55 protein-coding genes and 3 tRNA genes (1 of these 58 running past the window's edge) are annotated in these 57,671 nt (G+C 52.2%); 14 read left to right on the forward strand and 44 right to left on the reverse strand.

The features are described 5' to 3' along the window. The 16 genes from cheY to flhD form a co-directional block, all read right to left on the reverse strand. Window positions 1–388: chemotaxis response regulator CheY (cheY, locus tag VH187_RS06180; protein ID WP_329700609.1), on the reverse strand; the 388-nt coding region annotated here is incomplete at its 3' end. A gap of 154 nt (window positions 389–542) precedes the next feature. Then, on the reverse strand, window positions 543–1,592 hold the full coding sequence (locus VH187_RS06185; RefSeq protein ID WP_329700610.1) for a protein-glutamate methylesterase/protein-glutamine glutaminase: 1,050 nt from the start codon (window positions 1,590–1,592) through the stop codon (window positions 543–545). Then, the gene (gene cheR, locus VH187_RS06190; protein ID WP_329700611.1) at window positions 1,589–2,455 is read right to left on the reverse strand and encodes a protein-glutamate O-methyltransferase CheR; all 867 of its coding nucleotides are present in this window, start codon (window positions 2,453–2,455) and stop codon (window positions 1,589–1,591) included. Before cheR ends, VH187_RS06185 begins: the two co-directional genes overlap by 4 nt. 22 nt (window positions 2,456–2,477) lie before the next feature. Then, window positions 2,478–4,079, reverse strand: coding sequence for a methyl-accepting chemotaxis protein IV (gene tap, locus VH187_RS06195; protein ID WP_329700612.1), 1,602 nt, complete (start codon window positions 4,077–4,079; stop codon window positions 2,478–2,480). Between the two features lie 36 nt (window positions 4,080–4,115). Further along, the gene (tar, locus tag VH187_RS06200) at window positions 4,116–5,777 is read right to left on the reverse strand and encodes a methyl-accepting chemotaxis protein II (protein WP_329700613.1); all 1,662 of its coding nucleotides are present in this window, start codon (window positions 5,775–5,777) and stop codon (window positions 4,116–4,118) included. Window positions 5,778–5,855: 78 nt separating this feature from the next. Then, window positions 5,856–6,827, reverse strand: coding sequence for a Csu type fimbrial protein (locus VH187_RS06205; RefSeq protein WP_329700614.1), 972 nt, complete (start codon window positions 6,825–6,827; stop codon window positions 5,856–5,858). Continuing rightward, entirely contained in the window at window positions 6,827–9,214 is a 2,388-nt protein-coding gene (locus tag VH187_RS06210) for a fimbria/pilus outer membrane usher protein (RefSeq protein WP_329700615.1), read from the reverse strand. Before VH187_RS06210 ends, VH187_RS06205 begins: the two co-directional genes overlap by 1 nt. Continuing rightward, complete coding sequence (locus tag VH187_RS06215; protein ID WP_329700616.1) at window positions 9,190–9,957, reverse strand: fimbrial biogenesis chaperone; 768 nt, start codon at window positions 9,955–9,957, stop codon at window positions 9,190–9,192. Before VH187_RS06215 ends, VH187_RS06210 begins: the two co-directional genes overlap by 25 nt. 16 nt (window positions 9,958–9,973) lie before the next feature. Continuing rightward, entirely contained in the window at window positions 9,974–10,525 is a 552-nt protein-coding gene (locus tag VH187_RS06220; protein ID WP_414713911.1) for a Csu type fimbrial protein, read from the reverse strand. An 8-nt stretch (window positions 10,526–10,533) separates the two neighbouring features. Continuing rightward, window positions 10,534–11,103 (reverse strand): spore coat protein U domain-containing protein, encoded by a 570-nt coding sequence (locus VH187_RS06225; RefSeq protein WP_329700618.1) that lies wholly within the window; start codon window positions 11,101–11,103, stop codon window positions 10,534–10,536. A 345-nt stretch (window positions 11,104–11,448) separates the two neighbouring features. Beyond that, the gene (gene cheW, locus VH187_RS06230; protein ID WP_329700619.1) at window positions 11,449–11,952 is read right to left on the reverse strand and encodes a chemotaxis protein CheW; all 504 of its coding nucleotides are present in this window, start codon (window positions 11,950–11,952) and stop codon (window positions 11,449–11,451) included. A 21-nt stretch (window positions 11,953–11,973) separates the two neighbouring features. After that, window positions 11,974–14,013, reverse strand: coding sequence for a chemotaxis protein CheA (gene cheA / locus VH187_RS06235; RefSeq protein ID WP_329700620.1), 2,040 nt, complete (start codon window positions 14,011–14,013; stop codon window positions 11,974–11,976). 4 nt (window positions 14,014–14,017) lie between these two features. Then, window positions 14,018–14,950 (reverse strand): flagellar motor protein MotB, encoded by a 933-nt coding sequence (gene motB / locus VH187_RS06240; RefSeq protein WP_329700621.1) that lies wholly within the window; start codon window positions 14,948–14,950, stop codon window positions 14,018–14,020. Beyond that, window positions 14,947–15,837 (reverse strand): flagellar motor stator protein MotA, encoded by an 891-nt coding sequence (gene motA, locus VH187_RS06245; RefSeq protein WP_329700622.1) that lies wholly within the window; start codon window positions 15,835–15,837, stop codon window positions 14,947–14,949. Before motA ends, motB begins: the two co-directional genes overlap by 4 nt. Before the next feature lie 123 nt (window positions 15,838–15,960). Then, on the reverse strand, window positions 15,961–16,539 hold the full coding sequence (flhC, locus tag VH187_RS06250; protein ID WP_329700623.1) for a flagellar transcriptional regulator FlhC: 579 nt from the start codon (window positions 16,537–16,539) through the stop codon (window positions 15,961–15,963). Between the two features lie 2 nt (window positions 16,540–16,541). Beyond that, on the reverse strand, window positions 16,542–16,892 hold the full coding sequence (flhD, locus tag VH187_RS06255; RefSeq protein WP_329700624.1) for a flagellar transcriptional regulator FlhD: 351 nt from the start codon (window positions 16,890–16,892) through the stop codon (window positions 16,542–16,544). Between the two features lie 794 nt (window positions 16,893–17,686). Between flhD and uspC the strand changes: the two genes are divergently transcribed. Further along, window positions 17,687–18,115: a universal stress protein UspC gene (gene uspC, locus VH187_RS06260; protein WP_329700625.1), complete on the forward strand. Its 429-nt coding sequence runs from the start codon at window positions 17,687–17,689 to the stop codon at window positions 18,113–18,115. A 40-nt stretch (window positions 18,116–18,155) separates the two neighbouring features. Here the strand turns inward: uspC and otsA are convergent, their stop codons facing one another. From otsA to VH187_RS06290, 6 genes are all read right to left on the reverse strand, one after another. Continuing rightward, window positions 18,156–19,580 carry an alpha,alpha-trehalose-phosphate synthase gene (otsA, locus tag VH187_RS06265; protein WP_329700626.1) on the reverse strand — a complete coding sequence of 475 codons (1,425 nt, stop codon included), beginning with the start codon at window positions 19,578–19,580 and terminating at the stop codon, window positions 18,156–18,158. Beyond that, on the reverse strand, window positions 19,555–20,346 hold the full coding sequence (otsB, locus tag VH187_RS06270; RefSeq protein ID WP_329700627.1) for a trehalose-phosphatase: 792 nt from the start codon (window positions 20,344–20,346) through the stop codon (window positions 19,555–19,557). Before otsB ends, otsA begins: the two co-directional genes overlap by 26 nt. A 161-nt stretch (window positions 20,347–20,507) precedes the next feature. Further along, a complete protein-coding gene (araH, locus tag VH187_RS06275; protein WP_329700628.1) occupies window positions 20,508–21,488 on the reverse strand; it encodes an L-arabinose ABC transporter permease AraH in 981 nt (326 codons plus the stop codon). A 22-nt stretch (window positions 21,489–21,510) separates the two neighbouring features. After that, the gene (gene araG / locus VH187_RS06280) at window positions 21,511–23,025 is read right to left on the reverse strand and encodes an L-arabinose ABC transporter ATP-binding protein AraG (protein WP_329700629.1); all 1,515 of its coding nucleotides are present in this window, start codon (window positions 23,023–23,025) and stop codon (window positions 21,511–21,513) included. 59 nt (window positions 23,026–23,084) lie between these two features. After that, a complete protein-coding gene (locus VH187_RS06285) occupies window positions 23,085–24,065 on the reverse strand; it encodes an arabinose ABC transporter substrate-binding protein (protein WP_329700630.1) in 981 nt (326 codons plus the stop codon). 284 nt (window positions 24,066–24,349) lie between these two features. After that, on the reverse strand, window positions 24,350–24,907 hold the full coding sequence (locus VH187_RS06290) for a DJ-1/PfpI family protein (RefSeq protein ID WP_329700631.1): 558 nt from the start codon (window positions 24,905–24,907) through the stop codon (window positions 24,350–24,352). Between the two features lie 470 nt (window positions 24,908–25,377). Here VH187_RS06290 and VH187_RS06295 point away from each other — a divergent pair, with 470 nt between their 5' ends. Together VH187_RS06295 and VH187_RS06300 are read left to right on the forward strand one after the other, a co-directional pair. Further along, on the forward strand, window positions 25,378–25,881 hold the full coding sequence (locus tag VH187_RS06295) for a non-heme ferritin-like protein (protein ID WP_329700694.1): 504 nt from the start codon (window positions 25,378–25,380) through the stop codon (window positions 25,879–25,881). Window positions 25,882–26,047: 166 nt separating this feature from the next. Continuing rightward, entirely contained in the window at window positions 26,048–27,391 is a 1,344-nt protein-coding gene (locus VH187_RS06300; RefSeq protein WP_329700632.1) for an anaerobic C4-dicarboxylate transporter, read from the forward strand. A gap of 52 nt (window positions 27,392–27,443) precedes the next feature. Here the strand turns inward: VH187_RS06300 and VH187_RS06305 are convergent, their stop codons facing one another. Then, a complete protein-coding gene (locus VH187_RS06305; protein ID WP_329700633.1) occupies window positions 27,444–27,698 on the reverse strand; it encodes a DUF2766 family protein in 255 nt (84 codons plus the stop codon). Window positions 27,699–27,884: 186 nt separating this feature from the next. On the opposite strand from VH187_RS06305, the gene VH187_RS06310 reads away from it, so the two are divergent. Next, complete coding sequence (locus VH187_RS06310; RefSeq protein WP_329700634.1) at window positions 27,885–29,306, forward strand: MFS transporter; 1,422 nt, start codon at window positions 27,885–27,887, stop codon at window positions 29,304–29,306. A gap of 36 nt (window positions 29,307–29,342) precedes the next feature. On the opposite strand, the gene VH187_RS06315 is transcribed toward VH187_RS06310, so the two are convergent. Beyond that, the gene (locus tag VH187_RS06315; RefSeq protein ID WP_110509649.1) at window positions 29,343–29,981 is read right to left on the reverse strand and encodes an RpiB/LacA/LacB family sugar-phosphate isomerase; all 639 of its coding nucleotides are present in this window, start codon (window positions 29,979–29,981) and stop codon (window positions 29,343–29,345) included. A 330-nt stretch (window positions 29,982–30,311) separates the two neighbouring features. Here VH187_RS06315 and VH187_RS06320 point away from each other — a divergent pair, with 330 nt between their 5' ends. The 4 genes from VH187_RS06320 to tyrP all read left to right on the forward strand — a co-directional run bounded on the left by VH187_RS06320 (window position 30,312) and on the right by tyrP (window position 34,927). Further along, window positions 30,312–32,402 (forward strand): HD domain-containing phosphohydrolase, encoded by a 2,091-nt coding sequence (locus tag VH187_RS06320; RefSeq protein ID WP_329700635.1) that lies wholly within the window; start codon window positions 30,312–30,314, stop codon window positions 32,400–32,402. A 106-nt stretch (window positions 32,403–32,508) separates the two neighbouring features. Further along, entirely contained in the window at window positions 32,509–32,847 is a 339-nt protein-coding gene (gene yecR / locus VH187_RS06325) for a YecR family lipoprotein (RefSeq protein ID WP_329700636.1), read from the forward strand. A 195-nt stretch (window positions 32,848–33,042) separates the two neighbouring features. Next, window positions 33,043–33,540 (forward strand): non-heme ferritin, encoded by a 498-nt coding sequence (gene ftnA, locus VH187_RS06330; RefSeq protein ID WP_329700637.1) that lies wholly within the window; start codon window positions 33,043–33,045, stop codon window positions 33,538–33,540. Between the two features lie 175 nt (window positions 33,541–33,715). Next, a complete protein-coding gene (gene tyrP, locus VH187_RS06335) occupies window positions 33,716–34,927 on the forward strand; it encodes a tyrosine transporter TyrP (RefSeq protein WP_329700638.1) in 1,212 nt (403 codons plus the stop codon). Window positions 34,928–35,001: 74 nt separating this feature from the next. Here the strand turns inward: tyrP and VH187_RS06340 are convergent, their stop codons facing one another. From VH187_RS06340 to uvrY, 7 genes are all read right to left on the reverse strand, one after another. Beyond that, window positions 35,002–35,667: a YecA/YgfB family protein gene (locus VH187_RS06340; protein WP_329700639.1), complete on the reverse strand. Its 666-nt coding sequence runs from the start codon at window positions 35,665–35,667 to the stop codon at window positions 35,002–35,004. Between the two features lie 180 nt (window positions 35,668–35,847). Further along, window positions 35,848–35,934: transfer RNA gene (locus VH187_RS06345), tRNA-Leu, on the reverse strand. A 13-nt stretch (window positions 35,935–35,947) separates the two neighbouring features. Further along, window positions 35,948–36,021: transfer RNA gene (locus tag VH187_RS06350), tRNA-Cys, on the reverse strand. Window positions 36,022–36,058: 37 nt separating this feature from the next. After that, window positions 36,059–36,134: transfer RNA gene (locus tag VH187_RS06355), tRNA-Gly, on the reverse strand. A gap of 164 nt (window positions 36,135–36,298) precedes the next feature. After that, entirely contained in the window at window positions 36,299–36,847 is a 549-nt protein-coding gene (pgsA, locus tag VH187_RS06360; RefSeq protein WP_110509640.1) for a CDP-diacylglycerol--glycerol-3-phosphate 3-phosphatidyltransferase, read from the reverse strand. 55 nt (window positions 36,848–36,902) lie between these two features. Then, entirely contained in the window at window positions 36,903–38,735 is a 1,833-nt protein-coding gene (uvrC, locus tag VH187_RS06365; protein WP_329700640.1) for an excinuclease ABC subunit UvrC, read from the reverse strand. Continuing rightward, window positions 38,732–39,388 carry a UvrY/SirA/GacA family response regulator transcription factor gene (gene uvrY, locus VH187_RS06370; RefSeq protein ID WP_329700641.1) on the reverse strand — a complete coding sequence of 219 codons (657 nt, stop codon included), beginning with the start codon at window positions 39,386–39,388 and terminating at the stop codon, window positions 38,732–38,734. The genes uvrC and uvrY overlap by 4 nt, the downstream gene beginning before the upstream one ends. Window positions 39,389–39,843: 455 nt before the next feature. Here uvrY and VH187_RS06375 point away from each other — a divergent pair, with 455 nt between their 5' ends. Further along, window positions 39,844–40,068, forward strand: coding sequence for a DUF2594 family protein (locus VH187_RS06375; protein WP_159775409.1), 225 nt, complete (start codon window positions 39,844–39,846; stop codon window positions 40,066–40,068). Between the two features lie 60 nt (window positions 40,069–40,128). Here the strand turns inward: VH187_RS06375 and sdiA are convergent, their stop codons facing one another. The 9 genes from sdiA to VH187_RS06420 all read right to left on the reverse strand — a co-directional run bounded on the left by sdiA (window position 40,129) and on the right by VH187_RS06420 (window position 50,555). After that, window positions 40,129–40,851, reverse strand: a complete 723-nt coding sequence (gene sdiA / locus VH187_RS06380) for a quorum-sensing transcriptional regulator SdiA (protein WP_329700642.1) — start codon at window positions 40,849–40,851, stop codon at window positions 40,129–40,131. A gap of 255 nt (window positions 40,852–41,106) precedes the next feature. After that, window positions 41,107–41,859 carry an L-cystine ABC transporter ATP-binding protein TcyN gene (gene tcyN / locus VH187_RS06385; RefSeq protein ID WP_329700643.1) on the reverse strand — a complete coding sequence of 251 codons (753 nt, stop codon included), beginning with the start codon at window positions 41,857–41,859 and terminating at the stop codon, window positions 41,107–41,109. Further along, window positions 41,856–42,524: a cystine ABC transporter permease gene (tcyL, locus tag VH187_RS06390; protein WP_329700644.1), complete on the reverse strand. Its 669-nt coding sequence runs from the start codon at window positions 42,522–42,524 to the stop codon at window positions 41,856–41,858. Before tcyL ends, tcyN begins: the two co-directional genes overlap by 4 nt. Before the next feature lie 12 nt (window positions 42,525–42,536). Next, window positions 42,537–43,523: a D-cysteine desulfhydrase gene (gene dcyD / locus VH187_RS06395; RefSeq protein ID WP_329700645.1), complete on the reverse strand. Its 987-nt coding sequence runs from the start codon at window positions 43,521–43,523 to the stop codon at window positions 42,537–42,539. 117 nt (window positions 43,524–43,640) lie between these two features. Further along, window positions 43,641–44,441 (reverse strand): cystine ABC transporter substrate-binding protein, encoded by an 801-nt coding sequence (tcyJ, locus tag VH187_RS06400; protein ID WP_329700646.1) that lies wholly within the window; start codon window positions 44,439–44,441, stop codon window positions 43,641–43,643. Between the two features lie 84 nt (window positions 44,442–44,525). Beyond that, entirely contained in the window at window positions 44,526–45,074 is a 549-nt protein-coding gene (gene fliZ, locus VH187_RS06405; protein ID WP_329700647.1) for a flagella biosynthesis regulatory protein FliZ, read from the reverse strand. A 52-nt stretch (window positions 45,075–45,126) separates the two neighbouring features. Next, a complete protein-coding gene (locus VH187_RS06410) occupies window positions 45,127–45,858 on the reverse strand; it encodes an RNA polymerase sigma factor FliA (protein WP_329700648.1) in 732 nt (243 codons plus the stop codon). Between the two features lie 190 nt (window positions 45,859–46,048). Then, window positions 46,049–49,465: an O-linked N-acetylglucosamine transferase family protein gene (locus VH187_RS06415; RefSeq protein WP_329700649.1), complete on the reverse strand. Its 3,417-nt coding sequence runs from the start codon at window positions 49,463–49,465 to the stop codon at window positions 46,049–46,051. Between the two features lie 217 nt (window positions 49,466–49,682). Continuing rightward, window positions 49,683–50,555: a flagellin N-terminal helical domain-containing protein gene (locus VH187_RS06420; RefSeq protein ID WP_329700650.1), complete on the reverse strand. Its 873-nt coding sequence runs from the start codon at window positions 50,553–50,555 to the stop codon at window positions 49,683–49,685. Between the two features lie 333 nt (window positions 50,556–50,888). Here VH187_RS06420 and fliD point away from each other — a divergent pair, with 333 nt between their 5' ends. The 4 genes from fliD (at window position 50,889) to amyA (ending at window position 54,629) form a co-directional block, all read left to right on the forward strand. Continuing rightward, window positions 50,889–52,286, forward strand: a complete 1,398-nt coding sequence (fliD, locus tag VH187_RS06425; protein WP_329700651.1) for a flagellar filament capping protein FliD — start codon at window positions 50,889–50,891, stop codon at window positions 52,284–52,286. A gap of 16 nt (window positions 52,287–52,302) precedes the next feature. After that, the gene (gene fliS / locus VH187_RS06430) at window positions 52,303–52,713 is read left to right on the forward strand and encodes a flagellar export chaperone FliS (RefSeq protein ID WP_329700652.1); all 411 of its coding nucleotides are present in this window, start codon (window positions 52,303–52,305) and stop codon (window positions 52,711–52,713) included. After that, window positions 52,713–53,072 (forward strand): flagella biosynthesis regulatory protein FliT, encoded by a 360-nt coding sequence (gene fliT / locus VH187_RS06435; protein ID WP_329700653.1) that lies wholly within the window; start codon window positions 52,713–52,715, stop codon window positions 53,070–53,072. The genes fliS and fliT overlap by 1 nt, the downstream gene beginning before the upstream one ends. 69 nt (window positions 53,073–53,141) lie before the next feature. Further along, window positions 53,142–54,629: an alpha-amylase gene (gene amyA, locus VH187_RS06440; RefSeq protein ID WP_329700654.1), complete on the forward strand. Its 1,488-nt coding sequence runs from the start codon at window positions 53,142–53,144 to the stop codon at window positions 54,627–54,629. Window positions 54,630–54,706: 77 nt separating this feature from the next. On the opposite strand, the gene yedD is transcribed toward amyA, so the two are convergent. The 4 genes from yedD to fliE form a co-directional block, all read right to left on the reverse strand. Continuing rightward, window positions 54,707–55,120 (reverse strand): lipoprotein YedD, encoded by a 414-nt coding sequence (yedD, locus tag VH187_RS06445; RefSeq protein ID WP_329700655.1) that lies wholly within the window; start codon window positions 55,118–55,120, stop codon window positions 54,707–54,709. Window positions 55,121–55,180: 60 nt separating this feature from the next. Further along, on the reverse strand, window positions 55,181–55,327 hold the full coding sequence (locus VH187_RS06450; protein ID WP_329700656.1) for a YetF domain-containing protein: 147 nt from the start codon (window positions 55,325–55,327) through the stop codon (window positions 55,181–55,183). Between the two features lie 92 nt (window positions 55,328–55,419). Next, window positions 55,420–55,932 (reverse strand): hypothetical protein, encoded by a 513-nt coding sequence (locus VH187_RS06455; protein WP_329700657.1) that lies wholly within the window; start codon window positions 55,930–55,932, stop codon window positions 55,420–55,422. Between the two features lie 110 nt (window positions 55,933–56,042). After that, the gene (fliE, locus tag VH187_RS06460) at window positions 56,043–56,354 is read right to left on the reverse strand and encodes a flagellar hook-basal body complex protein FliE (protein ID WP_329700658.1); all 312 of its coding nucleotides are present in this window, start codon (window positions 56,352–56,354) and stop codon (window positions 56,043–56,045) included. Window positions 56,355–56,568: 214 nt separating this feature from the next. Between fliE and fliF the strand changes: the two genes are divergently transcribed. Next, a protein-coding gene (fliF, locus tag VH187_RS06465) for a flagellar basal-body MS-ring/collar protein FliF (protein WP_329700659.1) crosses the window boundary here: on the forward strand, window positions 56,569–57,671 show its 5' portion. Its footprint extends 577 nt past the window's final position; 1,103 of the gene's 1,680 nt are visible here — the first part of the coding sequence; its start codon is at window positions 56,569–56,571; its stop codon lies beyond the right edge, outside the window.

The raw sequence follows: 57,671 nt of genomic DNA on the forward strand, positions 1-57,671 counted from the left end.
ACATGCCGAGCTTTTCGAAGATTTTGTTCAACTTCTCTTCAAGTGTTGCAGCGGTAAACGGTTTCACCACATAGCCACTTGCCCCCGCTTGTGCTGCGGCAATAATGTTCTCTTTCTTGGCCTCAGCCGTCACCATCAGCACCGGCATCGCCGCCATTGCGCCATGGGCACGAATGGTTTTCAGCAATTCCAGACCGTCCATGTTCGGCATGTTCCAGTCAGAGATAACAAAACCAAAACCGCCACCGTTGAGTTTATTCAGTGCATCAACGCCATCTTCAGCTTCTTCAACGTTGTTGAAGCCCAGCTCTTTGAGCAGGTTGCGGACAATGCGGCGCATGGTAGAGAAATCATCCACCACCAAAAATTTGAGTTCTTTATCTGCCATTTATAGAGTTCCTTCGGTTTTTGCCTATTTAAGAAGGCGTAATTGTTGCAGCCAGTTTGGACATGGCTAGCGCGGAAGAACCGGAGCGTACATAAAGTACGTGAGGATTCTGAGCACTGCCCGGGTTCAAAATGGCAAATAAAATAGCCTGCTTTTAAATACGTATTGCCTGTCCGGCACTAATCTTCGCCAGCATCTGCTGGCTTATTTGGCTTAAATCGACCACTTCGCTGACGCCACCACTGTTAATGGCTTCACGCGGCATGCCGAACACCACACAACTTGCTTCGTTTTGCGCGATGGTCCAGGCGCCTGCCTGGTGCATCGCTAACATTCCGGCGGCCCCGTCGTTGCCCATGCCGGTGAGGATCACCCCCACGGCATTACGCCCCGCGTATTTAGCCACCGAATGAAACAGCACATCCACGGACGGACGATGCCGGTTAACTGGCGGTCCATCGTGAATTTTTATCTGATAGTTAGCCCCGCTACGCGCCAGTTCCATGTGTTTATCACCCGGTGCGATGTAAGCGTGACCGGGTAAAACACGTTCACCGTCCTCGGCCTCTTTCACGGCAATCTGACACAGTTTGTTCAGCCGTTCCGCGAACGAACGGGTGAACCCCGGCGGCATATGCTGAGTAATGAGAATCGCCGGGCTGGTCAACGGCAGCGGCTGCAACACGTGGCGAATCGCCTCGGTCCCACCGGTCGACGCGCCAATCACCAACAGTTTTTCCGAACTCAGCATTGGCCCGGCTTTCAATGTCACCGGGGCCGCCAGCGGTTTATGCGCACTCAGCTGCGCTCGCGATGCCGCGCGCACTTTATCGGCAATCATTTCGCTGTAGGCTAACATCCCTTCGCGGATGCCAATCTGTGGTTTAGTGACGAAATCTACCGCTCCCAATTCCAATGCCCGTAGCGTAACTTCTGATCCTTTCCCGGTCAGCGAAGAGACCATCACCACCGGCATAGGCCGCAGACGCATTAATTTCTCCAGAAAATCAATGCCATCCATGCGCGGCATTTCCACATCGAGGGTCAACACATCGGGATTGTATTTTTTAATCAAGTCCCGGGCGACCAGCGGGTCGGGCGCGGTCGCCACCATTTCCATATCGCTGTGGCTATTGACAATTTCCGTCATAATCTGACGCATCAGTGCCGAATCATCGACTGACAACACTCTGATTTTGCTCATGCTTTATCCTTACTCAGCGCGTACACCGTCTGCCCCCGCAGACTGAACTCGCGCACGAGGTTGCTGAAGTTCTCCGAGTGCCCGGCAAACAATAATCCGTCAGGCTTTAGCAAATGCACGAAACGACGAAGGATTTCCTGCTGCGTCGTTTTATCGAAATAAATCATCACATTGCGACAAAAAATCGCATCGAATGGCCCTGGCACGTTGTACACCTTGTCGAGCAAATTGACCGGGGAAAAATCCACGTAGTTCGACAACTCCTGGCGTACCCGGACCAATCCACTGTGCGGCCCTGTACCGCGCATGAAATAGTGCTGTAACTGCAGCGGCGACATTGTTTTCAACTCGTCCTGCCGATAAACCCCGCTCTGGGCTTTATTCAGCACTTCGGTGTCGATATCGCTGGCAAATACCTTCCAGCGACCAGGTGCTGTGCCAAGCGTATCGGCAAGCGTAATGGCAATCGAATAAGGCTCTTCACCGGTCGATGCCGCTGCACTCCACACCCGGTATTCCCCCTGCCGACGCTTGGCGTGCTCAGCCAGCGTGGGAAAATGATGCGCCTCACGGAAAAACGCCGTCAGGTTGGTGGTCAGCGAGTTAATAAAAGCCTGCCACTCGGCGTTATCCTGATTGGCCTCCAGCATCGCCAGATAGCGACCAAAATCATCGAGGCCGAGCTGGCGCAAACGCCGCACCAGCCGGTTGTACACCATGTCGCGCTTGTGATCGGCCAGCACGATTCCTGCGCGCTGGTAGATCAGTTGGCAAATCCGATGAAACTGCGCATCGGACAACGCCAGGCGCTGTGTCATCTGCGTGAGTAGTGACGATTGCCCGTTGGGCAGAGTTGCTGTCATAGCGCCTTCTTCTTACGTCCTTTCAGGAAACAACGGGTACGGCTAATGGCCGACCCCCTTCATGCTGCGATACATGTTTTTCTTCTACTTCAAATACCGACACCAGCGAGGTCAGATGGTCCGCCTGCCCCGCCAATTGCTCTGTCGCCGCCGCGGCTTCTTCTACCAGCGAGGCGTTTTGCTGTGTTACTTGATCCATCTGGCTCACCGCCAAAGCAACTTGTTCGATGCCGCGACGCTGTTCATCAGACGCAGAGGCAATCTCACCCATGATGTCGTTCACCTGCGTTACCGAGCGAACAATCTCCGTCATGGTGTTGGCGGCGGTATCCACTAATGCAGACCCTTCCTGCACACGTGAAACCGACTCCTCGATCAGCCCTTTGATCTCTTTGGCGGCCTGTGCACTTCGGCTCGCCAGATTACGTACCTCGCCTGCGACGACCGCAAATCCACGCCCTTGCTCACCGGCTCGCGCCGCTTCAACCGCAGCGTTAAGCGCCAGGATGTTAGTCTGGAAAGCAATCCCATCGATAACACTGGTAATGTCGCCAATCTTCTTCGAACTGTTGGCAATTTCGTGCATCGTTTCGGCCACATGGGATGCCTGTTGCCCGCCCCGCTTCGCGGTTTCTGCCGCCGTACTCGCAAGGCCAGAAGCCTGACGAGCGTTGTCGGCGTTCTGCCCGACGGTAGCCGTTAACTGCTCCATGCTGGCTGCCGTTTGCGCAAGTGACGCCGCCTGCTCTTCCGTGCGTGCCGAAAGATCGTTATTGCCTGCGGCAATTTCGGAAATCCCGGTATGCATCGCATGACTGCCCTGACGCACCTGGCTGACGGTATCGCGCAGCGCGGTTTGCATGGCTTTCAACCCGGAAAAAATCGCCGAAATTTCATTTTTGCCAAACACCATCACCGGACGCGCCAGATTACCCTGCGCAATACTGGTGAAATGGCTGCTGATGATGTTCAACGGCTGAACAATCATTCGGCGCGTCCACAACAGCGCACCACTGGTCAGCAGCGCGGCAATCACCACCATGGCGATAAAAATCGCCGCCGAACGGTGATAGTTGCTGTCGCTGGCACGGCGTGCATCCTGCACATACACCCCAATGTTCTGCTGCCAGGTGTGATAGTTGGCATCAAACGCCTCCTGTGCTGCTGGCACTGGCGCGGTCATAAAGTCAGAGAGCTGATTACTCTCAAGCCAGGTCGCCTGGTGATCCAACGCCGCGTGAAGCTCGGCATAGCGCTGCTTGCTCTGCGCCTGCAACGTTTTTGCCTCATCGTTCACCGGAGGAACAGCCAGAAACTCGGCAAACTCTTTGTCTGCTTGTTTCAGGTTCTGCCGGGCGCTAACCATCAGCTTTTTGATCTCCTCCGGCGGGTAGCTCAGGGCGGTCAGCGTGCCGGCTTTATTCAGCGCGGTACTGGCCTCCAGCAACACCACTCGGGCATCCATCAAACTGCTTAACTGCAAATTCCCTTGCTCAACCTGACTGAGGTTTTGTTGTCCATCGCGAAACGCCCAAAACGACAACCCATTGCTGCCCACTTGCAACAGGCCACACACCACCAGAATCAAAAATAAGGTGGTCGAGATACGAATTCGATTGAACATCAACACTCCCGATATACGGCAACAGGCCGCGTAAAGTTAAAAGGTCTCCCAGTTACTCTCCGTTCCGGCAGTGACGGCGCGCGGGCTCAATGTCTCGCGGCTCGGCTGTGGAGCGGTTGTTTTTTTACTCACTGCACGGGTACTGACTGCGGCAATCTGAAACACTGAAACAGCGCGTGTCAGACTGTTGGACTGCTCTTCTAAGGCGGCAGCGGCGGCGGCAGATTGCTGCACCAGCGCGGCGTTTTGTTGGGTGACGCGATCCATTTCGGAAACCGCCAGGGCCACCTGATCAATGCCACGGCTTTGTTCGTCGGATGCCGATGAAATTTCGCCCATGATGTCGGTGACGCGGGTGACGGCGTTGACGATATCGCTCATGGTTTCCCCGGCGCTTTCCACCAGCACGGAGCCGGTATCCACTTTCGACACAGAGTCTTCAATCAGGCCTTTGATCTCTTTCGCGGCCTGCGCGCTTCGGCTGGCTAGGTTACGCACTTCCCCGGCGACCACCGCAAAACCACGGCCCTGTTCGCCCGCACGTGCGGCTTCTACTGCCGCATTAAGCGCCAGGATATTGGTCTGGAAGGCAATGCTGTCGATAACACCGGTAATATCGGAAATCTTCTGCGAACTGGCGGCAATGTCGTGCATCGTTTTCACCACGCCATCCACCACTTTCCCGCCACGCTGGGCGGTTTCAGATGCGCTCAACGCCAACTGCGACGCCTGACGGGCGTTTTCGGCGTTCTGCTTCACGGTGGCGGTTAACTCTTCCATGCTGGCGGCAGTTTGCTCCAGCGCGGAAGCCTGTTCTTCGGTGCGGGAGGAAAGGTCGTTATTGCCGATGGCGATTTCACTGGTGCCTGCATAAATGGCATCCGAGCCCTGACGGACGCGCGTGACGGTGTCGATAATCGACTGCTGCATGTGGTTTACGGTTTGCGCCAGCTCGGCGATTTCGTTACGTCCGCGCACGCTCACCGACTCCGTCAAATCCCCCTGGGCAATGCGACGCAAATGGCCCATCACTACCGTCAAAGGATTCAACAAAATTTGGCGAATGCCATACCAGGCGGCAGCAAGAATGGTGACCAGAACAACCGCGATGATCGCCAATTGCCACTGGGCAAAGTGGTAATCACGTTGACTGGTGCTGTAGGCCTTTTGATACAGCGCTTCGCTCTGCACCGCATACTGATTCATCGCATCGCTTAAGCCGTTTTGCATCCCCTGCGTAGCCTGAGCGAAATAAGCATCCATGTTGCCGTTTTGCAGGAAGCCCAGCAGCTCAGTCAGGCCGCTGAAATATTTTTGATAGCTGGCATCGACTGCGGCGTTCTCATCGGCCAGTTCTGCTGGAACAGGCAGAGCGGAGAAACGTGCGTAATGTTTAGCGGCATCCGCCAATGACGCCTGCGCATTCTTGAGCAAATCGGTTTTGGCGCTGCTCTGCTGATTAGCGGCGTCCATCATCATGCGTGCGGAAGAACGACTAAGATTAATGCGCGTTTGCAGCATCAGTTCCCAGGTTTTGCTCAATTCAGTCTGGCTGGTGCGTAATTCGTTCGAGAGGGTGAAACTTTGCTGATTCTGTTGGAGTGACGAGAAAAGAAATCCACCGGACAGCAGTTGAAGCAGTGCGAAGACGACCAACACCAACATCAACAGGGTGACAACGCGGAGACGGTTCAACATACAACACCTTTTCAATAACGTGATAGCGGTGTTATCGGCACGGCGCTACAGAACTTTACGTTAAGTCATGCGCTCACGTCAGAAGGCGACATCCACCACCAGCGTATCGGTGTAGCTCCCGGCGGGTGGCGTACTCTGCCCACTGAGCATTTTGGCGGTGTAGTTGTAGGTGTTTACCGTGCCATCCGAACTGACCGACGATGCCGCACTGCTTGCCCAGCGCTCCGTGCCAGCCGGTCCCCAGCGGCTGCTGGTGGTGCCTTTATAGAGGTCGTAGCTCATCGAATTGCTGCCGCTGACCATCTTGCGCACCGTGCCGCTTCCCGCATTGACGCCGTTGTTGATACCGACGGTGTAAGCGCTGCCTTTGGTGCAGGTGATGGCGACCGATTGTGAAACCGAGGGGAAATTGCTTATCAGCGGCGCACTGCCAAAATTAACATCCGGCGCGCTGATGGTGATGCAGTCGGTGGTGACGTTCAGGGTCAACTGTGTCGTCACCGGCGTGGTTCCGGCCTGCGGCGTGCCGAGGCAAATTCCTAATACGCCTGTCGGACAGACGCTGTAGCTGATGTTCAGCGTGACATTCACCTGATACGGCCCGGCGGTCACGCTCTGCCCGGAAACGGTGCGGAAATAAATTGGCAGCGTGTAGCTTTTTGACGTCAACAGCCCGAGCAGCGTGTTGCCGCTCCAGCTGTAGGTCTGCCCGACTGCCGTTTCGGTGCTGTTCGTACAGGACGAAGTACCACACACCCGCACCGGTACCGCATCGGTCACCGTGGTGTTATCGGTGCGCTTCATTGCCGCGCGCGTGCCCGAGGTCGCAGTCGCGCTGAGCACGTTCATTGACACCGTGTCGCTGGTTAAAAGATTCAGCACCGTGTCGCAGGTGACCACAAGATTTGCCGAGGTTTGCTGTTCGGTACTGTTGACGGTAAACGAAGACAGGCTGCCGAATGACGCATTGGCGATGGTCACCGTACAGGCGGCGTGAACCGTGGTACTCATCAGCCACAGCAGAATAAACAGCCCAAAAGCGCGACGCATTATTTCATCTCCCGGCACAGAAGCGGCCCGTAGGTACGGAGTTTATGTTCAGGATTCGGCTGCGTAGCGAAACTCGTCGCACAGCGTTTTCCGTCCGGCGTGGTGACGGCAAGCGGATTGTTATCGCTGAGATTTTCCAGCCAGGCGATACCGTCATAGCCTACGGGCGCATCCGGCTTGCCTGCGCGTGACACTCGACTGCCAACCGGCAAGGCATTCCCCGCCGCATCATGAAGGATCACGCTCGCCACGCGCTCCTGTTCCATTGGGAATTCAAGCAGATAACCGCTGTTACGCCGTAACGCAATGCGCTGTTCTGTCTGTTTAAGCTGCGTATCGGCGGGGAGATTCAGGGCGTTGATGCTGTAGTTCGCCGGATACCAGGCCGAAACACCGCTTATCAGCAAATAGCCTTTATCGTTGGTTTCCCCGACGGGCTGATGTTCATAATTCACCGGCACCGAAGGCTGCCCGTCCGTGCTGACGACCACAAAAGCATCGTTGATTTTATTGGCGGCAAACACCTGTCCGTCCATCAGGACCAGCGATCCCATCGCTTCGCCCCACCAGGTCATGGCATTTTCTTCACCGTAGCCGCCGCCCTGCAATTCGATATTGCTGTTGCGCCAGCCGAGTGTCGCCTGCTGGTAGTTGCTTGATTCCGACTGCCGCGCCCAGGCCAGATTCCAGCTGAAACCGCCGTCCGACGGCATGGTGTGGTTATAGTTAATGCGCTGGGTATTGCCGTAATCCGGCGTATTTTCGGTGCTCACCGCCACGCTGTCCCGGTCGCCGAGCGGGATTTGCAGCGACATCGCCAGCGTCCAGTCGCCGCGCTGCTGGTCACGGCTTGCCGCCAGATAAATACTGCTGCTGCCCCACAGGCTGCGACTCCAGGACAGGTTCAGCAACTCCGTTTTCTGGCTATCAAAACTTTCCACGCCAATCCACGCCGCGCCGACGTTGCCGTAGTTGCCCATGTTCAGAGACAGCGAATACTGATCGCTGCGCTGGCTGAGGCTGGCTATCGGGTTGTGCTGATCGTCATAAAGACGTGGCGTGTCGTACAGCGCCAGGTTGCCGAAGGTTTTGTCGCGATGGGTATGTTGCGTAATGAAGCTGAATGCGCCCGTGCTGTACTGGTAACCCCAGTTCAGTTGTTGACCGCCTTCGCCGTACATTTGGCTGTGGGTATAGCTGCCGTTGACGATGCCAAACTGACCGATTTTTACCAAGGCCCCTGCCCCGCCGAGCGCCAATGATTCCGCGCCTTCCGCATGGCTTTCGAGGGTCAAATAATCACTCACGCCGTAGCGGTATGTCCCACTGCCGACCGCCGGGCCGTAATCAAAATTTTCGATACCATAGTTGCGCCGCAGTGCGCCAAAGGTCGCGGCTCCGTCGCGGAGTCCGGGTTTGAGCATTTCACTGGCGACATAAAATGGCAGCGTAGTACTGACCTGCCGCCCGAGTGCATCGGTGGTGACCAGCACCGCATTCCCCGCCCCGTTGATGTACGGCAAATTGGACAGCGTGAACGGACCGGGCTGAAGCTGCGTGGACCCGGCGCGGTAGCCGTCGATAAATAAATCCACTGAGGTCGGAACGGCCGCATCACCGGTAAAGGTTGGCAGCGGCCAGGTCACCAGATCGGGGCGCAGTGAAAAGTCGCGGCCTATACGCACCCCGCCGATGCGCACGCTATTACTCCAGCTCAGTGCATCGCTGATGGTATCGCCCAGATCCCATTCCAGCGCATTGTCGTCATCTGTATAGCTGAGCGTGGTGTCGTAACGCATGTAGCCATTTTGTATCTGGCTTTCACCGCTGAGATTTTGCCTGACGTAGCCGGTCGAAGAGAGACTGTTTTTACCGCTGAAAAAACGCAGTTCATGCCAGATAGCGGCCTGACCGACGCCATTTTCTGTTTGACTGGTGTAGACATCGTAATTGAGCAACGCACCGCTGCCGTCCAGCGGCTTTGCGCGTTTGAGCCCATTCTGAAACGTGGCCTCTTTGGCGGCAAACCAGTCGGAAGGCACCGTCAGCAATAACCGTTGGCCGTTGCCGTCGTATTCGGTTTTTACCTGGCTCAGCGCGGAGAGATCCACGTCGCCTGCAGGCAGTTTATCGCCAGGAAGCCCTGCCCGTTGTAGATCCGCACTGGCGACGAACCAATGGTTATCACGCTGCGTCACCGGCACCACGGTTTGCGTATCGTAATGGTTGATAATCAGCCCAAGCTGATACACCGACTGCTGGTTGATGGTGCGCGCGTCCGGTGGCGGAGGCAGCAGATCGTCGCCCGATTCTGCCCGACAAAGACCTGAGCTGGTTAACAATATGCACACGGCAAGTTTCGTCAGTTGCCCGCGGCGGACTGCCATTTCGCGTCCTGTGCATTAATGGTCGCGCTGATCCCCGTGGGATGCGTGATGCCCGCGGGCAACGGCCAGCTTCGGCTCTCCCCGGGCAACACATAGCCCAACAGACCAGGCGCGACTTCCCGCTCGCTCCCCCCTTGTCGAACGGAAACCTGACTCAGGCGCACATGAACGAGGTCACGGTTGCGCACTTCAATGGCGGGTTTTCCGTCTATGGTGGTGGCATTCCAGCTCAGATTGCGGCTATCAACCTGCACATGATTCGTCCCTTCCGTTTCCACCGGCATCCCCTGACCGTAGACGAACAAGGGAATCGAATAACGCATTTGCAACTTGAGTCCTATCTGCGGTTTTGTCTCGCCCGTCGGTTGCGGAATTTCGTCGATAATGATTCGGTAGGCCAGTTCTTTGCCCTGCGGCACGTTGGCCTGCTTAATCAGGCGGATCAACTGTTTGCCGCCACGATCCACACGCAAAATTGGCGGACTAGCCACCACGTCCTGTTGCTGTTGATAACGCTCAAAACCACCCTCTTGTTGCCAGCGCACAATGCGCACCTGCATCGTGGTGGCGCTTTCGCCCTGGTTTTCAATCCACAATTCGGTGGCTTTTTTATCTGCCGTCAGAAACGGATCGATGGGCCAGATAAGTACCGTAGCGGCGGCATGTACCGCAGAGGAAATCAGGAAAGTGCCGCTCAGACAGGCCAGCACGGTTAATGTGCGCGGTAGACAACTCTGGTTCATCCTCTTTCTCCCTGCATTACCATGACAATGTCACGGTGAGTTGGTCACTGTAATTCCCAGCCGGGCTAAACCCGGTCAGTTGCGCGGCCCCGTACAGGGTCAACGCGATGTTATCGCCATTGCTGTAGGTCACAGATACTGGCTGATTGACGCCGATTTCGCTGTTGGCCGCCAGTGAACTGCTGCTGTACAACCGATATGGCACCCGGTCGGTGCCACCGGATCGCTGCATATTGCGCACCGTGGTGTAATTCTGTCCGGCGTTAATGCTCATGCTCAGCGCCACACCCGGTGTACACGCCAAGGACAACGACGCATTCGGTACAAACTGGGTACTGACTTGGCCGCTTTTCACCCCGCTGTAACTGCCGAAATTCAGTGAGCCCATCGCCCCGCCGCTGCCCGTCGACACCGAACACCCCGGCGTGATGGTGGCGTTAACTTTGAATGACTGGGTGGAGACCGTCAGCGCCTGCACCGGAAAGCCCTGACTTAGCAGCACAACCAGTCCTAAAAGGCGTAGCCGTTCCCGGGCTTCCCGCAGGAAACCTGATCCACCCGATGTCATTCGCGGGGTTAGTAATTGACGCTGACGTTAATCGTGTCGGTGTAGGTGCCCGGAACGACAGTCACGCTGTTACCGCCGCCCTGGATGCGTCCGTACAAGGTGTAGCTATCAACACCTCCCGTCGTGGAAGCAATCGGTAATGCGGTATTGTTGGTGATCACTGTGTTGTAGCCGCTGTCACTGTACAAGCTGTAAGCCACGCCTTGCGTTGCGTTGGTTGTGCTAACCAGATATCGCGCAGGTGTGCCCGGCGTGCCAACCACCGTTCCTGGCGCGGTACTGTTGGTATTGCCCGTGATAGCGACAGAATAGCTGCTGGTAGTGCACTGGACGGTGAAACTGTTTCCCCCGCTAGCCCCCGTTAACTGAGTGGTGAGCGTGGAGAAGGTGGCAGGACGCGTACCAAAATCGAGCGTACCGAAATTGATCCCACTTTGGCTGGGCGAGCCGTTAATCAGACAACCGTTGGTCAGTGTTAAAGTCGCCGCAATGGTCCCGAGACTGGTGACAGCCTGCGCGCCTGTAGAAACCAGCGCCAGTAAACCTGCGGAAGTAACAAGAAGACGTATTCTGTTCATCGGGTCGTCTCCGGAGTCAGAAGTCCTGACGCTTTTTTGTTGTGCGTCAGACGGTTAACAGGTCACCGTTGCGGGTACCTTAACTGAAATCTAGTTCAGGAGATTTCATTCAACCAACTCCGGGCACAAAATTAAGTCTTTTCCCCTATTTACATAATTAGTATTTATAAATCAGTTAATTAGAGACGCAGCGGCAAGACAAAATGACACACTGCAAAGAATATATTGCGTCTATTGTGACGTAAATCACACAACGTTAACGGGGATATGTAAGTGGCGCTAATCAGAATTTTAGAGAGGGTAAAACAAGAGGAGTAATCCCCCCGCAGTCACGGGGGGAAATCATTACGCTGCGCTGATGGCTGCGCTGTCGAGGAGAGACATTTCTTCGCTGTTCAACAGCTTTTCAATGTTGACCAGAATGAGCATACGGTCGCCCAATGCACCAAGACCGGTGAGGTATTCAGTTGAAAGCGTGACCGCAAACTCCGGCGCGGGACGAATTTGATCGGAAGCTAACGACAACACATCCGACACACCATCGACTACGATACCCACTACACGCTGGTGCAGATTCAGGACAATCACCACCGTGTTGTCGTTGTACTCCACATCTTGCTGGCTGAACTTCACGCGCAGATCGACAATCGGCACAATCACGCCACGAAGGTTAGTCACCCCTTTGATAAACGACGGGGTATTGGCAATACGCGTCACTTGATCATAACCGCGGATTTCCTGCACCTTCAGGATATCGATCCCGTACTCTTCATCCCCCAACGTGAAGACCAGGAACTCCTGGCCAGAGGGTTCACCCGCCAGTTTTGCTACATTCGTCATACCGGTCATTTTTTTCCCTTCTTCTTACCATCAGGCGGCGGTGTACGCCACACGTTGTTCACGATTCAAACCCTGCAAAGCCTGAACATCGACAATCAGCGCTACGCTGCCATCCCCAAGGATGGTGGCGGCGGAGATGCCCGGCACTTTGCGGTAGTTGCTTTCCAGATTTTTCACCACCACCTGATGCTGGCCGATCAGCTGATCCACCAACAGCGCGTAGCGACGTCCTGCGCTTTGCAGGATAACCACGATACCCTGAGTGGCTTCGGTTTTGGCCCCCTGAACATCGAAAACTTTCCACAATTCCACCAGCGGCAAATACTCCCCACGCACTTCCAGTACGCGTTCGCCGCCCGCCAGAGGATGCAAATCTTCATCACGTGGCTGAAGGGATTCCATCACCGCATTCAAAGGCAGAATGAAGACTTCGCCGCTCACTTTCACCGACATTCCGTCGAGGATCGCCAGCGTCAGGGGCAGCAGAATACGAATTGTTGTGCCCGTACCCTGCTTCGATTTAATTTCAACGTGACCACCCATTTCCTGGATGTTTCGTTTCACCACGTCCATGCCAACGCCACGCCCGGAGACGTCAGTCACCTGTTCGGCCGTAGAGAAACCTGGCGCGAAAATCAGCATCCCAACGTCTTCGTCGGTCATGTTTTCGCTGACGGCCATGCCCTGAGACAGCGCTTTCGCCAGAATGCGCTCACGGTTCAGACCCGCGCCGTCGTCGGTGACTTCGATGCAGATATTTCCGCCCTGATGTTCTGCGGAAAGCGTCAGGTTACCGACGGCAGATTTACCCGCTGCCATGCGGTTTTCCGGTGATTCAATCCCGTGATCCAGGCTGTTACGCACCAGGTGCGTTAACGGATCGATAATGCGTTCGATCAGGCTCTTATCGAGTTCGGTTGAGCTGCCCATCAGGGTCAGTTCCACCTGTTTATTCAGTTTGCCTGCCAGGTCGCGCACCAGGCGCGGGAAGCGGCTGAACACATATTCCATCGGCATCATACGAATCGACATCACCGATTCTTGCAGGTCACGGGCATTACGCTCGAGTTGACCCATGCTGGTGATCAGATCACCGTGCTGCACCGGGTCAAGTTCGTTGGAACGCTGCGCCAGCATCGACTGGGTGATCACCAGTTCACCGACCAGGTTAATCAGTTGATCGACCTTTTCCACCGCCACACGAATGCTGGTGGACTCGCTGGCTTTGGCTGGTTTTTCACGTTCAACGCGTGGTGAGGTTGCCGCTTCTTTCGGTACGGCTTTCAGCGTCGGGGCATTTGCCACCGCTGGCACATCAGCAACATCCACCACAGCGGGTGCAGACGTTTCCGCCACCGGAGTGGCTGCGGCAGATGCGGTTTCAAAGGCAATCTGGTCGGCTTCAATCACAAAGCACAACACCGCCACGATATCGTCCTGCGATACCGCGCCGTCGAGATTTGCGCTCAGTGAGTCCGCCGTTTTCACCACCTGGCTAATTTGCGCCAGATTGCTCAACTCTTCCTGCAACATCTCCGGCTCGCCTGCTTTCAGACGCGACAGCACGATGCGGGTCTGGCCTTCACTTTGCTGTGGGGCAATCGCCACGTCGTTTTCGGACTCTTCACTTTCCACCACGCTCAGTTTTGCACCGGCCGCAGGGGCCGCCACTTCACCTTTTGCCTCTAAAGCCAACTGGCGCAGAGCGTGACAGATGTATTCGAAGTTCGCAGCGTCCGGCTCCTGCGAGCTTTTATAGGCATCGAGCTGTTCCTGCATAATGTCTTTCGTTTCCAAAAACAGGTTGATAATGTCGGTATTGAGCTGCATTTCACCGCGCCGTGCATCGTCCAGCAGGTTTTCCATCAGGTGCGTGGTTTCCTGCAAAACGCTAAAACCAAAGGTGCCTGCGCCGCCTTTTATGGAGTGCGCCGCACGAAAAATAGCGTTCAGCTGCTCTGAGTCAGGGGCTTCTGGCACGAGATCCAGCAGGTGCTGCTCCATATCCGCCAACAATTCGTCGGCTTCATCAAAAAATGTCTGATAAAAATCGCTGATATCCATACTCACGCTATCACCTCTGCTCGGATTGTGGCGATGTGGGACTTGTGGTCGCCGGAGGCAAGGCCGCCGGTTGCTGTAATACGCTTAACGGTTCGTTCTGACTCTCGGCGTTCTCATGGAGGATCGCCTGTTCAGCCTGAGTGTTCAGCACCAGTAAACTGATGCGGCGGTTGATCGCGTCATCACCGCCGTGCTGCTGTAATTTCATGGTGTTTGCCATGCCAATCACGCGTAGCACTTTACCGTCGTCCAGGCCGCCCGCGACCAGCTCCCGACGCGACGCATTCGCGCGGTCGGCGGAGAGTTCCCAGTTGCTGTATCCGCGATCGCCCGTGGCATACGGGAAATCATCGGTGTGGCCTGAAAGACTGATTTTGTTGGGGACTTCATTCAACACTGGCGCGATGGCACGTAAAATATCGCGCATGTAGGTCTCAACTTCCGCGCTGCCGGTTTTAAACATCGGGCGATTCTGGCTGTCGATAATCTGAATTCGCAGCCCTTCCTGGACTAAATCGATTTTCAGATACTGACGCAGCGCGCGTAGTTTCGGGTCGGACTCAATCAGTTGATCAAGCTCGCCGCGAATTTTCTTCAGCCGGTTCTGCTCCATGCGCTTTTTAAGCTCATCGATGTTTGGCTCTTTTTTCACTTCGCCCTGTTGTTGCGTGTAATCATCGCCGCCACCGGGGATCGGGCTGTCGCTGTTTGAAATGCGCGGCCCGCCAGTGACCGCTGTCGCCAGTGGTGTGCGGAAATACTCGGCAATCTGAATCAGCTCTTTCGGGCTGGAAATCGAGATAAGCCACATCACCAGAAAGAAGGCCATCATCGCGGTCATAAAATCGGCATACGCAATCTTCCACGAGCCGTGTCCGGCACTGCTGTGGTTTTTATGCTTACGCCGTTTGACGACGACTATTGGGTGGGACTGGTTTTTCATGCGTCCTCGGTCGTCGACTGTTGTGCCGTTGGGTTGCGCACCGCACGAACGTGCTCTTCCAGCTCAATGAACGAGGGACGTTCGCTGGAGTACAGCGTCTTACGACCAAACTCCACCGCGATCGGTGGCGCATAGCCGTTGAGGTTCGACAGCAGCGTGATTTTAACGCACTGCATCATCTTGCTGGTTTCCGCACTTTTTTGACGCAGTACGGTCGCCAGCGGAGAAATAAATCCATACGCCAGTAAAATACCGAGGAACGTCCCCACCATCGCATGGGCGATCATTGCGCCAAGTTCTGCCGCAGGACGATCTGCCGATCCGAGCGCGTGAACCACGCCCATTACCGCCGCCACGATACCGAATGCAGGCAGAGAATCACCGACCAGCGCCAGGCTGTTTGCCGGTACTTCCGATTCGCTTTCATGCGTTTCAATCTCTTCATCCATCAGCGCTTCAATTTCGAAGGTATTCATGTTGCCGCTGATGATGAGGCGCAGATAATCGACGATAAACTCCAGCATCACTTTATCCGCCAAAATGCGCGGATAGCTGGCGAAGATTTCACTTTCGGTTGGGTTTTCGATGTCACGTTCCAGCGAGAACATTCCCTGCTGGCGTGACTTCGCCATCAGCCGGTAGAGCAGCGCCAGCAGATCCATGTACATACTTTTGGTATATTTTGAACGGCGAAACAGCAACGGCAACGCTTTCAGCGTCCCCTTGATAGCTTTACCGTTGTTACCAACGATAAATGCCCCTATCCCCGCCCCCGCAATGATGATCAATTCTGCAGGCTGATAGAGTGCCCCAAGGTGTCCGCCGGTAAACGCATACCCGCCGAAAACTGTACCAAGAACAACCAGGTAACCTAATAAGATAAGCACGACATCATCCTTCCACGATTAGTAAGCCCGGGAAGAACAGAAAACAATTAACCGAAACGGCGGCAAAAAAAAGCAGCGGACCTGCGTCCGCTGCTGGAGTGTTTTGCCACACCTGATCGTCAGTTAAACAGCTTGTTTTATCTGTTCATCCAGCAGTTGTGGTGTTATATCGGCACTTTCTGGGATAAGTTTACGTCTTTTTACTGCTCGCGACGGTGGCTGGCAAAGACTGCACACGAAGCTCCCCACGGGTTGGTGAGCATGAGTGATAAAATTGCCGCCGCAGCTGTTGCAGCCGCTGAGCTCAAGCATACCGCTCTCAACAAAACGCACCAGAGTCCATGCACGCGTCAGGGCCAAAATCGGACCATTTTCCTGTTGTGGACACTGCTCCAGATAGAGACGATAAGCCCTGATGACCGCATCAACGCCATTGCACAACCGGGTTTTCAGTAAATACTGCCAGGCATTACAGAACATCGACGAGTGGATGTTCTGCTCCCAGGTCATAAACCAGTCGGTAGAAAACGGCAGCATGCCTTTCGGCGGCGGGCTACCGCGAAGCTCTTTGTACAATTTTATGAGGCGACCGCGACTCAGCTGTGTTTCGCTCTCGAGCATTTGCAAACGTGCCCCAAGCGTAATCAGTTCCATTGCCAGTTGTATGTCGCGGGCTTCCTGAACAATGCTTTTCTCGCTCATGATTAGGCCCTTTTCTTCCTTGCAGAACCATCTGCGAGGCTAGCTTCCTTCAGTAAGCGTGTAGAGAGCAAAATCCCGGTATGAATTTGTTGAAGATCGTCAACGCGCGACTCTTGTGTGAGTCGAGTGATGGTTTGATGGCTGTCAAAACGGAAATGACAAACCAACTGGTTGGTCTCCGCTAATTTAACCATCTGTGGAAGTGTCAGATCGCCTAACGTTGTCGCCATCTCTTCGTTGATACCGAGACGGAACATGGCAGAGGCTTTATCCTGACTAATCAAACGCTGTGCAAGTAATAAATAAGACAAATTAATGTCATAGATATGCTTTAGCAACTCGGATGTATGCATTTTTCCCATCCCGAATAACCAACCATTATTTTATGCGGCAAGGCCGCACCCCGTGATGTCGCCGGGTAAAATACCCGGTAAAAAAAAGAAACGGCCAAAATGCATAGTTGTCTTAGGCTTACATCCCTGCGAATTGTAAGGTCACCTTCTTCGAAACCAGGCTAACCCTACAATTTAAAAAATTCTTACAATTGACTAAGATTTTTCCTAATTCGACGCAACTCTACTCGTCAGTTCTGACACATACAACGTGGCCTTTCATTAAATTTGAAAATTATGTGATACGAGTCACATAAAGTGGGTGAATCATAACACCAAATCCATCAGTTACAATTGTCATTTGTATAAATAGCATCCAAAATAGGATCTTTTATATTCTGTACACCCGAATAATTCTGAATAACACATTCAGTTGCTCTCTTTTTGGACAAACCAAATTGCCTACACCTTTGCTTAACAATGCATCGATCCCTGATTTGCATCACTTTTTTTCTTACCCTTGTAAAACAGTGAGTTACTTGTTGATTTATTTACGATAATTTCACAATGAAATAATTAGAATTATGTTAGTTTTGTTGTGTAATAAGTTACAAAACTATTATTTCTTTTTTAAATTTTAGATAAGTGCGTAAAAATTCACTCAACCATGCTGTCAAGCGGTATTCTTTACATAAGAATAATTGATGAATATTAGAAGAGCCTCACAATTCAGCCGCCTGCCCCCTCTTGCAGCAGTGACCGAAACAGGGTAATAGGAATAAAGAGGCGTTTTCCCTCACCGTTAAGGAGTCACAATGACATACTCACATCTGTTAGTGGCTGTCGCACCGACACCGGAAAGTCATAAACTGATTGCAAAAGCAGTCTCAATTGCCCGCCCCGTTAATGCCCGTATCAGCCTGATAACCTCATCGACGGACCCGGAGATGTATAACCAGTTTGCCGCCCCGATGCTCGAGAATCTGCGTGAATTAATGCAGGAAGAAACGCGGCAATTTCTCGATGAGCTGTCAGCCCGCGCTGATTACCCGATAGCCAACACCACTATCGCCTGTGGTGAGTTAAGCGAGCACATTAAGGACTTTTGCATGAAACAGCAGGTGGATTTGGTCATTTGCGGTAACCACAATAAAAGTTTTTTTGCGCGCGCGACCTGTAGCGCCAAAACGGTGGTTGGGAATAGCGGCGTCGATGTGCTGCTGGTTTCGCTGGAAGACGAATAAAAAACTGCCCGGCACAATAAAGCCGGGCACGTTTCCTTAATTACGCAAGCTTCGGAAATGCCGCGACTTTATTCTGCAAACTGCTTTCTGCCGTCCTCGGCGTTATCTGCTTTAGATCGTGAATGAATCGCTCCTGCCAGTGGTAGATATCATTTTTCTTGATAACCTCCAGCATCTCCGCATGGCGTGAGATCCTTTCCGTTAGCGGCATGATGAGCGCTCGATTGAGCGCGGTCGCGACTTCATCACGATCGTAAGGATTCACGATCAGCGCCGAGGTTAACTCGTTCGCCGCCCCTGCAAATTGCGACAACACCAGCACGCCCGGGTTCTCGGGATCTTGTGCTGCAACGTACTCTTTAGCCACCAGGTTCATCCCGTCGCGGAGTGGCGTCACCAGCCCGACGTCCGAATACCGGAAGACCTTCATTAATAACTTTCTGTCGAAGTGCTGATTGAGGTAAAAGAGCGGCGTCCAGCCCAATTGACCGTACTGCCCGTTAATGCGTCCGGCGGCATTTTCCAGTTGATGACGAATATCCTGATAAGCCTGCACGTCACCGCGCGAGGTTGGCGCAATTTGGGTATAACGAATTTTGCCGTGGTGCTGCGGATATTTTTCCAGCAGCGCCTCGTAGGCCTGAAAACGTTCCGGTAGCCCTTTGGAGTAATCCAGACGCTCGACCGAAAAGATATTCTGCACGCTTTTAAGCTCAGCTTTGAGCTGCGCCAGTTTGGGTGGCAGCGGCCCCTGAGCCTGACTGGCAATCTCTTTCGGGTCGATACCTATCGGATACACTTCGGTGCGGAACGTATGCCCCCACGCACTGTGCGTCTTGCTGCCACGACTGGTCAGGCGCGTCTGGCTGGAGACGCAGTCCAGAAACGCCAGACGGTCATTCTCGGTCTGGAAACCTAACAAATCGTAATCACACAACTGTTCGAGTAATTCCGCGTGCGTCGGCAGCGCGTTAAACACTTCAGGTGTGGGGAATGGAATGTGCAGGAAGAAGCCAATCCGGTTATCCACGCCACGTTTGCGCAGTTCGCTGGCAAAGGGTAGTAAATGATAGTCATGGACCCACAGCGTATCGTCTTGCTTGACCAACGGCAGCAGTTTGTCAGCCAGAATAGCGTTGACGCGCAGATAGCCTTCCCAGGCCTCACGCTGAAAGTTCACCAGGTCCAGACGGTAGTGGAAAGCGGGCCACAAAACGGCGTTGGAGAACTGGTTGTAATAAAGGTCGTGATCCTGTTCGTTGAGATTAAAGGATGCCCAGGTGATATCCCCCCGCGTGACTTTTTTCAGCGGCTGGTCTTCATTACCCGTTTCACCACTCCAGCCAAACCACAGTCCCCCTGCGACTTTAAGCGCCCCCAGTACTCCCACCGCGAGCCCTCCAGCACTGGATTTTTTATCATCCGGCGGGGCAATACGATTAGATACTACTATCAAGCGACTCATAGCCTTCTCTCCTGTCAGTTAGCGCGTGTTGTTGTGCGAGCTGGAGCAACCACTGATGGCTGTCCGCGACGCTTGCCAAACGCCATTGCGCATGCGTCTTCCCCTGCCCGACTTTCACCGAAATCCCGCCAGCCGCATTCACGGCTTCAAACCCGGCTTCATCGGTTAAATCATCGCCGACAAACACCGGCTGTCGACTCAGGAATGGCGCTTCCTGCATAAAGGCCTTAATCGCGGCCCCTTTATTAATGCCTATGGGTTTAATTTCCACCACACATTTACCCGGCTGCAAAGCCAGGCCATCAAAGCGGGAGACCGCTTCGCGTGCCAGCTGTTCAATCGCCTGCTGATGCTGCGGGGCCTGACGATAATGCAGCGCAAACGCCATCCCCTTATTTTCCACTTCGCAGCCTGTCAGCGCCGCCATGCTCTCGCTCAGCCATTGCGATAACTCAGCGGCAAGCGAAGTGGGCAGTGCAACAATGTGCGTTTGGCCTTTGATATCACGGCGTTCAGCCCCATGTACTCCCGCAAGCGGGAACTGATAAGGAGCCGCGAGCGCGTCAAGTTCAACCATTGAGCGCCCTGAAATCAATGCCAGTGCCCCCTGCTGCTTCTGCGCCAGTTGGTGCAGTGCTAAGCGGATAGGCTCGGGAATGATGACCTGATCGGGATGCAATTTGATGTCTGCCAGCGTGCCATCCAGGTCAAAGAAAAAGGCATAATTTCCGCTTAAAACCGGCGGAACGGTTAACGGGTCTGTCACCCTGTCTACCTCCTCACTTGCCCTGCTTAAGGGGCATTGTTAACTAAACGTTAGCAGTGTAAGTATAGACAGTGTGACCAGGCTCGCCATTTTCAAATGAAAACGCCAGAGGAATTACCCCTGGCGCGTGGTGAGTATTACACTTAAAAGTTGGAATGAAATCAGACTGTACGCTTCGCTTTTTGTTTGTAGCGGTCGAAAATCACCGCCGCCAGCAAAATCAAACCGCGCACCACATACTGCGAGAACGGCGAAATATTCAGCAGGTTCATGGCGTTTTCTACCGTACCTAAAATCAGTATCCCCGCCACCACATACGAAATCTTCCCGATACCGCCTTTGAGCGACACACCGCCGAGCACGCAGGCCGAGATAACAATCAGCTCATAGCCCATTGACGTCATCGGCTGTCCGCTGGTCATGCGCGAGGCGAGAATGATCCCCGCCGCTGCCGACACCAGCCCTGACAACACAAAGATAATGATTTTGGTGCGCACGACCGGGACACCGGCAAGACGCGCCGCTTCTTCGTTGCCGCCAATCGCCAGCGTATTACGGCCAAACGTGGTTTTATTCAGCAACAGGCCAAAGACAATCAGGCACGCCACCGTAAGCCAGATTGGCGCAGGCAAACCCAACCAGTTGGCGTAGCCGAGCGTGAAGAAACGTTCATCTTCAATGCCCACCGCTTTGCCGTCAGAAATGATATACGCCAGACCGCGTACGATTTGCATCGTCGCAAGTGTGGTGATCAGGGCATTAATTTTCAGACGGGCAATCACGAAGCCGTTGACCAGGCCACTCAGCGCGCCGAGCAGCAAACCGGCAAACACACCGAGCCACAGGCTTTCAGAGAGATTGATAACTACGGCTGTTGTCACGCCTGCGCAGGCAATCACCGACGCAACGGAAAGGTCGAAATCGCCGGAAGCCAAACAAAACAGCATCCCGCACGCCACCATTCCGGACATTGAAATGGCGAGTAACAGCCCCTTCATGTTGACGAAGCTGGCAAAATTCGGCACAAAAATCGCACAGGCGAGGAACAGCACGGCGAACACCACTAGCATGCCGTACTGATCCCAAATGCGCCCAGCGCTAAACGTATTCCGGCGTGGGCCGGAGGTGGTAACGGATGACATGATTAACTCCTTCGTCAGGCTATCAGGCAACGGCCTGAGTGGTTTTCGGCATTGCCAGGCTCAACGCCTGCTGTTCATTGGCGCTTTCATGCATCAGCTCGCCCGCAATCTCCCCTTCACGCATCACGATGATACGGTCGGCCACGCCGAGTACTTCCGGTAGATCGCTGGAAGCAAACAGCACTGCCACGCCAGACGCCGCCAGCGCATAAATCACGTTGTAGATTTCGTGTTTCGCGCCCACGTCGATACCGCGCGTCGGTTCGTCGAGCAAAATGACTTTCATCTCTTCTGACAGCCAGCGCCCAAGAATGGCTTTTTGCTGATTGCCGCCCGAGAGATTCATGATCAGCTGTTCTGCGCCCGGCGTTTTAATGTTCAGCGACTGAATATGGTGCGCTGCATTATTGGCTTCCCAGGTATTGTTGATAAGACAACCGGCGTGGATGTGTTTACGCCGCGCGCTGATATTGATGTTATCGCGCACCGAATGGACCGGAATGATCCCGTCCGCTTTACGGTCTTCCGGGCAGAGCATCATCCCCGCACGAATAGCATGTGCCGGGGTACGAATATCCACCCGCTCGCCATCGAGCATAACGTGCCCGTCGGTAATGCGCGTGCCGCCAAACAACCCCTTCATTAATTCACTGCGCCCGGCGCCAACCAAACCAAACAGGCCGACGATTTCGCCGCTTTTTACCGATAGGCTCACCGGCATGCGAACGCCCGGCGCTTTCACATTCTCAAGGCGCAGTCTTTCCACGCCATGTTCGCGCGGCTGCCAGCCATAAATATCACCGATTTCACGTCCAACCATCGCCTGCACTAACTGGTCGTTATTGACCTGCTGCATGTCGTCGAAGGTCCGAACATAGCGGCCATCTTTAAACACGGTGATCGCGTCGCTGAGGGCAAAAATCTCCTCCATGCGATGCGAGACATAAATGATGACGCGACCTTCATTACGTAATTCCCGAATAACCCGGAACAGGTTGTCGATTTCACGCGCCGAGAGCGAACTGGTCGGCTCATCGAAAGCGATGACTTTGGCGTTACGCGCCAGAGCTTTAGCAATCTCTACCATCTGCCACTGACCGATAGAGAGGTATTTCAGCGGGGTCTGTGGATCAATATCCAGCCCCAGATGTTGCAGCTGTAAACCCGCTTCATAATTAAGCAGTGAGCGATTAACGATCCCGCCTTTGTGCGGCATCTGCCCAAGATAAATGTTCTCTGCTACCGTCATTTCCGGCACCAGATGCAGTTCCTGATAGATAATGGCGACCCCGGCATTAAGCGCTGCGGGGGTATCCGCAAAACTGACCTCTTCACCGCGCAGCACCAGCGTGCCGCCGGTTGGCGCATAGTTACCGCTGAGGATTTTCAGCAGGGTAGACTTTCCGGCACCGTTTTCACCCATCAGCGCATGCACCTGCCCGGCATAGCAGTCGAAGCTGATGTCAGTCAGGGCTTTGACGCCGGGAAACGTTTTGCTGATGCCGCGAAATGAAAGGTAAGGTTGTGACTGTTGCATAAGCACTCCACATTCTTTTCTGCCCCCGGCGTGAGTACCGGGGGCGACTGCGTCAGGCCTTACAGCCCTTTCTTCGCCAGCTCTGCTTTAAAGTTGTCGCGAGTGATCAGCACCACGTCGGTAACCGCAGTAAATTTCGGCGGCTCGGCGTCTTTCTGCACCCAGTTGTAGAGCATTTCGCTGGTTTTATAGCCGTGAACGTCCGGGCTTGGCAGCAGTGAACCGTAGAAGCCGGTAGCCTGTCCTTTCGACAATTCGTTCACCGCATCCACACCGTTGATGCCAATCCCGATAACGTCAGGCGCTTTAAAGCCCTGGCCTTCGGTGGCACGCACGCCGCCGAGCACGGTGTTATCGTTCATGCCCAGAATCAGCCAATGTTTCACGTTCGGATGCTGAACCAGCAGGGAGTTACCCGCATCGAAGGCACCTGGAATATCGTTAGATTTGGTTGGCACTTTGTAGATTTGCGCTTCCGGGAATCCGGCTTTTTTCAGCGCGTCCATGGAACCGGTAGTGCGACGACGCGCAGTATCCAGTTCATCGGCGGTGATCGCCATTACGCCGGTCTCTTTCACATCCCAGCCGCGTTTTTGCATCTCTTTATACAGCTCGTCGCCCTGACGAGCGCCGATTTCACTCGCCGCCATCATCACCAATGGCACGGTGTCCATCGGTTTGCCTTTGGCATTGACGAACTGATCGTCGACGGTGATGACCTTCATGTCATAGCTGCGCGCTTTCGCCATGATGGCTGGCCCCAATTTCGGGTCAGGCGTACAGATGACAAAGCCTTTTGCGCCGTTAGCCGCCAGGCTATCAATGGCGTTCAGGGTTTTCTCGCCGTCCGGCACGGCAATTTTGATAACGTCGAAGCCTAAATCTTTCCCGGCCTTATCAGCGAATCGCCATTCGGTCTGGAACCACGGTTCTTCCGGCTGCTTGACCAGAAAACCGAGTTTCATCGTTTCAGCGACAGCTGATTGTGACATAACCGCTGCCAGACCGATGGCCGCCAGCGCTTTAGTGAATTTGTGCATGGTTAACTCCAGCTTTAATGTTCTTTTTCGTAGGGGAATTCGGAACAACACTTTTTAATCAACAGTAAAACAATGCATTAGCGGTTTCGCTTATAAGCGCATTGACACTGTCACATTAATAGCGGGAAATTAATTATCCATAGGAGAGCGCCATCACACCGCAGAATTACAGTAGTTGCGTGCATAAATTCAGCGAGAAATGACATAAATAAAGGGTGAATTGTCAGACAATTCACCCTGGGGTTAGCATAATAATCTATATCAGCAGTCAGCCAATCCTTATCTCACCAGCGATAATAAATATGCTCTGCGTGTTCACGAACCGGCGCTTCATCGCCAAGTAATCTTGCGGCAACGGTAAATGCGAAATCAAAGACGTGACCAAAGCCCTTGCCGCTGATCAAATTACCGTCTTCAACAACCGGTGCGTCGACATAATGTCCGTCTTTAACATCCTGCCAGAGTTCACCCGAGCACACATATTTGCGCCCTTTAAGCAGACCGTTACCGCCCAACACCCGTGCCGCCGCCGAGCAGATCGGACAGATAAGTTTGCCTGCGGCATCGTGTGTCGCGACAAAATCTATGACCTGCGGGTTTGCCGCTAAATTGACACTGCCTTCCGGCCCGCCCGGCAACACCACGGCATCAAATAACGTGCCGCTGCGCTCTGCGAGCGTACTGTCTGCGACCATCGGGATCCCGTGGTAGCTGGTGACACCCCGTGTCGTCGTACAAGAAAGCAGTTCAACCTGCAGATTGAGCCGACGCAAAATATCAATGGTGACGATGGCCTCACCTTCTTCAAACCCAGGCGCCAACAGCACCGCGACTTTCTTCATTTACTTCTCCTTGATATCAATTTTCGGTTCTATGCTTAATTCACACATCATGGTTAAAAGTGATCTGTCGCAATTCCTGAGACAAAAACGGCTAATAGTAATAAGTATAAATGACACAAAGGGTCTATTTATTTCATGTCCTCAGGATGGTGAATGCCAGACAGATCGCAGTTTTAGAAAATAATCCGGTACTATAATGATATTAGCTATCATGCTGTTAAATCAGGTTTTACTGGGGTATTCATCTGTCATGCCGAATTAATTACGGATTCATGTAACGATTGGTAAATAATATCACCCAGGAGTTTTCTTATAATAATGTGGAGCGTATTCTAAAAAAGGGTTTCATGCATTCAGTGTCGCATTACCCCTCCCTGAGTACTCACGCTGAGTTTTGTCGCGGCAGTGGTCACCCAACGTTTTTGCGCGGCGAAAGTCAGCAGGTATCACCTGGAAATAAGGATATTGCTATGACAGTTCCTGGAATGGTTCAAAAACTCAATGCGCAAATGAATCTCGAGTTTTGCGCCTCCAATTTTTATCTGCGCCTGAGCGAGTGGTGTTCCGACAATAAACTCACAGGAACAGCCGCCTTTCTGCGATCGCAGGCACAGTCCAACGTCACCCATATGATGCGCGTTTTTGATTTTATGAAGAAAGCGGGTGCCTATCCGGTGGTCAAAGAATCAAAATCGTGTGAAGAACACTGCGCAACGCTCGAAGAGTTATTTATTAAAACTCTGGAAGAACATCAGCAACGCACCCGCACCCTGTGCGCCCTCACTCGAGAAGCCAAAACGCTGCAAGACGATAGCACGCTGCGGTTTTTGAATACGCTGGAAAAAGAGCAGCAACAAGACGGCGTGCTGTTGCAGACTATCCTCGAGGAAGTGCGCAACGCCCATAAAGCGGGACTCTGTATGTATCAAACCGATCAGCACCTGCGTAATGTCGTTAACCACCAACTGCACTAACACGCTGTGGGCGGCCTCTGCGCTGCCCCAAACCTCACTCAATTGTTAATAAAATGTATATAACAGACTGTTTTTACTGCTGTTTGTAAATCCGATCTGTCTCCCAGTCAATATCACTACAAAATGTAATGCTTTATCTCTTCTTTATGGATGAGACAGGTGCGACATGATTACCCTTGAATTTGTTGTCATTATTTTATGCCTGCTGGCGGGGACCCGATTTGGTGGAATGGGTCTCGGGCTTATCAGTGGGATTGGCTTATTTATTCTGACGTTTGTGTTCGGGCTTGAACCCGGCAAACCGCCAGTAGACGTGATGCTGACTATCCTTGCGGTGATCGGCTGTGCGGCGACGCTGCAAACTGCGGGCGGGCTGAATGTGATGATGCAGTGCGCCGAAAAACTGCTGCGTAAACATCCACAACACATCACGCTGCTGGCCCCGTTCACCACATGGATGCTGACGTTTCTGTGCGGCACGGGGCATGTGGTCTACACCATGTTTCCGATCATCGCCGACATCGCACTGAAAAAAGGGATTCGTCCGGAGCGCCCGATGGCAGTAGCGTCAATTGCCTCGCAGATGGCGATCACCGCCTCGCCGGTTTCGGTCGCCGTGGTGTCGCTGGTGTCCATTCTCGGGGCGCAACACGGCATCGGTCACGCATGGAGCATTCTCGAAATTTTAGCGGTGTCCGTGCCAGCTTCGCTGTTTGGCGTGGCGATTGCTGCGCTGTGGAGTTTGCGGCGGGGAAAAGATCTGGCTGAGGACCCGGAATTTCAGGCCAAACTCAAAGATCCAAAACAGCGGGAATTTATCTACGGCAGCACGGAGACGCTGCTCAATCAGCGGTTTAATCGTGAGGCGTACTGGTCAACGTGGATCTTTTTTGCCGGCATTGTGGTGGTGGTTATGCTCGGCGCACTGCCGGAACTGCGCCCTGCTTTCGAGGTAAAAGGTAAACTCGCACCGTTGTCGATGAATCTGGTGATTCAGATGATGATGTTGATTGCCGGGGCCGTGATGCTGGTCGTCTGCAAAGTAAACGCCGCTGCCATTTCCAGCGGAGCGGTGTTTAAAGCCGGGATGGTGGCGATTTTCTCGGTGTTCGGCGTGGCATGGATGAGCGACACCTTTTTCCAGGCGCATCTGCCTGAACTCAAAATGGCGCTGGAAGGCGTGGTGAAGAGTCATCCGTGGACTTACGCGATTGTGCTGTTTTTGGTGTCGAAACTGGTGAACAGCCAGGCGGCTGCGCTGACCGCCGTTGCCCCAATGGGGTTGATGCTGGGAGTTGAACCCAAAATGCTGATTGCTTTCTTCCCGGCGGCCTACGGGTATTTCGTGTTACCTACATACCCGAGCGATTTGGCCTGCATTGGTTTTGACCGCTCCGGCACTACGCGCATCGGCAAATTCATCATCAACCACAGCTTTATTCTGCCGGGTCTGATCGCGGTGAGTTGCGCTTGTGTCGCAAGTTATCTGTTGGTTGAAGCGTTGTATTGAGAAACCCATTGCCCGGCGGCGCTCCGCTTGCGCGGGCCTGCCGGGCTTTTCATTAATGGGTACTGCTTTCCTGCGGCGTGAACTTGAGTTCAATCAGGGCTATGGCCTTCTGGATCGCGCGTTGGGTGACCGGGTCGGCCCCCGCAGGGCCTGCGCTGAAATCAATCGCACGCAGTTGGTTAGCCATTTTTTCACGGACTTCAACCGGGGCGATAACATCAATAACGTCGAGAATTTGTTTGATGACCAACTGGCAAGCGACAACATCGGAAACCAGTTCATCATTGGCGGTCAGGTTCTGGGACATGCTTTACTCCTCTTTTTCAGAGCGCCATAGTAACCCGATTTTTCGGGCCAGAAATCAAAAACCTGCTGAAGCCAACATTTTCTTGCGCTATGGTCATCTGAAATAACAATCCTGGGCATGCGCCCATCGTGACGCTGCGCGTGTAGGCGTACAGTGTGCGGTTCATTTCAAAATGGCAACGTTATCATGAGTGAAAATATCTCCGAAAAGGAGAGCCGGGGTTTGTCGCCCGCCGCCTTGTTGGTGGCAGGAGCTTTCTTTATGGAGTTTCTCGACGGCACGGTGATCGCCACCGCATTGCCGGATATGGCGAAAAGTTTTGGCGTGGAAGCTGTCGCCCTTAATATCGGCATCAGCGCCTATCTCATTACGCTTGCGGTGCTGATCCCCGCCAGCGGCTGGATTGCCGATCGCTTCGGCGCGCGTAAAGTCTTCACCCTCGCATTATTCATTTTCACGCTGGCCTCGGTATTTTGCGGACTGGCAACCAGCGTAGACAGCTTTGTCGCAATGCGCATTTTGCAGGGCGTGGGTGGCGCGTTGATGGTGCCGGTCGGGCGGTTAGCCGTTTTGCGTACTACGCCGAAGCACCAGTTGATTACCGCCATCGCTACCCTCACCTGGCCCGCGCTGGTCGCCCCCATTATCGGGCCGCCACTCGGCGGTTTCATTACCAGTTTTGCTAACTGGCGCTGGATATTCTTCATCAATGTTCCGCTCGGGTTGATAGCTATTGCGCTGGCACTGCGTATTATTCCGGACATTCGCGACGATGAACGCCGCCCGTTTGATCTGCCCGGTTTTCTCGCGACAGCCATCGCGATGGTAAGTCTGGTTTATGCGATGGAAGCTTTTGGGGCCGAACAGGGCAAAGGCTGGCTCCCTTTTGCGTTGCTGGCTGTGGGCGCGGCGACGTTCCTGTTTGCACTGCGTCATTTCAATCGAGTGGCCTGGCCGATGATCCGCCTGGATGCATTACAGGTGCCGACATTCAGAGTCACGATGTACGGCGGCTCTCTGTTTCGCGCGTCTATAAGCGCCGTGCCGTTTCTGCTGCCGCTGCTGTTTCAGGTGGGTTTTGGCATGGATCCGTTTCACGCCGGGTTACTGGTGCTGGCGGTCTTCGTCGGCAATTTGACGATTAAACCCGCCACTACGCCGCTCATCCGCTGGCTCGGTTTTCGCAAATTGTTGCTGGTGAACGGCGCGCTAAACGTGCTGGCACTGTTGGCATGCGCTTTCCTTACGCCGCAAACGCCGCTGTGGTTGACGCTGCTGATCCTGTATCTCGGCGGCGTGTTCCGTTCGGTGCAGTTTACCGGCGTGAGTACGCTGGCGTTCGCCGATGTCCCGCCACCACAAATGAGCTACGCGAATACGCTCTTCAGTACCGCGACACAATTAGCGGTCGGGCTTGGCATAACGCTGGGCGCGATTGGTATTCGTCTGGGAGAAAAACTCAGCGACTGGCTGCAACTCACCGCCGTTCCCGGCGTCAGTTTCCGACTGGCATTTGTGTTTATCGCGCTGATTTGTTTGATCGGAATGATTGATACATTCCAGTTGACGAGAGAGGCGGGAAGTTCGGTGTCGAAACGTAAGAAGTAGACTTCCGGCGGCGCAGTGCCGCCGGACATGAAAGCGTTACGCCAACACCTGGCGTACAAACGCTTCAATCTCTTTATCCTGGCAGTTCTCGAAGAAGCACTGCTGGAAGCGCTGGCCGGAAACAGCCGTTTTCACCAATTCCGGATCGATGGCGCGTAAAGTATCGAGATAATTTTCCTTCACCACAGCGGCTTTCACCTGGTTCAGAATGCCCGCGTTGCGAACCTGCGGCTCTTTACGCTCCGGCGGATAGCCTTCACCGTTGCGACCCGTAAACGCTTTTTCAAAGATGAAGCGCACGTTCAGCTCCGCGCCCCAGCCAAAGCCTTTGGCGAACGGCAGCGACAACGCATTCCCGTTGTTGATCTGCGCAAACAGGAAGGCATCTGCCGGGTCGATGCAATAACCGCAAACCACGCCCGGGTGGATATTCAGCGACATCAATGCGCCCTGCCCGGTGCCACAGCCGGTGACCACGAAATCAACCGCTTTGGCGTTAAGCAGAATGCTGGCCATGATCCCCAGATGGATATAAGTCAGGTGGTGATCCTGTTCATCGCTCATGCCGACGTTGTAGACCGGGAAGCCTTTTTCATCAGCGACACCTTTAAGCTCACGATGGATCACCGCATTTTTAGCGGCCTGGCTGTTTTCCATCATCAGTGCAATTTTCATTCTTTCTTCTCCTGAAATCCGCGCGGAACGCTCCGCAGTGAACAGACGTGATGGCTTAACCTTAACGCGCATCAAACACACATTCAAATTTAATGAAATATTGTTTCATTAATTACCGGCAACTTCACAGTTTTTTAGATTCATCGTCATAGTGCATGCTTATTCACAAAATCAATAAATCTCTATCCGGGATCCCGGCAGTTAGTTAGACTGAAAACAAACGACACTATAAAAATCAGGAACCTCCTTGTGCGCTCCTTGCTAACAATGTCGCTCACTTTGCTCTGGGTAACCCTCCTCTCACACGCTTGCTTGCTGCGAGCTGCGCCTTTGAATTCCACACGCACCGAGGCCAGGGTTCCGGTCTGGCTCTTTGATGCAGATAACTTTGAATTCTGGCGCGATGCGCAGGGAAAGTATCAAGGCTATTACCCGGTACTCATTCAGGAAATAAATAAGCGCTTTGGTTATCAGCTGGAATTAAAGCCTATTGGCGGGGAAGAAATTGGTAAACGTTTCAATAGCGACAGTTTCGGCCTGTATGCAGGCGTGGTCCGCACCGAAGAACGCTCACGCAGCAAAATTCTTTCCGCTCGCCTGTTCGATAACGAAGTCCTCGCGGCAAGCCTGAGTCGTACAGCCGTCCTTCCGGAAGATCTCAACGACACGCGGGTGATTTTTCGTCGCGATGATGCCACGCAAAATCAGGTTCTCCAGCGTTACCCTTATCTTCATTTCCGGCAGTTGATTCTGGTGAACAGCAGCACCGAGGCATTTGCCCTGCTGCGTGAACGTAAAGCCGATTTCTACATCAATGATGATTCAGAGATGGACGACACGCTGCACTACTACACATTGTCGCGTCCGTTTTCTGATTTACGCCTGCCGTGCGTGATGGGCTTTAGCCCGGAAGTCAGAGGGATGCGCGATAACATTAATCAGTTGATTACCGAATGGCAGCAAAACGGCAAACTCAAAGCGCTGGAAAACCAGAGCAAACGCAACTATCTGGTCAGCCGTATTCAGATAACGCCCGATGAAGCCGCCTGGATGCGCAATAATCGCCTGACTATTTGGCTGCCGAAAAACGAGAACTTTGCCCCGCTGCTTTGGCAAGATACGCACGGCTACCACGGCACCGCGATGGATATGATCAGCGACATGCGCGACCTGCTGCATATAAACGTCGATGTAAAATATACCGACAATTACGTTGCACGCCTGCGCGAAGAAGCCTGGCTGGTGCGGATGGTGAATATTGTTGAAAGCCGTGATGATTCCCAGGTAGAAGGGATGATTGGCCCGGCGCTCTCCTGGCATAACGCCTATTACAACCGTGTCGAACAGCCGTTTTTGTGGGATGAAGATCAGGTTCGCTATAAGCGCGTGGGGGTGATCAGCGGTTCGTTTTCTGCATTGTATCTGCAACAGCGTTTTGGCAAGGACGTTTCTCTGTTTCCCGCCACCTCGATTGAAGATCTCGTCAACGCCATCGAACAACATAAAATTGATTTTATCCTCGGGGATTTAAGCTCGCTCGAAGGTTCGCTGCGCGGTAACGATCTTTTCCGTGGCGTGCTGAAAGTTGCGGGCCTGACGCGTTCGGATTATCGCATTGTCTCGTGGGTCGATAACTCGCACCCCATGCACCCACTGCTGACGCAAATCCATCGCATCTCAAGCTATCGCACACAGATGGAGCGCCAGCCCGACACCTCGCTGTTCCCGGACTTCAGCAAAAATACCTTCAAAATTATCAGTATCGTGTTGTTCATTTCCGTGCTGTTTAGCCTGTGTCTGCTTGGTTTGATGTGGCGGCAGATGAAACAGAGCCGGGCCGTGAACCGCAGCATTGTGGAAGCGATGGAAAAAGTGAACCGTGCTCATGACGATGAAACCGGCAGCCATATTCGCCGTGTGTCTGCTTATTGCGGCCTGCTGGCGCGTGAAATCGGCTTGCCACGAAAAATGGTGCAGGATATCGAGCGTTTTGCTTCGTTGCATGACGTTGGGAAAATTGCCGTGCCCGAGCGGATATTGCGCAAGCAAGGCGCGCTGACCGAAGAAGAATTTAATGAAATGAAACTGCATACGCTCAAAGGCTGGCGCATTATCCAGGGCCTTAGCCTTGGGCCAGTAGCTGAAAATATCATTCATTATCATCACGAAAAGTGGGATGGCAATGGCTACCCCGAAGGGCTATGCGGCGAACAAATCCCCATTGAGGCCCGCATTCTGGCTCTGGCGGATGTCTATGACGCCCTGAGGCAAAAACGCATTTATAAGCCCGGCTACACCCACGAACACGCCTGTTCACTAATTATCGCTGGCGCCGGACGCCATTTTGACCCGGAGCTGATCAACCGCTTCCGCCAGCTACACACAAAATTCCAGACGATTTATGACAGTCAGGCCGACTGACATCGGCGGTGGTGGAAACTAAAGGCGATTGTGTTGGCTATTCAGGGCATTGGCTGCGCGCGTGGGCGTTAAGATGGCAGGATCGGATATTCACGCAGAGTGGGCCATGAACAAATTGATCACCGTCGTTGTCGCGACGATAGCGCTTTCTGCCTGTACGGTTCACCGTCAGGCCAACGTTACGGATGCCGATGCCACCAGCGGCATCGTGCGTCTTACCTACGGTCAGGCCATGTTGCAATCGGCTACGACTGACGATTACGTCGCCAACGGCACGGCCACCAAACAGTGCCAGCAAATGGGGTATGCAACCGCCGTGCCCTACGGTCAGCCCGTCACCACCTGTACCGTCACCAGCGGTTCGCTGTGCATGAATCAAAGCGTCACTATCCAGTATCAATGCCGTGGCATTGCCATCAATGCGGCACCGGTCACACATTATTGATATTTTCTGCTGCCGGATAAATAAATCCGGCAGTAATTATAACTATTCGCATTTCATTATTTAATAGCCGCAATGCGTTTTATTCCCATTAGCATTTAACAAAATTTATTTTTTATTTTACCTTTTGCAAATAAGTTAATTACAAATTAGACTTTCGTCGTAATTCCCCTGAGCCTATTTATGACGGAGCATCCCATGCTGAAAACGGAAATGATCGACAAACTGAATGAGCAAATGAACCTGGAACTCTATTCCTCTCTGCTTTATCAGCAGATGAGCGCATGGTGCAGCTATCACAGCTTTGAAGGTGCCGCCGCGTTTTTGCGTCGCCACGCTCAGGAAGAAATGACCCACATGCAGCGCCTGTTCGATTACCTGACCGATACCGGCAGCCTGCCACGTATTTCGACCATCGAATCACCGTTTGCTGAATATGCTTCACTGGATGAACTGTTCCGTTCGACTTACGAACACGAACAATTGATCACCCAGAAAATTAACGAACTGGCTCATGCCGCCATGAGCAATCAGGATTATCCAACCTTTAATTTCCTGCAATGGTACGTTGCTGAGCAGCACGAAGAAGAGAAACTGTTTAAATCGGTTCTCGATAAATTGTCGCTGGTCGGTAAAAGCGGTGAAGGCCTGTACTTTATCGATAAAGAACTGGCTACCCTCGACGCACAAAATTAATTTCAAGCTGGCAGCGGCAACCGCTGCCACGCTTTTCAGACCATCCTTTCGCAGCCCGCCCGATAACGTAAATCTCTCGTTACACCCACTGTAATTCAGATTTGACGAACTGCAGGTTTTCCCCTACCCTGCGCGGCATTATTTATCGTCTCCATCCTGGAAAGCAGAGGAAAGCGTGAAGAACCGCACCGTAGGGAGTATTTTAATCGTCGCTGGCACCACTATTGGCGCGGGAATGTTGGCGATGCCACTGGCCTCGGCAGGCGTGGGTTTTGGCGTAACGTTGGCGTTACTGTTAAGTCTGTGGGCGCTGATGTGTTACACCGCGCTGCTGTTGCTCGAAGTTTATCAGCACGTGCCTGCCGATACCGGTTTGGGATCGCTGGCTTTGCGTTATCTCGGTCGTTACGGCCAATGGATAACGGGATTCAGCATGCTGTTCCTGATGTACGCCCTGACGGCGGCTTATGTCAGCGGAGCCGGTGAACTACTGGCATCGAGCCTCAGCCAGTGGCTGAATGTCGAACTGCCTCCGGCGGCAGGCGTACTGCTTTTTACTGCCGTGGGCGGTGGCGTAATTTGTGTCGGCACGACGCTGGTTGATTTGTTCAACCGTTTCCTGTTCAGCGCAAAAATCATCTTTCTTATAGTGATGCTGGCACTGCTGTTGCCACATATTCATCAGATGAACCTGCTGACCTTACCGTTGCAACAGGGCCTGGCGTTATCGGCCATTCCGGTTATTTTCACCTCCTTTGGCTTCCACGGCAGCGTGCCGAGCATCGTGAGTTATATGAATGGCGATGTGCGCAAACTGCGTCGCATTTTTGTTATCGGCAGCTTTATTCCACTGGTGGCGTACATCTTCTGGCAGATAGCGACGCTCGGCAGCATTGAATCCCCGGTGTTTAGTTCGCTGCTGGCGAGCCATGCGGGTCTGAATGGGCTGTTAGAGGCGATTCGCGCCGTGGTTGCTTCTCCGCATGTAGAGCTTGCAGTACACCTGTTTGCCGACCTGGCACTGGCGACCTCTTTCCTGGGTGTGGCTTTGGGGCTGTTTGATTACCTTGCCGACCTGTTCCAGCGTAAAAACAGCGTGACCGGACGCCTGCAAACCGGGGCGATTACCTTCCTGCCACCGCTGGCATTTGCCTTGTTCTACCCGCGCGGATTCGTGATGGCGCTCGGTTACGCTGGTGTGGCCCTGGCGGTGTTGGCGCTGATCATCCCTTCATTATTAACGCTGAAAAGTCGCCAGCAGCATCCACAGGCGGCCTATCGCGTAGTCGGTGGCACACCTGCACTATGGCTGGTCTTCGGCTGTGGGATTGCAGTCATTCTGGTGCAAATCGCGATTGCTGCTGGAATGCTGCCTTCGGTTGGGTAATTCATAATAACGAAAAGCAAAACGCCTGAGGGAATCATCCATCAGGCGTTTTTTTATGGTCGACAATGAGCGTCTTATTTCAGACAGCAGCTTTTGTATTTCTTCCCGCTGCCACAAGGACATGGATCGTTGCGTCCCGTTTTACTCTCATTCTTAATCGGCTGTTTTACCGGCGCGACTTGTGGATTATCGAGCCAGTAATGGCAGAGCGTTAACGCTGCGGGTTTCAGCAGATCGACGCTCGCAATATACTCTTCAGCAGAAAGCGCTTCGAGGCGAGGGAAATTCTCTTCGCTGCCGTGCAGAGCGATAACATCCAGTTGCGGCTGCAAACTTTCCGGTAGCGCCGACCAGTCACTTAACCCAACGCCGCGCATGTAACCGAAGCACCACTCTTCAACGATGGTTATCTCCTGACCTTCTTCTTCGCGCGTGCCGAATAGCGGTTCGTACTGATCGGGATAATCGCCAAGGCGCTCGCTGATATCGTCCATGTGCTGCAAAGCCAGGTTGACGAAATGATCGCGCTCGCGGTCATTTTCCCAACGAGGAACAAAATCTGCGCCACCCCACACCGCCAGCATCCACTCAGCAGGTTCAATCTCGACCGGAGAGGAAAGGATCGCCGTCAGCATGCCATCCAGCTCCGAGACATCCATCACGGCCTGTTCGTTGCCATAACGGACCAGGACATCGTCCAGCCACTCAAGTTCGCTTTCGTTTAACGGTCCGGTTTTCATTACTGAGTACTCATGTTGGAAGTGTGTTTACCCGTCATACTTCAAGCTGCTGGTACGTTGGCTGCAACTCGAATTATCAAGGGTATAGAAGATAGAACATCAGGATCGCAAATACAAAAAAACCACCCGAAGGTGGTTTCACGACACTGCTTATCATTGATTTTATTCTTTATTTTCCCATGGTAGCCGGAGTGGGACTTGAACCCACACAGCGCGAACGCCGAGGGATTTTAAATCCCTTGTGTCTACCGATTCCACCATCCGGCCTCGGGGAATAAAGTGGAGGCGCGTTCCGGAGTCGAACCGGACTAGACGGATTTGCAATCCGCTACATAACCGCTTTGCTAACGCGCCGAAGTACTCACACCCGCAATTGCCGATGCGTTTAAACTGGAGCGGGAAACGAGACTCGAACTCGCGACCCCGACCTTGGCAAGGTCGTGCTCTACCAACTGAGCTATTCCCGCAGATCAGATGACTAACTTAATCATTTGATTTTGTTACCGTCTGGCAAGCTGTGCTGCCGTTCGATGCGATGCATTCTACTTACCTGACGCACTGAGTCAACGTTATTTTTCACCGCACCGGATCGTTTGATGAAATTTACGTCGAAACGATCACCGTTCGAGCATCACTGCTCCAGCAAATCGCCGCGAGCGGCGTTCAGGTACTGGAACATCGACCATAGCGTCAACACCGCAGCGACCATAAACAGGCCAATACCAGCCCACTCTACCCACTCGTTTGGACGCCACAACATCCACACCAGCGCCGCCATTTGTGCCGTGGTTTTCACTTTACCAATCCAGGACACCGCCACGTTGCTGCGTTTACCGAGTTCAGCCATCCACTCACGCAATGCAGAGATGATAATCTCACGGGCAATCATGGTTGCCGCAGGCAGCGTGACCCACCAGGAGTGATAGTGTTCGACGACCAGCACCATTGCAATAGCGACCATCACCTTATCCGCCACAGGATCGAGGAAGGCACCGAAACGGGTGCTCTGGTTCCAGCGACGCGCCAGATAGCCATCAAACCAGTCGGTTATCGCCGCTACGAAGAAAATAAACGCGCAGGCAAACGGTGCCCAAACGAACGGCAGATAGAACGCCAGCACGAAAAAGGGGATCAGGATGACGCGGAACAATGTGAGCAATGTCGGGATATTAAATTGCATGGCGACGGTAACTATCTGTTGTCAGTAAAATTAGCCCTATGTTGCTACAGAGCCCCTAATGTTTCAACGAGTAGAAGATCTTTTCTGCCAGACCGTGCGAAATGCCGGGCACTTTTGCGATATCTTCGACTGTCGCTTTTTGCAAACCTTGCAATCCGCCCATGTATTTCAACAACATCTGGCGGCGCTTTGGCCCAACGCCTTCGATAGTCTCAAGCGTACTGGTACTTTTCACTTTAGCGCGTTTTTTTCGATGACCGGTTATCGCATGGTCATGTGACTCATCGCGAATATGCTGAATAACGTGCAGCGCCGGAGAATCCGAAGGCAAGTTGAAGCCCTCCCCTTCCGGTTCGAAGTACAGCGTTTCAAGCCCTGCTTTACGGTCACTGCCCTTTGCCACGCCAAGCAGCAGCGGATGGTGTTTATCCCAGTTGACCTCAAGTTCAGCAAACACCTGTTTGGCCTGACCGAGTTGCCCTTTACCGCCGTCAATCAGAATGACATCCGGAATTTTGCTCTCTTCAATATCTTTGCCATAGCGGCGGCGCAATACCTGATTCATTGCCGCATAGTCATCGCCCGGCGTAATCCCGGTAATATTATAGCGGCGGTATTCGGCGCGTAGCGGGCCGTTGCTGTCAAACACCACGCAGGACGCTACAGTTTGTTCGCCCATCGTATGACTGATGTCAAAACACTCCATACGCTTAACCTCAGGCAGCTTGAGCTGAGTCGCCAGCGCTTGCAGACGTTGAGTAATGGTCGAGTGTTGAGAAAGTTTGGTAACGAGCGCGGTCGCCGCATTTGTGCGAGCCAGCTTCAAATAACGCGCACGATCGCCGCGCGGTTTCGTCTGGATATTGATCCGCCGCCCGGCAAGTTCAGTCAGCGAATCGGAAAGCAGCGTTTGATCGCCGAGATTGAAATCCAATAAAATTTCGCCCGGCAGGGTACGAGCCTGGCTGCCCTGTAAATAGAACTGCCCGACAAACGTTTCTACGACTTCGCCTGATTCGGTGCCCGCTGGCACTTTCGGGAAATAGCTGCGACTGCCAAGCACTTTACCCTGGCGGATAAACAGCACGTGTACGCAGGCCATTCCGCCGTTAAAGGCCACGCCGATAACATCCAGATCATCGCCTTCGTTAGAAACGAACTGTTTTTCCGTAACGCGACGTACCGCCTGGATTTGATCGCGAATGCGTGCGGCCTCTTCGAACGCCAGCGACTGGCTGGCCTTTTCCATTCGGGCCACCAGTTGATTCACAACCTGCTCATCTTTTCCGGCCAGGAACAGACGCACATAATCCACTTGTTCAACATACTCTTCTTCGCTGACAAGTCCTGCCACGCATGGCCCGAGACAACGGCCAATCTGATATTGCAGACACGGGCGCGAACGGTTGCGGTAAACACTGTTTTCGCACTGACGAATTGGGAAAATCTTCTGCAACAGTGCCAACGTTTCGCGAACGGCATAACCATTGGGAAACGGGCCAAAATATTCGCCTTTCGCATGTTTCGCACCGCGATGCATTGCCAGGCGTGGGTGTGTGTCACTGCTCAGAAAAATAAACGGATAAGATTTGTCATCGCGCAACAGGACGTTATAGCGCGGCTGATACAACTTGATGTAGTTGTGCTCAAGCAGAAGCGCTTCTGTCTCGGTATGCGTGACGGTGACATCTATCTGGGAAATTTGCCCTACAAGCGCTTCGGTTTTACGCGACCCAAGGTTGCTACGAAAGTAGCTGGAAAGGCGTTTTTTGAGATCTTTGGCTTTGCCGACATAGATAACCGTGCCGCCGGCATCATACATACGATAGACGCCGGGCTGACTGGTCACGGTTTTAAGAAAGGCTTTTGAATCAAATACATCACTCACTGACTTGCTAACGACTCCGCATTGCATAGGCCATGGCGAATTGCTAAGTGAGTCAGCTCAACGTCACCATGAATGTTCAATTTGCTAAACATACGATAGCGGTAGCTGTTCACCGTTTTAGGGCTGAGATTCAACTGCTCAGAAATCTCAGTCACCTTCTGACCTTTGGTGATCATCAGCATAATCTGCAATTCACGTTCAGACAAACTGGCAAACGGTGATTCTGTTTTTTCTGGCTCAATCTGACTCAACGCCATTTGCTGCGCGATGTCTGAGGCGATGTAGCGCTGACCCGCAAATACAGCGCGGATAGCGTTGACCACTTCCTGTGGTGCGGCACCTTTAGTGAGGTAGCCCGCGGCCCCTGCCTGCATGACTTTTGCGGGCAGTGGATTTTCCGTGTGAACGGTTAACATGATGACACGAGTATCTGAGGTGGATCGCGCAATTTTCCGCGTGGCTTCCAGCCCGCCAATACCTGGCATGTTCATATCCATTAGCACGACGTCTACCGGGTTGGCGCGGCACCATTTGACCGCATCTTCACCACAGCAGGCTTCACCAACAACTTTAATACCCTTTATATCTTCCAGAATGCGTCGTATCCCTGCGCGCACTAGTTCGTGGTCATCAACAAGTAGGATGTTGATCAAAGGAATAATCTCCAGAATAGGGATAACGCAACTCTCTCTAAATTCGCGACCATATTAACGGGTTTTATCCCGACATTGAAAGGTAAAAAATGTCCCGATTAAGATTTCACTCGTGTTTCTGGAAATTAGAATGTACAACAACTGGAAAGAACCATAAAACAGTCAGATACGGCAACCACGTTTTTAAACACTTATCTCCAAAAAATTCTTAAAAACAAGACATTTTGCGCAGATGATAAATACGATTGCAAAAATGTAACAATAATTAACCGCGCATGAACCTATGCTAAACAAATAATCATTGAGACATTTCTCACCTGTCATTAATTATGCGTAAGCCCCTCTGATTGCAGAACAAAAAATCGACACTCCCGTTTTTCCCGATGCTTGTGGTATACTGCGCGACCTTTACTGTTACACCCGCGTACGCGCGTAGAAATCCAACGAGGAAATAGATGAGCACTCCTGATTTTTCCACTGCTGAAAATAATCAACAATTGTCCCAGGAAGTGTCTTGCCTGAAAGCGTTACTGACGCTGATGCTGCAGGCAATGGGTCAGGCAGACGCAGGACGCGTGATTTTGAAAATGGAAAAACAAATCACGCAGATGGAAGATGAAGCTCAGGCGGCAGTATTTTCCAGCACCGTTAAGCAGATTAAACAAGCTTACCGCCAGTGAATGTCGACCGGCTGCGATTCGCAGCCGGTTTTGCGTCTGGCACGCAGAACGGGGTTGCAGTCAGATAATCCCTATTGCTGCGGCATAGCAGGCAATCTGGGTTTTGTTCGGTGCATTAAATTTTTTCTGCATATTCTTTTGATGAAAATTCACCGTATTCTCGGATATCGACAGAATTATCGCTATTTCCGCTGATGTTTTCCCTTCCGCTGTCCACTTAAGAATTTCCAGCTCTCGTTTGCTGAACCGCATTTCCGGTGCCATCACCGTCGTATCCTCCATCCGCAGCAGTGATGCCATACTGAACTCCATCAGCGTTTGCAGACGCAGTTCTGTTTCATCATCCGTCAATGGATTGGCCTGATTACTCTCCCGCGAAACCGACAAAAACCCGAGCGCACGATTGGGCAGCATCAGCGACTGAGTAATTCCCCTGCGTAGGCCGTGATCTCGCGCCGCATCCCAAAACGCCTGCGTCTCGCTGAATAAGCGCTCATTCCAGGGAAGATGTCCGTTGCGGTAATTTTCGGCTTTAAGCACAGGATCGATAGCGAAATAATTTTCGGCCTGATAGTGATCCATCCATGCTTTGGGATACGTAGTATGCAAAGAGAGTTTAGGCCGGGTAAAAGGCACTGGATGGCGCACACAGAGCGCATACCAGTCATATTCCAGCGCGTTCGTTTGCTGTTGGAGAAGGGCGTAAACCTGATCGTTCGCCGTGGCAGCCTGAAATTGTTGCGAGATATCCTTCCGCCAATGAAAAAAGTCGATGTCCCTCATAACTGACGAGAAAACTCCTGAGTGATAATCATTCCTATGAATACAAGCAAACTAACACATAAACACCGTTTATATATGCGAAATATCGTGGAGAGTGGAAATAATCTGCTATGCCCTGCTGTTCCCACGCAAACTTGTGGATGAAACCATTGTTCGGTGGTGCAAGAAGGCTATTTGAAGAACAAATTAAACTTAAGTGAAATTTAAATCAGCAGGGGAAAGTGGCCTGAAACCCTCAGGCCACCTCATCAGACGTTATTGCATGAGGAATTTTTCGAGGAACTGGCGAGTACGTGGCTGCTGCGGATTGGCAAACAGCGCTTTGGCTTCGCCCTGTTCCACAATGCGCCCCTGATCCATAAAAATTGCCCGGTCGGCTACATCACGCGCAAAACTCATTTCATGGGTCACGATAACCATCGTGCGCTTTTCGTGTGCCAGCTGTCGAATGGTGCTTAACACTTCGCCAACCAACTCAGGATCCAGTGCTGACGTCGGTTCATCGAAAAGAATAACATCGGGTCGCATCGCCAGCGCACGAGCAATGGCCACACGCTGTTGCTGCCCGCCGGATAAACGTCGTGGATAACTGGTCTCTTTACCTGTCAGCCCCACTTTCGCCAACAACTCACGCGCACGGGCCGAGGCTTCACTCTTGCTTTCGCCTTTGACGATAACCGGTCCTTCAATAATATTCTCCAGCACAGTACGGTGTGGGAACAGATTGAAACTCTGGAACACAAAGCCGACATGTTGGCGCAGGGTACGAATCAGCCCTTTCTGCTGACTCAACGGACGAGCGGTATCGATGGTGATGTCACCCACCCGAATGGTTCCGCTTTCAGGTTGTTCGAGCAAATTAATACTGCGCAGCAACGTGGTTTTACCGGAACCGCTCGGCCCGATAATCGCCACCACTTCGCCCTCTTTCACTTCCAGATCGATACCGTGCAATACCGTCTGTCCGTGGAATTTTTTCACCAGATTTTTAACGTCGATAGCACTCATTTTGGATCACGCTCCTGACGGTTCAGCTGGTTTTCGAAGTAGTTTTGTAATGCGGACAACACGGTCGCCATCACCCAATAAATCAGCGATGCCGCAAGATACATGGTGAACACTTCCAGCGTACGCGAGGTGATGAGCTGGGCCTGACGGAACAGTTCCGGTACCTGAATTGTCGCCGCCAGCGAGGTGTCTTTCACCAGGCTGATAAAACTGTTGGATAACGGCGGTAAAGCGACACGCGCGGCCTGTGGCAAAATAGCGCGACGCAGCGTTTGCCACGGCGTCATGCCAATACTGGCCGCCGCTTCCCACTGGCCTTTATCAATCGATGAAATCGCCGCACGCAGCGTTTCAGACGTATACGCCGCAGTATTGAGAGACAGACCAATCATCGCTGCCGGGATAGGATCGAGTTCGATGCCAAACTGCGGCAAACCGTAGTAGATCATAAACAATTGGGCGATAAGCGGCGTGCCACGGAAAATGGAGGTATAGAAACGGGCGATCCAGCGCACTGGCCCAATGGGCGACATGCGCATCAACGCCAGTAAAAAACCAAGCACCAGGCCGAAGAACATCCCGCCAATACTGAGCTGTAAAGTAAACACCGCCCCTTTCAGCAGGTACGGTAGCGAGTCGATAACCAGTTGGATACTTTCTTGCATTGTGGCTTCTTATTATACGTGTGGATGATAGGCGAAGAGCGCCGGAGCGCCGCCTGTATGAACAAACAGAATCGGCCCTTCATCCTTAAAGCGTTTCTGAGTGATGCCGTCAATCAGCCCGGCCATCGCTTTGCCGGTATAGACCGGATCAAGCAGAATACCTTCCAGGCGTGCCAGCAGTTTCACGGCTTCCATCCCTTCTTCGTTCGGCGTGCCGTAGCCCGGCGCGAAGTAATCGTCCCAGAGCGTGATGTCTGCTTTCGCTTGCAGCTCAAGGCTTTCAGCCACCGCCTGTTGCAACGTCACGACTTTCGGTTTCTGATCGGCAACGCTGCGTGAAACCGTAACGCCAATCAACTCAACATCAGGCATTAATTGCTCTAAACCAACGGCAAGCCCCGCGTGTGTCCCGGCGCTTCCGGAAGCGACCACCACGGAAGAGAGCGACACCGCACCTTCACACTGTTGCGCGATTTCCAGCGCGCTTTCTACATAACCCAGCGCACCCAATGCATTTGAACCGCCAACCGGAATCACGTACGGACGAAAACCCTGCGCTTCAATGCGTGTCGCCAGTTCTTCCATCTGACGATTCGGATCGGTTAATGCATCGCACATTTCGATTTGGGTATTGAAGTAATCCAACAACAGCCGGTTGCCGTTACTCAGATAGTTTTCGGCCTGGGTGCCAATCGGGTTTTCGAGCAAGGCTACACAGTTCAGGCCCAGCTTCGCCGCCACTGCCGCCGTCTGGCGCACGTGGTTGGACTGAATAGCGCCTGCGGTAATCAGCGTGTCCGCACCTTCGCGCAGCGCATCGGCCGCCAGAAATTCAAGCTTACGCAGTTTGTTGCCGCCCATCGCCATCGGGGTGACGTCATCGCGTTTAATAAAGATGTCGCGGCCAAGATAATCGGATAAACGTGGCAGGTACTCCAGCGGAGTCGGCGCGCCGATAAACTCCAGTCTTGGGAAACGAGTGAGATTTTGCAGTGACATAGCACCTCCTGATTTTCTTTTTATTATGCACACAGTTGCGGACTAAATAAAAAAAGGCGCTAAATTAGCGCCTTTTAAGCATTTTCTTGAGTTGTAGGCCGGCCTACAAATCCCGATTTATTTGGTGACGTCAGCGCCGAACCATTTTTCGGACAGCGCTTTCAGGCTACCGTCTTTCTGCATTTCAGCGATAGCACCATCGATTGCTTTCAGCAGATCTTCGTTACCTTTACGCACCGCAACACCGGCTTCCTGACGGGAGAACGCTTCACCAGTAACAGCCAGCGTATCTTTGGTTTTCTTCACCAGATCCAACGCGGCCAGACGGTCAACCAGGATCACATCGATACGGCCTACGCGCAGATCCTGATATTTCGTCGGGTCGTCGTCATAGGTACGCACGTCAACGCCCTGCACGTTCTTACGCAGCCACTCTTCGTAGTTGGTGCCGAGGCCCACGCCGACTTTTTTGCCTTTCAGGTCAGCCGCGGTTTTGATCGCCCCTTCGTTGCCTTTCTTCACCAGCGCCTGAATACCAGACACAGTGTACGGCGTAGAGAAGTCATACTTCTGCTTACGCACATCAGAAATGGTCACCTGGTTAATCACCACATCAATACGTTTGGAATCAAGCGACGCCAGCATCCCGTCCCATTTAGTTGGTTTGAGGTCGGCTTTCACGCCCAGGTGCTTCGCCAGCTCCTGAGCGAATTCCACTTCGAAACCGGTCAGTTTGCCGTCATCGCCCTGGAAGCTGAATGGCGGATAAGTGCCTTCCAGCCCAACACGCAGCGAGCCACGCTCTTTAACCTGGCTCAGCAGATTTTCCGCGGCGAACGTTTTCACACTCGCCCCGGCAACCAGTGCCACGGCCATCATGCCCATCAGAGCCTGACGGCCCAGAAATGCTATTTTCATCATTCCCCCGAAAATTTGAATTTTTTGCAGTGTAAGGCGTTTGGGAAAAACAGCTAATACCCGTCCGCTATATGCCATTCAAATTTAATATATATCAGAGGTTGCCTGATACGCGAACTTCTGTTCCATCACCACCGGGCGCAGGTTTTTGAATTGCGAATACTTTCGCAACGCGATGCGATAATTGTTGGTGCTGGTCAGCGGTAACCACGGCGCGAGCGTTTCGTCCGGTTCGCCGTTAAGCAATTCGCGATTGATGTTCAGTTCAGAGAGATGATTACCAAGACGGCGCAGGCGCACGACATATTCGCGCACGGTGCCCGGGCTCATATCGGTTTGTTCGAACAGATACTGTTTGAAGCCGAGGATATCGAAGAAGTCGCTCTGCTCTTTGCAGTGCAGATCGCCGCAGAAACGACACAGCGCGACCCACTCCCGGCGCTCCTGTTGCCAGTCGGCCTCATCCATCAGCGTATCAAGGCGGGAAATAGCGATTTTGTTGACGATTTCGCCCCGACGCACCAGCGTGATGCGGTCGAGCATTTTCTGGCAGTGGGCGCAATGCGTCTGGCTGTGTTTAAAGTCTTTGAGGTAGCGGCTTAAAGGCCGTCTTTTAACGTGTTGCACCGTCATGATAACTCCTGGTAGTCAATGCTATGTGCGGCATTTCTCCAGGAATGACAGTTTAACCGCCCTCCTGGTACCGACCCAGTTTTGTTCGCAAACGCTTAATGGCCTGGCTGTGAAGCTGGCTTACGCGCGACTCTCCCACTTCCAGTACCGCGCCAATCTCTTTGAGATTGAGCTCTTCCTGGTAGTAAAGCGTCAGCACCAGCTGCTCACGTTCCGGTAAGGCTTCAATCGCCTCCATTACGCGTTGACGCAGGTTGCCTTCCATCAATTGATGAAGCGGGTTCTCCTGCTGATTCTCTTCAGTCACAAGCTCGATACTGTCACCGTGCTCTTCCCGCCACTCGTCGTAGGAGAAAAGCTGGCTGTTATTAGTATCCAGCAGCATCTGTCGATACTCTTCAACAGCAATACCGAGGCGCTGTGCGACTTCTGTTTCCGTCGCGTTGCGACCCAGCTCCTGTTCCAGTTGCCCCATCGCCTGCGCCACTTCTCGGGCGTTGCGCCGGACACTTCTTGGCACCCAATCCCGGCTGCGCAATTCGTCCAGCATCGCGCCACGTATGCGTTGTACTGCGTAAGTGGTAAATGCCGTGCCTTGCAGAGCATCGAAACGCTCGACGGCGTTCAATAAGCCAATGCCGCCCGCCTGAAGCAGATCATCCAGTTCCACGCTCGCGGGCAGTCGCACCTGAAGGCGCAATGCTTCATGCCGCACCAAAGGTACATAACGCTGCCACAGCGAGTGTTTATCCATTACACCATCAGCGGTATAGAAAGAGTTCACGATAAACAGCCCTGCAATAGTTGAGTTATCGGCATGATTATCCGTTTCTGGAGGGATTTTAATCGACGGAATAGTGGCTAAAAGGGGGGCTATTTGGGGAGTTAACGCAAATCATGAGCAGAGAAAACTTACTGTTCTTATCTGCTCATGTTGCAGCCAAAGAGGAAAAAATACTGACAACGCTTATAAATTAGAAAGTTGGCATCTGTCCAATCGAGAAACTTTCTGGGGATTTGTTGTTACAGTACAATTCCCAACATCTCCTGAACATACTCTCAACAATTTCACCTATTTGTTGCTGGGTATGGCCCTGGATATTCATCCGCTCACGCAAGCCAAGGCGTATGTCATTTAATTCATCTCTTTTATCGGCCCAGCCTGCGGCAATTTTAACGAAATCGTCAATATTTTCCGCAACAAACTGAGGTAACCCGAGTGAATACATAATCGATGCGCCCTGTCGTGAAACTAAAGTATCACCGGCAAACGACACCGTTGGCACCCCCATCCATGCGGCATGACTGGTTACCGTTCCCCCTGTAAATGGAAACGTGTCAAGCAAAAGATCAACATCATTATGATAGCTAAGGTAGGTATCCATTCCCGCTAACTCACGCAGTTCAAATCGGTCTTCACTAATTCCGCGGCTGGTAAATTGTCGAGAAATATCAGCCCAAACAACTTTAGGCATATTCCCGACAATCATTCGAGAATCGGGTACAGCATGTAATATGTCAGTCCATGCCGTAAATACTTGTGGATTCAGTTTATTTGTTCGATTAAAGCTTCCAAAGGTAAAATGTTTATTCTCCATTGCCGGAAGCTTATTCACTTTAACCTTGTCACTGGCCTGATCGAAGTTCCTTGGGAGATACAAATAAATAAGCTTTTCGGTAAATTGCTGTTCAAGTTCTACTGATTTATTAACAGGAAAAATGGTTGCATAATAGTCCATTGCAGACAACCCGGTTGTTGCGTGATAACCCACCCACGAAATCTGAACGGGCGCGGGTTTCAATGCAAAAACAGGTAAACGGTTGTCACTCGTGTAACCAGATAAATCGACCAAAATATCAACGGCATCTTGTTTAATCATCTCGGCCATTTCTATATCACTGACATGGCAAACATTTCGCCAAAGATCCGCGGTATCCCTAAAACGCGCAGTACCGTCATTCTCATAATGAGCAGGAATATTGCTATAGGCAATGAGCTCGCATTTATTACGATCCAACGCATGCCAGATTGGCGAGAAGAAGAAACTTACCGGATGAGAGTCACGGAAATCGCCAGAAACAAAGCCAATGCGTAATTTTCTCTGCGGATCTTTATCTTTTTCGATATAACCAGAGAAATGCTGCGTTTTTGCCCAGTTGGCCAGGGCATGTCCATAATCCAGATGAACTTGCTGAATTTCCTGTAACGTCGCTTTTGGACTGTGAGTGATAGCAAAGCCAAGTCCTGTCAGTAACCTAAAATCTGTTTCTTTATTCTTGATAGCACGGCGCAATAACGCAATCCCTTCATCGGTCCGTGTCTGCTCACACAGGATCCCACCCAGCAGTGTCGCAATTAATCGGCTGTCAGGCGCGATGTCGAAAGCTTTGCGTGCGCAGTATTCACTTTTCTCATATTCTTTAAATTCAAAGTGAATAGATGCCAGCAAATACCACTCAGGGGAACTTTTTTGATTGCATCGTAAAATTGCATTAGCCAACCGCCACGCTTGCCAATGGCACTTACAGGATAAAAATGCGAATGCCATTTCGGAATAAAGAAAGAGGCTCGTAGAATGGAACGAAAGTGCCAGCGACAATTTAGCTAATGCAGTTTTATGATCCCCGATACTCCGGGCAAGCGTAAACAAATAGTACTCTTTCGCACCCGTTTGAATGTTATCTTCAAGGAATTTGCTAGCCTGCTCAAAACCTTTATTGTATTCACCTCGTTGCATATGCTGGCTAATAATGTTTTGTTGTTCATGAGTCAGGGCGACATCATCCTGAACAAACTCAGCAACGTTTTTAAGTTTGTCTAATGCTTTATACTCTTTGGCCATAAAACCATATGCACCTTCATCGCAGGAATAAAGGAACAAGGCGCTCGTTATTCTGAATATGGCGTCCTGAGGGCAACAGAGGATCATCTTCTGGAGAAAATGTTTCCATCCAACGCCACCCGCATTGACCAGCCCTTTGAAGCATAGAGAATCCATGGCCTGCCAGTGCTCAGCATCAACATTCAATGGGCCAAGTAGCAGAGCTCGTTCTGCATCATCAATCGAAACGACCTCCCCCCATCCATTGATAAGCCAGTCAGCCTTGGGATTGAATTTTAGTTGAGCGTCAACCTGGTCAATAATATGTAAATCAACGTCCCCATCATTACTGTAAGAATCAGGCCCTTTCAGGTAATGCAGACCAGGAATATTTTTCAGTAATAATGACCAGAGTGCATTCTCCACGGCGGCATGTGCATCCTTCGCTTCACCCTCACCGATAATTTCACAATGAAAGAGAAGTTGCTCAAAACTGACGCTCCTTGGCCAGGCCTCACCCAAAATATCAAGGATTGCCAGCGTGACCTTATCGGTCGTCGCTATATTGAGTCCATCGTTGCTGGCTAAGGATGATGCAATATTCCGTTCATGGCTCGCCGATCGGCGAAATGCGCCTGCGAAACGCAAGTTTTTAAGCGACCTACGCTCAGGCAACATTTTAACAGTGCGTCTGTTTTTTTCGTGGGTAAGAAGGCTAAATCTTCTCGCCCTATTAACCAGAAAATCAATATGTTGCTGAATGAGGATCTTATCGGGAGCGACGCCCATAGCTGCAAGCAAACTTTCTGTATGGTGAGATCCCGTCTCCGGACTCTCACTGAACGGCTGCGCATCCCCCACATAACACAAACCACATTCGTCCAGCCGCGCATTCAATTCAACGAGATATTCACTCTCTCGGGAACTCTCGAGATAGCGATGGGCAAAAAGCTCATCGGAGATCCGCTCGCTTTTTACTTGTTCTTGCTGTATTTCAGGTTTCCCTGGCATGACGACCAAAGTAGCTAGCATCAATTTTGCTTTGGCTATTTGCATTTCCAGAGAAGTTGCACTGCCGCTGGCCATCTGCATCGCTTCACGCAACGTTTCCAGTGAAGCTGACCCCGGTAAACATTCCCACTCTATTGCAAGCACTCCCGCAGGCGATAACAAACTCTGCAGACGCTGCAAAAGCATTGAATTTAGCTGGCGATTAAGCAATGCAAAGCTGTTCTGGATGATGACATAGTCCCAGTCATTATCCTGCATATCTAATACTTGCTGCACTGTAAGCGAATAGAGTTCCAGGTTGCCTGTCCCTACCGCTAATACTTGTTGTTGCGTCTGCTCAAACGCTTCAGAGATAAGTTCAATCCCCACAACTCGGGCAAAAGGCAACGAGGCAGCCAGAGCCAGCAGAGTCTCTCCTCCAGCACAGCCCAACACTAAAATGCGCGCATACTTAATTGCTGGCGACTGATGGCCATAAAGTGCGGCAGCTGTTTGCAGCTTAGAAGGGGTCCAGCTACTTTCAGGCTTACCGGACGCAAAATAGTCGTGTGCATTCATGGCGGGAATTAACTCTTTATTATGGCAATAGAGTGAATGATTTTATCGTCTGTTCCCAAACACAATATTGCAAATTAAGGACGAAATGTACGGCTAATCCACGCTTAGGGAAACAGAGCCGCAAGCTCAGGCGTTTATGAGGGTAAGGTGAAATAAAAAATGCCGACCACAGTACGTGGCCGGCATTCATCAACTAAAAAAGTTGGGACGAAACAGATTAACGCAGCAGAGACAGAACGGTCTGTGGAACCTGGTTTGCCTGAGACAGTACTGAAGTACCCGCCTGTTGCAGGATCTGCGCGCGGCTCATGTTAGAAACTTCGGTCGCGTAATCCGCATCCTGAATACGGGACTGTGCTGCGGACAGGTTAGTCACGGTGTTGTTCAGGTTAGAGATAGTGGATTCGAAACGGTTCTGGATAGCACCCAGGTCAGAACGCTGGTTATCAACCGCTTTCAGTGCAGCATCAACTTTTGACAGCACGTCAGAATCCAGAACGTCAATACCAGAGGTGCTTACGGTACGTGACTCGCCCGCTGCCAGACCAGTAGTGGAGCCAGCTGCACCTGCAGAAGCAAATGTGTTCCAGCCGCTGTTTGCACCGATAGAAATGTCAATTTTCTGACCATCGTTCGCGCCCACCTGGATGGAGATAGTCGTTGCACCACTTGAGTTAGCCAACATTTTGATGCCGTTGAACTGGCTCTGGCTTGCTACACGGTCAATCTCAGACAAACGCTGGTTAACTTCAGACTGAATGGAGTCAATATCAGAACCGGAGTTAGTACCGTTCTGAGCCTGAACAGACAGCTCACGAATACGCTGTAAGTTGTTGTTGATTTCGTTCAGTGAACCTTCAGCGGTCTGCGCGATGGAGATACCGTCGTTCGCGTTACGGGAAGCCTGAGTCAGACCTTTGATGTTAGCCGTGAAGCGGTTAGAAATCGCCTGACCTGCTGCATCGTCTTTTGCACTGTTGATACGCAGACCAGAAGAAAGACGCTCAATCGCAGTTCCGAGTGCGGACTGGGATTTGTTCAGGTTGTTCTGAGTAGTCAGGGACATTAAGTTAGTATTGATAACAGCCATGATAATTATCCTTCAAAAATGGGTTTAGATTCGGCTCCTGACACTCATCGAGTCTCTCACCGTCAACAAGGTTATCGACGCACCTCGAAAGGACTTTAGAAATAATCCACAAAAAAAATTCAACCATTTGTTTTTACAGTGTTTTATTTCATTATTTTATTTCCACCACATCGTAAAACCTCGAAATTACCGTTTTTGGCTGATAACAATCCCTTCATATACCCCTCACAGACTGGGTTATTCCACCGATTATTTTTAATCCTTATATATAAACTTTTCCCGTGTGGTGCCGATAGACAGTCAAGTTCTACTCAAGACTGAAGGAAATTAGACATGGCTACTATTAGTAACCTGGGCGTTGGCTCTAACCTGGACTTAACAACACTTTATAACCAGTTAGAGAGCGCTGAGAACACAAAGCTCACCACGATAACCAATCAGCAGAGCACTTATAACGCACAACTCAGCGCCTACGGTAAGCTGCAAAGTGCATTAACCAATCTGCAAACTGCAACGGCAAATCTTGGTAAAACGGCGACCTGGAATTCAACAGCAGTAACCAGTAGCAACACGGCGTTTTCCGCCACCTCCACAGGTGATGCCACTGTGGGAAATTACAATGTGAATGTTATTCAGGTGGCTAAAGCGCAAGTTTTAACCTCTGGCTCATTCGCTAGCAGTACCAGCACGTTAGGTGGCACCACCAGTGATGGCACGCGTAAGTTGACCATTACCCAGCCGGGCACCACTACACCGCTGGAAGTCACACTTTCGGATTCCGACACGAGCCTGACGGGTATCGCCAGCGCCATTAATAAAGCCAATGGCAATGTCACGGCGACCGTAGTGAAAGCCGGTGACAATGATTACCGCTTGATGCTGTCATCAAAATCGACAGGCACCGCCTACGATATGACGGTATCCAGCGATGATCCGACGCTGCAACAGGCGATGAGCCTGACCGTGCAAAGCGCATCGCAGAACGCCAAGGTGTCGGTCAATGACATCACTATTGAGCGCTCTGACAATACAATTTCTGACGCTCTGCCAGGCCTGACGCTGACGCTGAAATCTAAAAGTACCGCCGATGAAGGGCTGGTTGTTTCACGTACTACAGATTCTAACAATAAGGCAATCACCGACTGGGTTACCGCCTATAACTCGCTGCAGTCGACAATAGCAAGTGTGACGAAATATGCGGCAGTTGATGCCGGTAGTGACCAGTCCGCGAATAATGGCGCGCTTGTCGGCGACGGTAACGTCCGGTCGATTCAGTCTCAGCTGCGCAGTTTGCTGACCAACGTGCAGGGCGGAACCTACGCGATCGCAGCTCAGTTAGGTATTACCCAGGATCCTATTACCGGCAGTGATGGTTCAACCGGAAATTTGAAAATTGACGCCACTAAGCTCACGAAAGCGCTTAGTGATAATCCACAGGCCGTACAGCAGTACTTTATCGGTGATGGTAAAACCACGGGTTTTGCAACACTGATGACCAATACGCTGACCAAAATGTTGGATACCTCATCGGGCAGCTCTGGGGTCATTAAAAACGCGACCGACGGGATCAACAGTACTCTGAAGACCCTCAGCCAACGTTACGATGACATGTCGGATACCATTGATTCCACAATGGCCCGGTATAAAGCCCAGTTTACTTCGCTCGATACATTAATCAGCCAATTGAATAATACGGCCAGCTATTTGACACAACAATTCAGTTCTAAATAGTAGTTAAGGAACGAACATGTATAGTAAAAGTGGCGTGCTCTCCTACCAACAGGTAGGGGTTGAAAGCGCTGTCATGAGTGCAAGTCCGCATCAACTGATCGTTATGCTTTTCGATGGCGCACTCAGTGCGCTGGTCAGAGCAAGACTGTTTCTTGAACAGGGTGATATTCCGGCACGAGGAGATGCATTGTCCAAGGCCATTAACATCATTGATAACGGTCTGAAAGCGGCACTTGACTCGTCTGTCGACAGTGAGCTGCCCGCGCAGCTCGCGTCACTTTACGACTACATGATCCGCAGACTACTTCATGCCAATTTGCACAATGATCTCCATGCTATTGCTGAAGTTGAGGAACTACTCAACAATATTGCAGATGCATGGAAGCAGGTTGGTTCTCCCTTATCGGCAGTTCAGGATGGGTATTGATGACGAACGTGACGCACGCCCTTAAAGACTGGCAGTCTATTCTGGCCTTGAGCAAAACAATGCTTGAACTGGCCCACCACGGTAACTGGGATGAACTTATTGCACAGGAAGTGAAGTATCTGCAACTGGTGGAAGACATTGGCAAGAACCCCATTCTCCTGAACGAAAAAGTACAGTCTGACCATGCGCGCCTGATCCTCGAACAGGTACTGTTCAATGAGGAAAGCTTAAAAATTTTGTTAAATGCACGCATGGACGAATTGCGCCAGTTAATCAGCAACACGGGAAATCAGCGTTCAGTTACAACGGCTTATGGAAAACTTGCCGGGAATGTCCTTTTCCCCAAATTCCCTCAATAATAATCTTCTTCACTGGCATTTTTCGTCCATACTCCAGAAGTCAGCCAGCCGGCTTCTGGAGTATGGAACATGAAAAACCCAACCCTGTTGCAATGTTTTCACTGGTACTACCCCACTGGCGGTGAATTGTGGCGAGAAGTTGAAGCGCTGGCACCCAATCTAAATGAAATCGGCGTCAACATGATTTGGCTGCCTCCGGCGTATAAAGGCGCATCGGGCGGCTATTCTGTCGGTTACGACAGCTATGATTTATTCGATCTGGGCGAGTTTGACCAAAAAGGATCTGTCGCCACCAAATATGGCGATAAAACCCAACTGCTGGCCGCCATCGATGCTCTGAAAAAGCATGACATCGCCGTTCTGCTTGATGTGGTGGTGAACCACAAAATGGGCGCAGATGAAAAAGAACGCATCCAGGTTCAACGGGTAAACGAACAAGACCGCACGCAGATCGACGATGAAGTCATCGAGTGTGATGCCTGGACCAAATATTCCTTCCCCGTCCGCGACGGCAAATATTCGCAGTTCGTCTGGGACTACAAATGTTTTAGCGGCATCGACCACATCGAAAACCCCGATGAAAACGGCGTCTTTAAAATCGTAAACGATTATACCGGCGACGGCTGGAACGATCAGGTCGATGGCGAAATGGGTAATTTCGATTACCTGATGGGTGAAAACATCGATTTCCGCAATCATGCGGTCACCGAAGAGTTGAAATACTGGGCGCGTTGGGTGATGGAACAAACGCAATGCGATGGTTTTCGTCTTGATGCGGTCAAACACATCCCGGCCTGGTTCTACAAAGAGTGGATTGAGCACGTTCAGGAAGTAGCGCCCAAACCGCTGTTTATCGTAGCCGAATACTGGTCGCATGAAGTTGAAACGCTCCAGAATTACATCAACCAGGTTGACGGACAAACGCTGTTGTTTGATGCGCCGCTACAGATGAAATTCCACGAAGCTTCGCGGCTTGGACGCGATTACGACATGAGTCAGATTTTCACAGGAACACTCGTGGAAGCCGATCCGTTCCACGCCATCACGCTTGTGACCAACCATGACACGCAGCCGCTACAGGCTCTGGAAGCGCCCGTCGAGCCGTGGTTTAAACCCTTAGCCTATGCGCTGATTTTGCTACGTGAAAATGGCGTGCCTTCTGTGTTTTATGCGGATTTATTCGGCGCGATTTACGAAGACACAGGCGGCGACGGCAACAGTTATAAAATCGAAATGCCGGTTATTGAGCAACTCCACGAGCTGATCGACGCCCGCCAGAAGTTTGCGCACGGCGTGCAGACGCTCTATTTCGATCATCCTAACTGTATCGCTTTCAGCCGCAGCGGCACCGATGAAGCGCCCGGTTGCGTCGTCGTGCTTTCTAACGGTGACGACGGTGAAAAAACGTTAGCGCTGGGCGATAACTACGGCAACAAGCGCTGGAAAGATTTTCTCAATAATCGCCAAGAAATTGTCGAAACCGACATAGAAGGCAACGGGGTCTTTACCTGCAAAGGTGGCAGTGTGAGCGTATGGGTTATAGAGGATGTGTTGTGAGTCGTTAAAATTACTGAGCAGCAAGTTGTTTGCACCGGCCTACAGTGCAGGCGTAGGCCGGTCAGTGGCTGCGCGTTTTAAGGCAGCGGGGAAATGAGCGGGTTCTTCTGCAGATAATCCGCGCATTCCTGCGTCGGACGGTCCACACGCTTCAACGTCATACGGTCGTAATCGAGGCGATCGCCGTCTCTGTCGATGGCATACACATCTTTTTTATGGGTGACGTTATACAAGTCATCACTGCGGATCATTAATTTACCCGGTAACGCAATCACGCGCTTCCACTGACGGCAATCCAGCGTATCACCCTCTTTGGTGATAACCAGCGTCGCAATCGCCTCCGGGCTGACCATCGCACTTTGTGGCCCTTCCGACTGCCAGTAGCCTTCAAGGCCCGCTGGTGCAGGCGCTTTGACCACATTGTTATAGTCATCTATTTGGGCACAGCCACTCAGCGCCAACAGTGCGCCAATCATCGCAAAATTTTTCATCACCTATCCTGAAAACCGTGAAAAAAATATTGTGTCATTAAAGCCTTAACGCTTCCAGCCTTACTTCTGCGCAATGATGGAGATATGACCGTTACTTTCGAGGATCGCAAATTTAATCTCCGCAAGCTTCGTCAGCCCCTGGTTATTGCGCGCCGACACCATAATGTCCTCTTCGGAGATATCCACCAGTTTCATTTTTTCATGCATCTGTAAGTATCCCTGTAAAACGGCCCATTCACTTTTAGAGATCTTCCGACATACTGATTATGTTCCCTGAGGATCATATCCATGCACGCGCCTTACGGGTAAACAAATTGGGTGATCGTAACAGGAGGGAGTTGATTCACTCGCAGCGCCGTTTTTACCTTCCCCGCGCTACGCGGCTGCACGCTCAACCAGAGGGTATGCGTGCCCCCTTCCGGCTGATCATGGAACTCAAGGGTCATGCTGCCATTCTGGCTGCTGAAACGCCACGGCTGCGGATAGAGCGCATTAATTTCGAACGTATCCATAAACTGCCCGCCGAGAGTCACGGTGTAGCTCTCACCCGGCGGCACTTGCATAGTGAGTTTGAGATCCATGTCGCTTTGGCTACGACCAAAACGTTCATAGTCTGCATGCAGCGTGCCATCGGCGTTCACCGCTGCGCCATTACTTAAGACACCTTTTGAAAACAGGCCACAGAACCCGGCTAACAGCAGTAAAACCAACAACACAAACCCATACTGACGGGCAACATTCTCCACCCGTAACCATAAAAGATGCTCCACCACTGGCGCGTGGTGCGACGAAGACGATTTGGACACTGGCATGGTTGTCTCTGCATTAGCGAACCGTAAAGCAAAGTATGGTTGCAAACGCAGGAACGGGAAGTGCCGTGAGGAAAAAGTTATGCCTGTTGTTACGTCTTTTCTCTTTAGACCTAAACCTGCATGCTCATCATTTCCTGATACGCGGATACCAACTTGTTACGCACCTGAATGCCCATCTGTAATGAGACGGACGATTTTTGCAGGTCGGTCATCACATCGTTCAATCCGATGCCCGGCTCACCTAAGGCAAATTTCTCCGCTTGTGCTTTGGCACTGTTCTGCGTGTCGCTGATGCGGTCGAGCGCGGCGTTGAGCTGCCCGGCAAAGCTGATGCTCGGCTGTTCTTCTACCTGCTGATTGCGGGCGACGCTGGCCGCAGCCTGCATCTGCGTCAAAACCCCTTCGATACCTGTAATGGCCATATTTTTCTCCTGGTCAATGTCGTTGGGGATGAGATTAGCAGCTTGTCAATGAGATAAAGGCGCTAATTAACGTTAAAAAACCCGACTATTTGAGCCATAGAAAATTCCGAATAAGCAAATAATGGCATCGCTACCACTTTGCCTTTGCCGACCGGGAGTCAGCCTTGCTTTTGTACACGTTTACCGCCATCGACCTGGATTCACGAGGTGCGCAATGAGCGCGACAGCCACGACCACGCCAAACACTAAAATGCCTGAGTGGGTCACTCGCCTGCGCGCTAACCCGAAAATCCCTTTAATGGTTGCCAGTGCAGCAGCCGTGGCGATCGTCGTCGCGCTGGTGCTATGGGCAAAAGCGCCTGACTACCGCACGCTGTTCAGCAACCTGACCGATCAGGACGGCGGGGCTATCGTCACCCAGTTGCAACAGATGAACGTGCCGTATCGCTTTTCCGATAGCGGCGGCGCCATTGAAGTGCCTGCTGATAAAGTCCACGAACTGCGTCTGCGCCTCGCCCAACAAGGCCTGCCGAAAGGCGGTGCGGTGGGCTTTGAACTGTTGGATCAGGAAAAATTCGGCATCAGCCAGTTCAGTGAGCAGGTGAACTACCAGCGTGCGCTGGAAGGTGAACTCGCCCGTACCATTGAAACCCTCGGCCCGGTCAAAAGCGCACGCGTGCATTTGGCGATGCCGAAACCGTCGCTGTTTGTTCGCGAGCAAAAACTGCCATCGGCTTCCGTCACGCTGAACCTTGAGCCGGGCCGTGCGCTCGACGAAGGTCAGATTGCGGCCGTCGTGCATTTAGTCTCCAGCGCCGTAGCGGGCTTGCCGCCGGGTAATGTGACACTGGTCGATCAGGCGGGCCATCTGCTGACGCAATCGACATCAGGCGATCGTGACCTGAACGACGCGCAGCTTAAATATGCCTCTGATGTAGAAAGTCGTGTTCAGCGCCGTATCGAATCGATTCTGTCGCCAATTGTGGGTAACGGCAACGTTCATGCGCAGGTGACCGCACAGATCAACTTCGACAATAAAGAGCAAACCGAAGAGCAATACAGTCCGAACGGGGATGCTGCTCAAGCGGTGATGCGTTCCCGTCAGTTGAATGAAACTGAACAGGTTGGCGGCCAGAATCCAGGTGGCGTACCGGGTGCGCTGTCCAACTCCCCTGCCCCGGCACCGAGCGCACCTATTTCAACGCCGCCTGCCAACCAGCAGAATGCGGCTCAGGGACAGCAGCGAACCACCAGTGCTAACAACCAAAGTGGCCCGCGCAATACGTCGCGCAATGAAACCACTAACTACGAAGTCGA

The sequence above is a fragment of the Scandinavium sp. genome, assembly GCF_036271055.1.
GTDB lineage: Bacteria > Pseudomonadota > Gammaproteobacteria > Enterobacterales > Enterobacteriaceae > Scandinavium.

Bases quoted from the DNA above. Each gene is read 5' to 3' on its own strand.
- VH187_RS06185 (WP_329700610.1), bottom strand. From the start codon at position 1,592: ATGAGCAAAATCAGAGTGTTGTCAGTCGATGATTCGGCACTGATGCGT.
- cheR (WP_329700611.1), bottom strand. From the start codon at position 2,455: ATGACAGCAACTCTGCCCAACGGGCAATCGTCACTACTCACGCAGATG.
- tap (WP_329700612.1), bottom strand. From the start codon at position 4,079: ATGTTCAATCGAATTCGTATCTCGACCACCTTATTTTTGATTCTGGTG.
- tar (WP_329700613.1), bottom strand. From the start codon at position 5,777: ATGTTGAACCGTCTCCGCGTTGTCACCCTGTTGATGTTGGTGTTGGTC.
- VH187_RS06205 (WP_329700614.1), bottom strand. From the start codon at position 6,827: ATGCGTCGCGCTTTTGGGCTGTTTATTCTGCTGTGGCTGATGAGTACC.
- VH187_RS06210 (WP_329700615.1), bottom strand. From the start codon at position 9,214: ATGGCAGTCCGCCGCGGGCAACTGACGAAACTTGCCGTGTGCATATTG.
- VH187_RS06215 (WP_329700616.1), bottom strand. From the start codon at position 9,957: ATGAACCAGAGTTGTCTACCGCGCACATTAACCGTGCTGGCCTGTCTG.
- VH187_RS06220 (WP_414713911.1), bottom strand. From the start codon at position 10,525: ATGACATCGGGTGGATCAGGTTTCCTGCGGGAAGCCCGGGAACGGCTA.
- VH187_RS06225 (WP_329700618.1), bottom strand. From the start codon at position 11,103: ATGAACAGAATACGTCTTCTTGTTACTTCCGCAGGTTTACTGGCGCTG.
- cheW (WP_329700619.1), bottom strand. From the start codon at position 11,952: ATGACCGGTATGACGAATGTAGCAAAACTGGCGGGTGAACCCTCTGGC.
- motB (WP_329700621.1), bottom strand. From the start codon at position 14,950: ATGAAAAACCAGTCCCACCCAATAGTCGTCGTCAAACGGCGTAAGCAT.
- flhC (WP_329700623.1), bottom strand. From the start codon at position 16,539: ATGAGCGAGAAAAGCATTGTTCAGGAAGCCCGCGACATACAACTGGCA.
- flhD (WP_329700624.1), bottom strand. From the start codon at position 16,892: ATGCATACATCCGAGTTGCTAAAGCATATCTATGACATTAATTTGTCT.
- uspC (WP_329700625.1), top strand. From the start codon at position 17,687: ATGACATACTCACATCTGTTAGTGGCTGTCGCACCGACACCGGAAAGT.
- otsA (WP_329700626.1), bottom strand. From the start codon at position 19,580: ATGAGTCGCTTGATAGTAGTATCTAATCGTATTGCCCCGCCGGATGAT.
- araH (WP_329700628.1), bottom strand. From the start codon at position 21,488: ATGTCATCCGTTACCACCTCCGGCCCACGCCGGAATACGTTTAGCGCT.
- araG (WP_329700629.1), bottom strand. From the start codon at position 23,025: ATGCAACAGTCACAACCTTACCTTTCATTTCGCGGCATCAGCAAAACG.
- VH187_RS06285 (WP_329700630.1), bottom strand. From the start codon at position 24,065: ATGCACAAATTCACTAAAGCGCTGGCGGCCATCGGTCTGGCAGCGGTT.
- VH187_RS06290 (WP_329700631.1), bottom strand. From the start codon at position 24,907: ATGAAGAAAGTCGCGGTGCTGTTGGCGCCTGGGTTTGAAGAAGGTGAG.
- VH187_RS06295 (WP_329700694.1), top strand. From the start codon at position 25,378: ATGACAGTTCCTGGAATGGTTCAAAAACTCAATGCGCAAATGAATCTC.
- VH187_RS06300 (WP_329700632.1), top strand. From the start codon at position 26,048: ATGATTACCCTTGAATTTGTTGTCATTATTTTATGCCTGCTGGCGGGG.
- VH187_RS06305 (WP_329700633.1), bottom strand. From the start codon at position 27,698: ATGTCCCAGAACCTGACCGCCAATGATGAACTGGTTTCCGATGTTGTC.
- VH187_RS06310 (WP_329700634.1), top strand. From the start codon at position 27,885: ATGAGTGAAAATATCTCCGAAAAGGAGAGCCGGGGTTTGTCGCCCGCC.
- VH187_RS06315 (WP_110509649.1), bottom strand. From the start codon at position 29,981: ATGAAAATTGCACTGATGATGGAAAACAGCCAGGCCGCTAAAAATGCG.
- yecR (WP_329700636.1), top strand. From the start codon at position 32,509: ATGAACAAATTGATCACCGTCGTTGTCGCGACGATAGCGCTTTCTGCC.
- ftnA (WP_329700637.1), top strand. From the start codon at position 33,043: ATGCTGAAAACGGAAATGATCGACAAACTGAATGAGCAAATGAACCTG.
- VH187_RS06340 (WP_329700639.1), bottom strand. From the start codon at position 35,667: ATGAAAACCGGACCGTTAAACGAAAGCGAACTTGAGTGGCTGGACGAT.
- pgsA (WP_110509640.1), bottom strand. From the start codon at position 36,847: ATGCAATTTAATATCCCGACATTGCTCACATTGTTCCGCGTCATCCTG.
- VH187_RS06375 (WP_159775409.1), top strand. From the start codon at position 39,844: ATGAGCACTCCTGATTTTTCCACTGCTGAAAATAATCAACAATTGTCC.
- sdiA (WP_329700642.1), bottom strand. From the start codon at position 40,851: ATGAGGGACATCGACTTTTTTCATTGGCGGAAGGATATCTCGCAACAA.
- tcyN (WP_329700643.1), bottom strand. From the start codon at position 41,859: ATGAGTGCTATCGACGTTAAAAATCTGGTGAAAAAATTCCACGGACAG.
- tcyL (WP_329700644.1), bottom strand. From the start codon at position 42,524: ATGCAAGAAAGTATCCAACTGGTTATCGACTCGCTACCGTACCTGCTG.
- dcyD (WP_329700645.1), bottom strand. From the start codon at position 43,523: ATGTCACTGCAAAATCTCACTCGTTTCCCAAGACTGGAGTTTATCGGC.
- tcyJ (WP_329700646.1), bottom strand. From the start codon at position 44,441: ATGAAAATAGCATTTCTGGGCCGTCAGGCTCTGATGGGCATGATGGCC.
- fliZ (WP_329700647.1), bottom strand. From the start codon at position 45,074: ATGACGGTGCAACACGTTAAAAGACGGCCTTTAAGCCGCTACCTCAAA.
- VH187_RS06415 (WP_329700649.1), bottom strand. From the start codon at position 49,465: ATGAATGCACACGACTATTTTGCGTCCGGTAAGCCTGAAAGTAGCTGG.
- VH187_RS06420 (WP_329700650.1), bottom strand. From the start codon at position 50,555: ATGGCTGTTATCAATACTAACTTAATGTCCCTGACTACTCAGAACAAC.
- fliD (WP_329700651.1), top strand. From the start codon at position 50,889: ATGGCTACTATTAGTAACCTGGGCGTTGGCTCTAACCTGGACTTAACA.
- fliS (WP_329700652.1), top strand. From the start codon at position 52,303: ATGTATAGTAAAAGTGGCGTGCTCTCCTACCAACAGGTAGGGGTTGAA.
- fliT (WP_329700653.1), top strand. From the start codon at position 52,713: ATGACGAACGTGACGCACGCCCTTAAAGACTGGCAGTCTATTCTGGCC.
- amyA (WP_329700654.1), top strand. From the start codon at position 53,142: ATGAAAAACCCAACCCTGTTGCAATGTTTTCACTGGTACTACCCCACT.
- yedD (WP_329700655.1), bottom strand. From the start codon at position 55,120: ATGAAAAATTTTGCGATGATTGGCGCACTGTTGGCGCTGAGTGGCTGT.
- VH187_RS06450 (WP_329700656.1), bottom strand. From the start codon at position 55,327: ATGCATGAAAAAATGAAACTGGTGGATATCTCCGAAGAGGACATTATG.
- VH187_RS06455 (WP_329700657.1), bottom strand. From the start codon at position 55,932: ATGCCAGTGTCCAAATCGTCTTCGTCGCACCACGCGCCAGTGGTGGAG.
- fliE (WP_329700658.1), bottom strand. From the start codon at position 56,354: ATGGCCATTACAGGTATCGAAGGGGTTTTGACGCAGATGCAGGCTGCG.